Annotated in this window: 38 protein-coding genes and 4 pseudogenes (2 of these 42 running past the window's edge); 27 read left to right on the top strand and 15 right to left on the bottom strand. The window is 64.5% G+C overall.

Annotated features, from left to right (window positions below; all coding sequences use genetic code 11):
• The 4 genes and pseudogenes from JGU71_RS04245 to JGU71_RS04230 form a co-directional block, all read left to right on the top strand.
• Positions 1 to 4915 (top strand): annotated as a pseudogene (locus JGU71_RS04245) (SDR family NAD(P)-dependent oxidoreductase) (its annotated part extends 1053 nt beyond the left edge of the window); the annotation flags it as partial.
• Between the two features lie 247 nt (positions 4916 to 5162).
• Positions 5163 to 12005: a type I polyketide synthase gene (locus JGU71_RS04240; RefSeq protein WP_199702560.1), complete on the top strand. Its 6843-nt coding sequence runs from the start codon at positions 5163 to 5165 to the stop codon at positions 12003 to 12005.
• Complete coding sequence (locus tag JGU71_RS04235) at positions 12002 to 13399, top strand: MFS transporter (protein WP_199702557.1); 1398 nt, start codon at positions 12002 to 12004, stop codon at positions 13397 to 13399. Before JGU71_RS04240 ends, JGU71_RS04235 begins: the two co-directional genes overlap by 4 nt.
• 29 nt (positions 13400 to 13428) lie before the next feature.
• Entirely contained in the window at positions 13429 to 14847 is a 1419-nt protein-coding gene (locus JGU71_RS04230) for a cytochrome P450 (protein ID WP_199702554.1), read from the top strand.
• Between the two features lie 77 nt (positions 14848 to 14924).
• Here the strand turns inward: JGU71_RS04230 and JGU71_RS04225 are convergent, their stop codons facing one another.
• Together JGU71_RS04225 and JGU71_RS04220 are read right to left on the bottom strand one after the other, a co-directional pair.
• Positions 14925 to 15623 (bottom strand): SGNH/GDSL hydrolase family protein, encoded by a 699-nt coding sequence (locus tag JGU71_RS04225; protein WP_199702551.1) that lies wholly within the window; start codon positions 15621 to 15623, stop codon positions 14925 to 14927.
• Positions 15624 to 15760: 137 nt separating this feature from the next.
• A complete protein-coding gene (locus JGU71_RS04220; RefSeq protein WP_199702548.1) occupies positions 15761 to 16336 on the bottom strand; it encodes a TetR/AcrR family transcriptional regulator in 576 nt (191 codons plus the stop codon).
• 151 nt (positions 16337 to 16487) lie between these two features.
• Between JGU71_RS04220 and JGU71_RS04215 the strand changes: the two genes are divergently transcribed.
• Both JGU71_RS04215 and JGU71_RS04210 read left to right on the top strand, forming a co-directional pair.
• Entirely contained in the window at positions 16488 to 17084 is a 597-nt protein-coding gene (locus JGU71_RS04215) for a GNAT family N-acetyltransferase (RefSeq protein WP_199702545.1), read from the top strand.
• Positions 17085 to 17112: 28 nt separating this feature from the next.
• On the top strand, positions 17113 to 17832 hold the full coding sequence (locus JGU71_RS04210) for a LuxR C-terminal-related transcriptional regulator (RefSeq protein ID WP_199702542.1): 720 nt from the start codon (positions 17113 to 17115) through the stop codon (positions 17830 to 17832).
• Here the strand turns inward: JGU71_RS04210 and JGU71_RS04205 are convergent.
• Positions 17804 to 18631, bottom strand: coding sequence for a thioesterase II family protein (locus tag JGU71_RS04205; RefSeq protein WP_233528609.1), 828 nt, complete (start codon positions 18629 to 18631; stop codon positions 17804 to 17806). The genes JGU71_RS04210 and JGU71_RS04205 overlap by 29 nt on opposite strands.
• Positions 18632 to 18737: 106 nt before the next feature.
• On the opposite strand from JGU71_RS04205, the pseudogene JGU71_RS30685 reads away from it, so the two are divergent.
• The 4 genes and pseudogenes from JGU71_RS30685 to JGU71_RS04195 form a co-directional block, all read left to right on the top strand.
• A pseudogene (locus JGU71_RS30685) lies at positions 18738 to 21218 on the top strand (type I polyketide synthase); the annotation flags it as partial.
• 186 nt (positions 21219 to 21404) lie between these two features.
• Positions 21405 to 24155, top strand: a pseudogene (locus JGU71_RS30680) (type I polyketide synthase); the annotation flags it as partial.
• Positions 24156 to 24164: 9 nt separating this feature from the next.
• A complete protein-coding gene (locus JGU71_RS30675) occupies positions 24165 to 26759 on the top strand; it encodes a type I polyketide synthase (protein ID WP_443623585.1) in 2595 nt (864 codons plus the stop codon).
• An 11-nt stretch (positions 26760 to 26770) separates the two neighbouring features.
• The gene (locus JGU71_RS04195) at positions 26771 to 27931 is read left to right on the top strand and encodes an acyl-CoA dehydrogenase family protein (RefSeq protein WP_233528608.1); all 1161 of its coding nucleotides are present in this window, start codon (positions 26771 to 26773) and stop codon (positions 27929 to 27931) included.
• A gap of 9 nt (positions 27932 to 27940) precedes the next feature.
• Here JGU71_RS04195 and JGU71_RS04190 read toward each other — a convergent pair whose 3' ends face one another.
• The 6 genes and pseudogenes from JGU71_RS04190 to JGU71_RS04165 form a co-directional block, all read right to left on the bottom strand.
• The gene (locus tag JGU71_RS04190; protein ID WP_199702521.1) at positions 27941 to 28777 is read right to left on the bottom strand and encodes an LLM class F420-dependent oxidoreductase; all 837 of its coding nucleotides are present in this window, start codon (positions 28775 to 28777) and stop codon (positions 27941 to 27943) included.
• 27 nt (positions 28778 to 28804) lie between these two features.
• Positions 28805 to 29542 carry a TetR/AcrR family transcriptional regulator gene (locus JGU71_RS04185; RefSeq protein WP_233528607.1) on the bottom strand — a complete coding sequence of 246 codons (738 nt, stop codon included), beginning with the start codon at positions 29540 to 29542 and terminating at the stop codon, positions 28805 to 28807.
• Positions 29543 to 29577: 35 nt separating this feature from the next.
• Positions 29578 to 31122, bottom strand: a complete 1545-nt coding sequence (locus JGU71_RS04180) for an FAD-dependent monooxygenase (protein WP_199702518.1) — start codon at positions 31120 to 31122, stop codon at positions 29578 to 29580.
• Complete coding sequence (locus tag JGU71_RS04175; RefSeq protein ID WP_199702515.1) at positions 31109 to 32767, bottom strand: (2,3-dihydroxybenzoyl)adenylate synthase; 1659 nt, start codon at positions 32765 to 32767, stop codon at positions 31109 to 31111. The genes JGU71_RS04180 and JGU71_RS04175 overlap by 14 nt, the downstream gene beginning before the upstream one ends.
• A pseudogene (locus tag JGU71_RS04170) lies at positions 32764 to 35080 on the bottom strand (hydantoinase B/oxoprolinase family protein). Before JGU71_RS04170 ends, JGU71_RS04175 begins: the two are co-directional and overlap by 4 nt.
• A 92-nt stretch (positions 35081 to 35172) precedes the next feature.
• On the bottom strand, positions 35173 to 37275 hold the full coding sequence (locus JGU71_RS04165; RefSeq protein WP_199702512.1) for a hydantoinase/oxoprolinase family protein: 2103 nt from the start codon (positions 37273 to 37275) through the stop codon (positions 35173 to 35175).
• A gap of 155 nt (positions 37276 to 37430) precedes the next feature.
• On the opposite strand from JGU71_RS04165, the gene JGU71_RS04160 reads away from it, so the two are divergent.
• From JGU71_RS04160 to JGU71_RS04145, 4 genes are read left to right on the top strand one after another with little or no spacing between them, the layout of a single operon-like run.
• On the top strand, positions 37431 to 38186 hold the full coding sequence (locus JGU71_RS04160; RefSeq protein ID WP_199702509.1) for a maleate cis-trans isomerase family protein: 756 nt from the start codon (positions 37431 to 37433) through the stop codon (positions 38184 to 38186).
• Positions 38187 to 38198: 12 nt separating this feature from the next.
• Positions 38199 to 38816, top strand: a complete 618-nt coding sequence (locus JGU71_RS04155) for a VOC family protein (protein WP_199702506.1) — start codon at positions 38199 to 38201, stop codon at positions 38814 to 38816.
• The gene (locus JGU71_RS04150) at positions 38813 to 39058 is read left to right on the top strand and encodes a hypothetical protein (protein WP_199702503.1); all 246 of its coding nucleotides are present in this window, start codon (positions 38813 to 38815) and stop codon (positions 39056 to 39058) included. The genes JGU71_RS04155 and JGU71_RS04150 overlap by 4 nt, the downstream gene beginning before the upstream one ends.
• Positions 39055 to 40299, top strand: coding sequence for an alpha/beta hydrolase (locus tag JGU71_RS04145; RefSeq protein ID WP_199702500.1), 1245 nt, complete (start codon positions 39055 to 39057; stop codon positions 40297 to 40299). The genes JGU71_RS04150 and JGU71_RS04145 overlap by 4 nt, the downstream gene beginning before the upstream one ends.
• On the opposite strand, the gene JGU71_RS04140 is transcribed toward JGU71_RS04145, so the two are convergent.
• On the bottom strand, positions 40275 to 41042 hold the full coding sequence (locus JGU71_RS04140; RefSeq protein WP_199702497.1) for an alpha/beta hydrolase family protein: 768 nt from the start codon (positions 41040 to 41042) through the stop codon (positions 40275 to 40277). The genes JGU71_RS04145 and JGU71_RS04140 overlap by 25 nt on opposite strands.
• An 89-nt stretch (positions 41043 to 41131) precedes the next feature.
• Between JGU71_RS04140 and JGU71_RS04135 the strand changes: the two genes are divergently transcribed.
• Positions 41132 to 42829: a SulP family inorganic anion transporter gene (locus JGU71_RS04135; protein ID WP_199702494.1), complete on the top strand. Its 1698-nt coding sequence runs from the start codon at positions 41132 to 41134 to the stop codon at positions 42827 to 42829.
• 23 nt (positions 42830 to 42852) lie between these two features.
• Positions 42853 to 43608 (top strand): hypothetical protein, encoded by a 756-nt coding sequence (locus tag JGU71_RS04130; RefSeq protein WP_199702491.1) that lies wholly within the window; start codon positions 42853 to 42855, stop codon positions 43606 to 43608.
• Here the strand turns inward: JGU71_RS04130 and JGU71_RS04125 are convergent.
• A complete protein-coding gene (locus JGU71_RS04125) occupies positions 43605 to 44822 on the bottom strand; it encodes an MFS transporter (protein WP_199702489.1) in 1218 nt (405 codons plus the stop codon). The two genes, JGU71_RS04130 and JGU71_RS04125, sit on opposite strands and share 4 nt — an antisense overlap.
• 81 nt (positions 44823 to 44903) lie before the next feature.
• Between JGU71_RS04125 and JGU71_RS04120 the strand changes: the two genes are divergently transcribed.
• Together JGU71_RS04120 and JGU71_RS04115 are read left to right on the top strand one after the other, a co-directional pair.
• The gene (locus JGU71_RS04120) at positions 44904 to 45773 is read left to right on the top strand and encodes a LysR family transcriptional regulator (RefSeq protein ID WP_199702486.1); all 870 of its coding nucleotides are present in this window, start codon (positions 44904 to 44906) and stop codon (positions 45771 to 45773) included.
• Positions 45774 to 45946: 173 nt separating this feature from the next.
• Positions 45947 to 47326 carry a glyceraldehyde-3-phosphate dehydrogenase gene (locus tag JGU71_RS04115; protein WP_372433100.1) on the top strand — a complete coding sequence of 460 codons (1380 nt, stop codon included), beginning with the start codon at positions 45947 to 45949 and terminating at the stop codon, positions 47324 to 47326.
• 124 nt (positions 47327 to 47450) lie between these two features.
• On the opposite strand, the gene JGU71_RS04110 is transcribed toward JGU71_RS04115, so the two are convergent.
• Positions 47451 to 48593, bottom strand: coding sequence for an alpha/beta hydrolase (locus tag JGU71_RS04110; protein WP_199702480.1), 1143 nt, complete (start codon positions 48591 to 48593; stop codon positions 47451 to 47453).
• Between the two features lie 151 nt (positions 48594 to 48744).
• Between JGU71_RS04110 and JGU71_RS04105 the strand changes: the two genes are divergently transcribed.
• Both JGU71_RS04105 and JGU71_RS04100 read left to right on the top strand, forming a co-directional pair.
• Positions 48745 to 49032 carry a hypothetical protein gene (locus JGU71_RS04105; RefSeq protein ID WP_199702477.1) on the top strand — a complete coding sequence of 96 codons (288 nt, stop codon included), beginning with the start codon at positions 48745 to 48747 and terminating at the stop codon, positions 49030 to 49032.
• Positions 49033 to 49105: 73 nt separating this feature from the next.
• Positions 49106 to 50344, top strand: coding sequence for an MFS transporter (locus JGU71_RS04100; protein ID WP_199702474.1), 1239 nt, complete (start codon positions 49106 to 49108; stop codon positions 50342 to 50344).
• Here the strand turns inward: JGU71_RS04100 and JGU71_RS04095 are convergent.
• Complete coding sequence (locus JGU71_RS04095; RefSeq protein ID WP_199702471.1) at positions 50337 to 51101, bottom strand: IclR family transcriptional regulator; 765 nt, start codon at positions 51099 to 51101, stop codon at positions 50337 to 50339. The two genes, JGU71_RS04100 and JGU71_RS04095, sit on opposite strands and share 8 nt — an antisense overlap.
• A 76-nt stretch (positions 51102 to 51177) precedes the next feature.
• Between JGU71_RS04095 and pcaH the strand changes: the two genes are divergently transcribed.
• Genes pcaH through JGU71_RS04060 form a run of 7 tightly spaced genes read left to right on the top strand, consistent with a single transcriptional unit; the run spans position 51178 to position 56726 of the window.
• Positions 51178 to 51948, top strand: a complete 771-nt coding sequence (gene pcaH, locus JGU71_RS04090) for a protocatechuate 3,4-dioxygenase subunit beta (protein ID WP_199702468.1) — start codon at positions 51178 to 51180, stop codon at positions 51946 to 51948.
• A complete protein-coding gene (gene pcaG / locus JGU71_RS04085) occupies positions 51945 to 52499 on the top strand; it encodes a protocatechuate 3,4-dioxygenase subunit alpha (RefSeq protein WP_199702465.1) in 555 nt (184 codons plus the stop codon). Before pcaH ends, pcaG begins: the two co-directional genes overlap by 4 nt.
• Position 52500: 1 nt before the next feature.
• Positions 52501 to 53706, top strand: a complete 1206-nt coding sequence (locus JGU71_RS04080; protein ID WP_199702462.1) for a lyase family protein — start codon at positions 52501 to 52503, stop codon at positions 53704 to 53706.
• Positions 53703 to 54086: a 4-carboxymuconolactone decarboxylase gene (gene pcaC, locus JGU71_RS04075; protein WP_199702459.1), complete on the top strand. Its 384-nt coding sequence runs from the start codon at positions 53703 to 53705 to the stop codon at positions 54084 to 54086. The genes JGU71_RS04080 and pcaC overlap by 4 nt, the downstream gene beginning before the upstream one ends.
• Positions 54087 to 54112: 26 nt before the next feature.
• Positions 54113 to 55303, top strand: coding sequence for a 4-hydroxybenzoate 3-monooxygenase (locus JGU71_RS04070; protein ID WP_199702456.1), 1191 nt, complete (start codon positions 54113 to 54115; stop codon positions 55301 to 55303).
• 20 nt (positions 55304 to 55323) lie between these two features.
• The gene (locus JGU71_RS04065; RefSeq protein ID WP_199702453.1) at positions 55324 to 55887 is read left to right on the top strand and encodes an NUDIX hydrolase; all 564 of its coding nucleotides are present in this window, start codon (positions 55324 to 55326) and stop codon (positions 55885 to 55887) included.
• Positions 55884 to 56726: a GNAT family N-acetyltransferase gene (locus JGU71_RS04060; RefSeq protein WP_199702450.1), complete on the top strand. Its 843-nt coding sequence runs from the start codon at positions 55884 to 55886 to the stop codon at positions 56724 to 56726. Before JGU71_RS04065 ends, JGU71_RS04060 begins: the two co-directional genes overlap by 4 nt.
• A gap of 3 nt (positions 56727 to 56729) precedes the next feature.
• Here the strand turns inward: JGU71_RS04060 and JGU71_RS30345 are convergent, their stop codons facing one another.
• Both JGU71_RS30345 and glpK read right to left on the bottom strand, forming a co-directional pair.
• Positions 56730 to 57332, bottom strand: a complete 603-nt coding sequence (locus JGU71_RS30345; RefSeq protein WP_372433098.1) for a VldE C-terminal domain-containing protein — start codon at positions 57330 to 57332, stop codon at positions 56730 to 56732.
• Positions 57333 to 57448: 116 nt separating this feature from the next.
• Positions 57449 to 57671: the 3' portion of a glycerol kinase GlpK gene (gene glpK, locus JGU71_RS04050; RefSeq protein WP_199702447.1), read on the bottom strand. 1313 nt of this gene lie beyond the right edge of the window; the window shows 223 of its 1536 coding nt (coding positions 1314-1536); its start codon lies off the right edge, out of view — the gene reads right to left on this strand; the stop codon is at positions 57449 to 57451.

Raw genomic sequence — 57671 nt, 5'->3', positions numbered from 1 at the left:
AAGCTCGGTGATCCGATCGAGGCGCAGGCGTTGCTGGCCACCTACGGACGTGAACGGACCAACGGCCCGCTGCGGCTCGGATCGATCAAGTCGAACATCGGCCACACCTCGACCGCGGCAGGCGTCGCAGGTGTGATCAAGATGGTGCAGGCGCTCCGGCACGAAATTCTTCCGTCGACCCTGCACGTCGATTCGCCTTCACCACATGTGAATTGGGATTCAGGACAGGTCGAGCTGCTCACCGAGTCCAGAAAATGGTCGAGGAACGGGAACCCGCGTCGCGCAGGTGTGTCGTCGTTCGGCGTCAGCGGGACCAACGCGCACGTCATCCTCGAGGAAGCGCCTGCATCGGAGACAGAGACCATGCAGGTCGAACGAGCGATCCCTGTGGTTCCCGTGCTCGTGTCCGCGCGCGGTGAGAAGTCGCTGCGGGCGCAAGCGGGCGCGCTGCTCGCCCACCTTCGTGAGCGGCCCGATGTGTCGTTGCTCGACGTCGGCTTCTCCTCGGCAACTACACGCGCTCAGCTCGAGCACCGCGCCGCGGTCGTGGCAACCGACCGAGACGAGTTGCTGGCCGGGTTGAGCGCCCTCGCCGCTAACGAGCCGGCTGCCAGCGTGTTCCAGGGTCACTCCGGCGGAGGCGACGCGGTATTCGTGTTTCCTGGGCAGGGCGCGCAATGGGTCGGCATGGCTGTCGGGCTCTTGAATTCCTCGCCTGTGTTCGCCGAGCGGATCGCCGCGTGCGGTGAGGCTTTCGCGGAGTTCGTAGATTGGCGACTAGAGGATGTGCTCCGTGACGAGGACGGTGCACCGACGCTCGAACGTGTCGACATCGTGCAGCCTGCCCTGTTTGCCGTGATGGTCTCCCTTGCCGCGCTGTGGCGCGCCTCCGGGGTGGAACCAGCTGCGGTGGTTGGGCATTCGCAAGGCGAGATCGCTGCCGCATACGTCGCCGGGGCGCTGTCGTTGCGCGATGCCGCCCGGATCGTGACCGTGCGCAGCCGATTGGTCCGGGAACGGTTGGCTGGCCGGGGCGCAATGGTATCGATCGCATTGTCGGCCGACCACGTCACCGAACTGATTGCGCCCTATCGAAACCGAGTGTCGATCGCAGCAGTCAACGGTCCTGCGTCGGTGGTGATATCAGGCGAACCGGACGCATTGGACGCCCTCATCGCCACCTGCGAACGCGACGAGATCAGGGCTCGCCGGATTGCGGTCGACTACGCGTCGCATTCTGCGCAGGTCGAGGCGATCGAGAGCGAGTTGCTCGAGTTGCTCGCCCCACTCGAGCCGCAGCGCTCGACGATCAGGCTCTATTCGACCGTGACCGACAGCGTCATCGACACCACCACGATGGACGCCGGCTACTGGTACCGAAACCTGCGCGGCACAGTCGGATTCGAACCCGCCGTGCGGGCGTTGGCCGCCGACGGCGCGACGTGCTTCATCGAAATGTCGCCGCACCCGGTGCTGACGATGGCAGTCGAAGAGTCCGTGGGGCCGAACGTTGCGGTTATCGGATCTCTGCGTCGCGACGACGGCGGGTTGGACCGGTTCACGATCTCGGCGGCCGAAGCGCACGTGGCGGGCGTCGCGGTCCAGTGGCCGGTGTTCTTCGTCGGAACCGGCGCTACGCGCGTCGCGCTACCGACGTATACCTTTACACCGCAGCGCTTCTGGTTGACACCCGGTGTCGGTGGCAATGACGTGTCCGCCGCAGGGCTCCGCCGAATCGACCATCCCCTGCTGTCCGCAGCGCTACAGGTCGGTGACCGCGACGAGTGGATCCTCACCGGGCGGTTGTCGCAAGACACCCAGCCATGGACCCGCGATCACGTAGTGCTCGGCACCGTCATCGTGCCTGGTGTCACCTTCGTGGAACTGGCGTCCGTTGCCGGACACGAAGTTGGCTGCCCCACGCTGGACGAGTTGGTGATCGAGGCACCACTTGTGCTCGACGACACCGCCAGACAGATCCAGGTGACGGTCGGGCGAGTCGTCGACGACGGCCGCCGCGAGGTGACAATCTTCTCCCGTACCGACAGTGAGCAGAACGCCATCTGCCACGCTCGTGCCTGGTTGACCACCGATGTGATTGTGCAGGAGCGCTTTCCGTCACAGTGGCCGCCGGCTGGAGCCGAGCCCATAGCTGTCGACGGCTGGTACGAGGATTTGGCGAACGTCGGCTACGACTACGGCCCGACCTTCCGCGGGCTGCTCGCGGCGTGGCGGCTTGGCGATGTCACCTACGCCGAGGTCGCACTCCCCGACGGCATCAGCGGTGCAGGCTTCGCAGTCCACCCGGCGCTCTTCGACGCAGCACTGCATCCGGCGCTCATCGGCAAGACCTCGGGATCGGCAGTCGAGCTGCCGTTCTCCTGGTCCGGTGTGCAGCTCGGACACAGCGGGGTTACTCGGGCACGAGTGCGAATCACCCGTACCGGAGCAACCCTGCTGCGCGTCGATGTGGCTACCGAGCAGGGCGAACCTGTCGTCACCGTAGATCGACTGGCCTCCCGGCCCGTCGATCCGGGACAACTCGGGGGTGGGCAGCAGTCGTTGTACGCGCTGGAATGGGTTGCGGTGCAGAATGGTTCGGCCACCAGCGAGGTCGAGGTAGCGCACGTCGACACAGCGGCAGGCGCATTGGACGTCGTGCAATCCTGGCTGGCAAAGGAGTCCGAGACGCCGCTGGTCCTAGTCACTCGCGGTGCCGAGAACGACCCTGTAGCGGCGGGGGTGTCGGGTCTGGTGCGTAGCGCGCAGTCGGAGCATCCTGGTCGCTTCGTTCTGGTCGATGTCGATGGGGGTCCGGAGCCGGACTGGGCCGCGTTGGCCGACCTCGGTGAGCCCCAGCTCGCTGTGCGCGACGGCGTCGTCACGGCGCCGCGGCTCGTGCGGGCACCGTCGCCGCGAGATAACCTGTGGCGGTTGGGTATCACGGCGAAGGGCTCGCTCGACGGATTGGCGATCGTCGCATCGGACGCGCAACGGCCGCTCGCAGCGGGTGAGATTCGGGTCGGGGTTCGAGCTGCCGGGCTGAACTTCAGGGATGTGTTGATCGCGTTGGGGATGTATCCGGGCGACGCGCCGCTCGGAAGCGAGGGCGCCGGGGTCGTGCTCGAAATCGGTTCCGAGGTAGCCGATCTGGCACCGGGTGACCGAGTCATGGGATTGATGACCGATGGATTCGGACCGATTGCGGTGACGGATCACCGCATGCTGGTGCCCATCCCCGCCGGATGGTCGTTCGTGCAGGCGGCCGCGGTGCCGGTGGTGTATCTGACCGCCTACTACGCCTTGGTCGACCTCGCGAATGTGCGGTCGGGCGAGCGGGTGCTGGTGCATGCCGCGGCTGGTGGGGTGGGGATGGCGGCTGTTCGGATTGCGCATCATCTTGGGGCCGAGGTCTTCGCGACCGCGAGCCCGTCGAAGTGGGACACGTTGCGGGAGTTGGGGATTGCCGAGGATCGGATCGCGTCGTCGCGTGACCTCGGCTTCGGCACTGCCTTTGCGGGTATCGATGTCGCGCTGAATGCACTGGCCGGCGAATTCGTCGACGCCACTTTGGGGTTGATGGCTCCCGGCGGCCGATTCGTCGAGATGGGCAAGGCCGATGTCCGCGATCCGGACGTTGTCGCGGATCGCCATCATGGCGTGCGCTATCGCGCGTTCGACCTCGTCGATGCCGGACCGGACCGGATCCAGCAGATGTTCCTCGCAATAACCGGGCTGTTCGCCGAGGGTGTGTTGGCTCATGCTCCGGTGCGGACGTGGGATGTGCGTGCTGGTGGGGAGGCGTTTCGGTTTTTGCGGGAGGGTCGCAATGTCGGCAAGGTTGTGTTGACGGTGCCTGCGCCGATCGATCCGGAGGGGTCGGTGTTGATTACGGGTGGTACGGGTGGGTTGGGGTTGGTGTTGGCTCGGCATTTGGTGGGTGTGTATGGGGTGAAGCGTTTGGTGTTGGTGTCGCGGCGGGGTCGGGCTGGGGTGGATGCGGCGGGGCTCGAGGTGTTGGCGGGGCTCGAGGCGTTGGGGGCCGAGGTGCGGGTGGAGGTGTGTGATGTGGCCGATCGGGGTGCGGTGGGGGCGTTGTTGGATTCGTTGCAGTGGCCGTTGACGGCGGTGGTGCATGCGGCGGGTGTGCTCGATGACGGTGTGGTGGAGTCGATGTCGCAGGAGAGTTTGGCGGGGGTGTTGCGTCCGAAGGTGGATGGGGCGTTGGTGTTGCACGAGTTGACGGCGGGGTTGGATGTGTCGGCGTTTGTGTTGTTTTCGTCGATGGCGGCGTTGGTGGGTAGTGCGGGTCAGGCGAATTATGCGGCGGCGAATGCTGGGTTGGATGCGGTTGCGGTGCTGCGTCGGGCGCAGGGGTTGCCTGGTGTGTCGTTGGCGTGGGGGTTGTGGGCGGATGGCACGGGGATGACGGGTGGGTTGGGGGAGGAGGAGTTGGCGCGGTTGGGTCGGTTGGGGGTGGGTGCGATGTCGGCGGAGCAGGCGTTGGGTTTGTTCGATGTGGCGTTGCGGTCGGATCGGGCGCTTCTTGCTCCGGTTCAGCTCGATCTCGCTGCGCTGCGACACCAAGCCAAGGCCGGGCTGCTTCCGGCACTGCTGCGTGGATTGGTGCGGGCACCGGTGCGAGAGGTGGCGGCCAGTTCGGGTTCGTTGGCGCAGCGGCTCGCCGGAATGCCTGCTGCTGAGCGGGAGTCGGTTGTTGTCGATCTTGTGCGGTCTCATGTTGCGGCGGTGTTGGGTCATTCGGGTTCGGGCAGTGTGGATCCTGATCGGGCGTTCAAGGATCTTGGTTTCGATTCGCTTGCTGCGGTGGAGTTGCGGAACCGCTTGACGCAGGCTACGAGTCACAAACTTCCCGCGACGCTGATCTTCGAGCATCCCACGCCGACAGCGGCCGCACGTTACGTGTTGTCGATCGTAAGGCCGGATGACGCGCCCGACGCGGACCGGCCATCGGGTGACGACGAGATCCGCGACCTGTTGGCTGCGATTCCGATCGAGCGGCTGCGCAGGGCGGGCCTGCTCGACACACTGCGAGAGCTGGCGGCCGGTGATCTCTCCGACGACCTGCCCGGCGACGATGCCGCGTCGATCGACGATCTCGACGCCGATGCTCTCATCCGGATGGTTCAGGAGGATGTTGCATGAGTTCGAACACGGAACTGGTAGAGGCACTGCGGAAGTCGATCAAGGAAACCGACCGACTACGGCAGCAGAACCGTCGGCTCGTTGCGCAGTCGACCGAACCGATCGCCATCGTCGGCATGAGCTGCAGGTATCCGGGCGGCGTCTCGTCGCCGGACGAGTTGTGGGAACTCGTGGCATCCGGTCGCGATGCGATCACCAGCGTGCCGACCGACCGTGGCTGGAATATCGATGATCTGTACGACCCGGATCCGGATCGGATCGGAAAGTTCTACACCCGCGGCGGCGGCTTCCTCGACCGGCCAGGCGAGTTCGACGCCGAGTTCTTCGGGATCAGCCCGCGCGAGGCGCTGGCGATGGATCCGCAACAGCGGTTGTTGCTCGAAGCGGCGTGGGAGGCGTTCGAAAATGCGGGCATCGATCCGGTGTCGTTGCGCGGCAGCGCTACCGGAGTCTACTGCGGAGGATTCAAATCGGAGTACGGCGAACCGATGCCACCCGAATTGGAGGGGTATCGCACCGGCCTGCTGACCAGTGTCCTTTCGGGCCGCGTCTCCTATGCGCTCGGTTTGGCCGGACCAGCAGTGTCGGTCGATACGGCGTGTTCGTCGTCGTTGGTCGCGATGCATCAGGCGGCACAGGGCTTGCGTGCAGGTGACTGTTCGCTGGCGTTGGTCGGCGGAGTGACGATCCTTGCCGGACCGACGTTGTTCGTCGAGTTCAGTCGGCAGCGTGGTCTCGCGGAGGACGGTCGGTGCAAGGCGTATGCCGCGGCGGCTGACGGCACCGGCTTTGCCGACGGTGTCGGTCTGGTCGTGTTGGAGCGGCTGTCCGAAGCGCGGCGCAACGGTCGACGAATCTTGGCTGTGCTGAGTGGCAGCGCAGTCAATCAGGACGGTGCGAGCAACGGATTGACGGCACCGAGCGGATCCGCGCAGGAACGGGTGATCCGGGCTGCGCTGACCAACGCTGATGTGGGTCCCGAGGATGTCGACGCCGTCGAGGGCCACGGGACGGGTACGAAGCTTGGCGACCCGATCGAGGCGAGAGCGTTGCTCGCGGTCTATGGCCGGAACCGGACGAACCCGTTGTGGTTGGGCTCGATCAAGTCGAACATCGGCCATACGTCCGCAGCCGCGGGTGTTGCGGGGGTGATGAAGATGGTGCTTGCGTTGCAGCACGAATTGTTGCCCGCGACGCTGCATGTGGACGAACCGTCGCCGCATGTGGATTGGGAGTCCGGCCACGTCGCGTTGCTCACCGAGGCGCAGAAGTGGTCGCGCAACGGGAGGCCGCGTAGAGCCGGGGTTTCGTCGTTCGGGATCAGCGGCACCAACGCGCATGTCATCCTCGAAGAGGCGCCTGCCGATGTACCGGTGGAGGTTCGCGTCGATCGGGTGCTCCCCGCGGCACCGGTGCTCGTCTCGGCCCGCACCGACAGCGCACTGCGTGCGCAAGCCGGTCGGCTACGTGCTCACCTGCTAGCGCGGCCCGATGTGTCGGTACTCGACGTCGGATTCTCGCAAGCCACGACGCGAGCGCTGCTCGAGCGTCGTGCGGTCGTCGTCGCATCGACGCGCGACGAACTGTTGCACGGGCTCGATGCGCTGGCAGCCGACGTTTCAACGACGCGGGCTGTCGATGGAAAGACGGCCTTTATGTTCAGCGGCCAGGGATCGCAGCGGGCGCGCATGGGTGCCGAACTGGCGCAGGCGTTTCCGGTATTCGACCGCGCGCTTGACGAGGTCTGCGCGGAGTTGGACGGGCGGGTCGGTCGCTCGGTGCGAGACTTGTTGTCCGACGATTCCACGCTGTTGGATGCGACCGAGTTCACCCAGCCCGCGTTGTTCGCCGTCGAGGTCGCGTTGTTCCGGTTGGTCGAATCACTCGGCATACGTCCGGACTACCTGATCGGCCATTCTGTCGGCGAGCTTGCCGCCGCGCATGTGTCCGGCGTGTTGACGTTGCCGGACGTATGCACACTCGTGGCGGCGCGGGCACGCTTGATGGGTGCACTTCCGCCGGGTGGCGCGATGGTTGCGGTCCAGGCCGACGAGTCCGAAATCGCGCCGTCGCTCGACGGCTTCGCCGGTCGGCTGGCAATTGCAGCGGTGAACGCGCCGCGCGCTGTCGTCGTATCCGGCGACACCGATGCGGTCGACGAATGGCTGCCGCAGTGGTCGGGCCGAAAGACCACACGGCTCAAGGTCAGCCACGCTTTCCACTCGCCCCGGATGCAACCGATGCTCACCGAGTTCGAGAGCGTGGCAAAGAGTCTGACGTTCGCAGAACCGCGGATCCCGATCGTGTCGAACCTGACAGGCGCTCTCGTGTCTGTGGAGCTGACCGACCCGATGTACTGGGTGAACCATGTCCGCAAGGCGGTGCGGTTCGCAGACGGCGTCGCAACCCTGCACGAGCTGGGGGTTCGTCGGTTCCTCGAACTCGGCCCGGACGCGATTTTGACCGCGATGGCGCGGCAAACCCTCGACGAGAACGACAACATCCTTGTCGCTGCGGCGCTGCGTGCTCGCCACTCCGAACCCGCGACGTTTGCAGGGTTCCTCGGGCAGGCGCACGTCGCGGGCGCAGCGGTGCAGTGGCCGACGTTCTACGACGGTACGGGCGCGCAGCAGGTCGACCTGCCCACGTATGCGTTTACGCGCCAGCATTTCTGGATCATGCCGACCGCTGGTGTCGGGGACATCTCGGCGGCCGGTCTAGGTCGGGTGGACCATCCGATCTTGGCCGCGGTAGCGCAGATCGGCGACAGCGACGAGTGGCTGTTCACCGGATCGATATCCCAGCACACGCACCCATGGACCCGCGACCACATGGTGTTCGGGATCGTGTTGCTACCCGGCACAGCGCTGGTCGAGCTGGCACTCGCGGCCGGTCGGACCGTCGGGTGCCCTGTACCCGACGAACTGGTGATCGAAGCTCCTCTCGTGCTCGATGCCGACACGACGCGCAGAATCCAGGTGACGGTCGGGCACGCCGATACGGACGGCCGCCGCGAGATCGGGATCTTTTCGCGCCAGGACGACGACCACAGCGGGACGTGCCATGCGCGCGGTTGGCTGACTGCGGACGTGGTTGTGCCGGAACCGTTTCCGGTGCACTGGCCACCGCCGGGTGCCAAGTCGACTGCGGTCGGGGATCTATACCCCGGGATGGCCGACCTCGGGTTCGACTACGGCCCAACATTTCGGGGCGTCCGAGCAGCCTGGCGCAGCGGCGACGACATCTACGCAGAGGTCGTGCTGCCGGAAGAGGCACTTGCCGAAGGCTTCGTGATACATCCCGCTCTGTTCGATGCGGCGTTGCACGGTGTCCTGCTGCAGCAGGGTGCGGATGTGGCTGCGGTGCTGCCGTTTTCGTGGTCGGGTGTTCGGCTTGGGCGGTCGGACGTCTCGACAGTCCGGGTGCGGATCCGGGCTATCGGACAGTCCGACGGACCCGCACTGCGGATCGACATCGTCAGCGAACACGGCGATCCCGTTCTCGAGGTGGCTCGCCTGGACACACGTCCTGTGGAGGCGGCGCAGCTCGGCGGTGGACACGATTCGTTGTTCGAGCTGGAGTGGGTCGCGGTACCCGACGGTGTGCGAGCCGGTGCTGTCGAGGTGGCGCGCGTGGACACTGCAGCGCAAGCTCTGGAGTCTGTGCAGACCTGGCTGGCACAGGCGCCCGCCGACGCGCGGTTGGTGCTGGCGACCCGTAACGCCGAGAAGGATCCGATTGCGGCCGGGGTCTCGGGGCTCGTGCGAAGCGCGCAGTCGGAGCATCCTGGCAGGTTCGTACTGGTCGACGTCGACGACGGTCCCGATCCCGACTGGAGTGCGCTGGTCGGTACCGACGAGCCGCAGCTTGCGATCCGCGCCGGACGTGTGCTCGCGCCTCGTCTCGTGCGTGCGAGCGGTCCTCGGGAGGGCCTGTGGCGGTTGGGAATCACGAAGAAAGGCTCGCTCGAACATCTCGCCATCGTGGCGTCGGATGCCGACCGAGTGTTGGCAGCAGACGAAGTGCGGATAGGAGTGCGGGCTGCAGGCCTGAACTTCCGGGACGTTCTGATCGCCTTGGGGATGTATCCGGGCGATGCGCCGCTCGGTAGCGAGGCAGCCGGGGTGGTGCTCGAGATCGGTTCGGCGGTAACCGATCTCGCACCAGGCGATCGCGTGTTCGGGCTGGTGTCGGATACCTTCGGTCCCGTTGCCGTCGCCGATCGGCAGATGGTCACCACTATGCCGGACGACTGGTCGTTCGTGCAGGCAGCCGCGGTGCCGGTGGTGTATCTGACTGCGTACTACGGTCTGATCGATCTGGCGGGTGTGCAGCCGGGGGAGCGGGTGCTGGTGCATGCCGCGGCTGGTGGGGTGGGGATGGCGGCTGTTCGGATCGCGCAGCACCTTGGTGCCGAGGTGTTCGCGACGGCGAGTCCGTCGAAGTGGGACGCGTTGCGGGAGTTGGGGATTGCCGAAGATCGGATCGCCTCGTCGCGAGACCTCGGCTTCGGTGAGACCTTCGCAACCGGTGTGGACGTCGTGTTGAATGCGCTGGCAGGCGAATACATCGACACCACCTTGGGTCTGTTGTCGCCAGGTGGCCGGTTCCTCGAGATCGGCAAGGCCGATGTTCGAGACCCGGAAGTCGTTGCGCGAGAACACCCTGGTGTGCGGTATCGGGCGTTCGATGTATCCGAGGCAGCTGGCGCCGACCGAATTCAGCAAACACTCGCCCAGGTCGTCGAGTGGTTCGCCGAGGGTGTGTTGGCTCATGCTCCGGTGCGGACGTGGGATGTGCGTGCTGGTGGGGAGGCGTTTCGGTTTTTGCGGGAGGGTCGCAATGTCGGCAAGGTTGTGTTGACGGTGCCTGCGCCGATCGATCCGGAGGGGTCGGTGTTGATTACGGGTGGTACGGGTGGGTTGGGGTTGGTGTTGGCTCGGCATTTGGTGGGTGTGTATGGGGTGAAGCGTTTGGTGTTGGTGTCGCGGCGGGGTCGGGCTGGGGTGGATGCGGCGGGGCTCGAGGTGTTGGCGGGGCTCGAGGCGTTGGGGGCCGAGGTGCGGGTGGAGGTGTGTGATGTGGCCGATCGGGGTGCGGTGGGGGCGTTGTTGGATTCGTTGCAGTGGCCGTTGACGGCGGTGGTGCATGCGGCGGGTGTGCTCGATGACGGTGTGGTGGAGTCGATGTCGCAGGAGAGTTTGGCGGGGGTGTTGCGTCCGAAGGTGGATGGGGCGTTGGTGTTGCACGAGTTGACGGCGGGGTTGGATGTGTCGGCGTTTGTGTTGTTTTCGTCGATGGCGGCGTTGGTGGGTAGTGCGGGTCAGGCGAATTATGCGGCGGCGAATGCTGGGTTGGATGCGGTTGCGGTGCTGCGTCGGGCGCAGGGGTTGCCTGGTGTGTCGTTGGCGTGGGGGTTGTGGGCGGATGGCACGGGGATGACGGGTGGGTTGGGGGAGGAGGAGTTGGCGCGGTTGGGTCGGTTGGGGGTGGGTGCGATGTCGGCGGAGCAGGCGTTGGGTTTGTTCGATGTGGCGTTGCGGTCGGATCGGGCGCTTCTTGCTCCGGTTCAGCTCGATCTCGCTGCGCTGCGACACCAAGCCAAGGCCGGGCTGCTTCCGGCACTGCTGCGTGGATTGGTGCGGGCACCGGTGCGAGAGGTGGCGGCCAGTTCGGGTTCGTTGGCGCAGCGGCTCGCCGGAATGCCTGCTGCTGAGCGGGAGTCGGTTGTTGTCGATCTTGTGCGGTCTCATGTTGCGGCGGTGTTGGGTCATTCGGGTTCGGGCAGTGTGGATCCTGATCGGGCGTTCAAGGATCTTGGTTTCGATTCGCTTGCTGCGGTGGAGTTGCGTAACCGGTTGACGCAGGCTACGGGTCACAAACTTCCCGCGACCCTGATCTTCGAGCACCCGACACCGACCGCAACCGCACGGCTGATCCTCGAAACATTCGAAGTGGCAAAAGAACCGACCCCCGCCCGATACGCCGAGCTCGTCCCTGAATTCGGAAGTGGTAGCGGAACGGTCGGCGAGATGATTCGGCACGCGTTTGCCGCGGGAACGATCGCGGACGCGCTACCGATGCTGGCGGAGGCGTCACAGTTTCGCCGCTCGTTCGCAGCGGCCGCCGAACTGGAGGGGGCCGACGACAACTTCGTCGTCAAGCTTGCATCCGGCAGTGCGACAACGAAACTCGTCTGTGTTCCCTCGTTCGTCGTCGGATCCGGTCCGCATCAGTTCATGAGATTCGCGGACCATTTCGACACAACGCACGACGTCTTCGCATGCTCGCTCCCCGGCTTTCGTGGCACGGAAGCGGTGCCACGCTCCTGGACGGTCGCCGTGGATGTGCTCGCGTCCTCGATGAGGCGAGTTGTCGGTGACGGTCCTATCGTGCTCGTCGGCTATTCGATCGGTGGCCTGGTCGCGCACTCGCTCGCAGCCGAACTCGAGAAGCAGGGCAGCGCTGTAGCCGGGGTCGTGATGATCGACACGCCCATGCCCGCTGATCGGCAGGAGACCGATCGGATCTTCGCGATGGTCATGGCCGAGATTCTCCGGGACCGTCGAGACACCCGAGACGACGAGATCGGCGACGACGCCTGGCTCGCAATGGGCACCTACATGCGCCTGCTGCGCGACCGCCGATCCACACAGATCGGCGCGCCGACGCTACTGATCCGCGCAACCGAAGGAATCGGTGGGGGCGCCGCCCCGATCGACTGGCCGTGGTGGCAGGAGAGCGACGAGCAAGCCGATGTCGTCGCTGACCACTTCTCCCTCATCGGAGATGCCGCAATCGACACCGCAACAACGACGAAAAGGTGGATCGAGTCATGAATCAGGTCGAGCCGCGACGTCGCGGCGCTATTGCCGTCGTACTTGTCGCAGTATTCGTATCGTCACTCGACGTGATGATCGTCAACATCGCGTTCCCCGACATGTTGCTTTCGTTCTCCGACGCGACCCTCGGCGACCTCTCCTGGGTCCTCAGCGCCTACGCGATCACGTTCGCCGCGCTGCTGATGCCCGCCGGGCGGTGGGCAGACAGGTCGGGACGCAAGCGCGCATTTCTGGTGGGACTCGTCGTGTTCACGCTGGCCTCCGCTGCCTGCGCTGCGGCTCCGATGCTCGAGGTGCTCGTGGCAGGCCGCGTCGCGCAAGGCGTTGGCGCAGCTTTGATGACGCCGAGCTCGCTCGGCCTGCTGCTCGCTCTGTTCCCAGCCGAGAAACGCGGTGCAGCAATAGGTTTGTGGTCTGCGATGAGTGGAGCGGGCGCCGCATTCGGTCCGCCGATCGGAGGCTTGCTCGTTCAGGCCGACTGGCGCTGGGTGTTTCTCGTCAACCTGCCGATCGGCGTCGCCGCCGTGATCGTCGGCATACGGACGCTGCCGGAAATGCGCGAGGAGCGACCGACCGCTCCCGACGTTCTCGGCGCAGTTGTCCTTGCCGCAACGGCAGCGGCGATCGTTGCGGCGATCGTTCAGGGTCCGGATTGGGGTTGGACCAGCGGCGGCGTGGTCGGACTGTTTGCGCTCGGCATCGTCGGCGTCGTATTCAGCGTGCGACGCACGTTCCGGCATCCGGCGCCCGTCATCGATCCCGCGATCCTGCGCATCAGAAGCGTCGCTGTCGGCGATCTCGCGACGTTCTTCCTGTTCGGCTCGTTCGCTGCGTTGATCCTTGCCTCGACCTTGTTCCTCACCGGGATCTGGCACCACTCTGTGTTGCGTGCGGCCATGGAGATTGCGCCTGGACCACTGATGGTCGCCGTGGCAGCTGTCCCCGGCGGCATCCTCGCTGAGCGCTACGGTGCTCGCCTGGTTGGACTGGTAGGCAGTGTGCTGTTCGCCGCGGCAGGTGTCTGGTGGGTGCTTGCGACGGAAGTCGCTCCCGCGTACACGACGACATTTCTGCCCGCGCTGCTCGTCGGCGGCGTCGGGCTCGGTCTACTCCTGACGAGCGTCGCGTCGGCGGCAACGCTGTCCCTTCCGCCGGAGCGCTTTGCCACGGGCAGCGCACTGATGACGATGTGCAGGCAGGTCGGTGTTGCGATCGGAGTCGCTGTTGTCGCAGTGATTCTCGATGTTCGTCCTGACCTTGCCGCCTTCCACACGGCCTGGCTTTTTATGGCCGGCTGCAGCCTCGCTGCGGGCCTCACGCTGCTCATGCTCGGCGCCGAGCGGAGTAGTGACACCGTCGAGGCGGCCCAGGTGGCCGCAGCAACGAACTGACCTGATCCAACTACAAAGGAAGCACACCGATGCCAACTCCCGACACCATGACCGGTTGCCCGGTCGATCATTCAGCGATGCGCCAACCCGAGGTCATCCCTTCGACCGAGCTGCCGGGGTCGACGCTGCCCCTGATCGCGCAGCTGTGGAAGTACAGGACGCTACGAACCGTGTGGTTGTCGCAGTTGCGCACTGAGCACGGGCATCGGTTCAGGATGAACTTCCGGCCGAAGGCGAAGATCTACCTCATCTCCGATCCCGACGACGTCAAGGCGATGTTTCTCGCGCCGCGCGACGTTTTGCACACCGGTAACGGCAGCGACATCCTCGAGAAGTTCTTCGGTGGAACCGGACTCGCCTTCCTCGACGAGGAAGCGCACCTTGCTCGGCGAAAGGCACTGATGCCGAGCATCAAAGGCGAAGCGTTCAAACGAATCGAGGCCGCGGCCATCGCTCGGGCAAAACACGACGTCGCGAAGTGGCCACGCGAGGAGATCATCTCGGTTCACCCGCACGCGCACCGATACACGATCGAAGTGATCCGTGAGGTTGTCTTCGGACGGGTGACCCCGTCGAGCTGGGACGACCTGGGAGAAGAAATCTTTCAGGTGATGGAGTTCAACAACCACCTTGCGACGGTGTTGATGTTCGAGCGCGCGCCTCGTCCGGTGACCTGGCTGCTCCGGGCCATCCGGAGCACCGGCGTCGACCATTTTCTCCGGCATCGCGAGCGTGCGGACGAATTGTTGTTCGAGGCCATCGAGGAGCGCAGGTCCTCGGGCGATCTGGGGGACGACATGCTGTCGATGCTGCTGCGCATCACACACGACGACGGCTCCGCACTGTCCACCCGCGAAATCCGCGACGAAGTCATGACGATGTTCGTCGCGGGCACGGAGACCACGGCATCGGCCATCTGCTGGGCGCTCGAATACCTCAGTCGCGAACCGGAAGTGGCGCAACGAGTGCGCGCCGAACTCGACGAGGGCGCCGGCGACGCGTACCTCACCGCGGTCGTCTACGAGCTGTTGCGGGTGCGTCCACCGCTGCCGATGATCATTCTCCGCAAGGTTATGAAGCCGCTCGAGATCGGCGGCGTGCGTTACGAAGTGGGCGACGAACTGTTCGCCAGCGCCCATTTGCTCAATCATGATCCGAATCATTACGACGACGCCGAAGCGTTTCGTCCGGAGCGCTTTCTCGATGTCAAGCCTGGCGCAAATACGTGGATTCCGTTCGGAGGAGGCGCGATTCGATGCCTCGGCGATCGGATCGCAATCACCGAGATCAAGGCCGTGCTCAGCAACGTGCTGTCGACCTGCGAACTGCGTCGGGAAGATACGACACCGGAACGCACCCGTAGTCGCGGGGTCCTGATCGTGCCGGAAAACGACGCACGCCTCGAATTGGTGCCTCGCACAGCCGATCTGAAGCTCGTCGAGAACTGACTGTCGTTCTTTCGGCCGACAACGAGGTGTGCCGTTGATTCTTACGAATCAACGGCACACCTTTTGAGTCGAAGGTGTCAGGAACGGTCGGCGATCGGCAGCTGGCCGGCGACTGCTTCGGCCCACTGGCTGTAGCCGTACTGGTTGGGGTGCAGGCCGTCGGAGGCAAAGTAGTCGGCGGTCGGTGGCGGGCACGTGATCCAGGTCGTCGCTGGTCGATCGGCACACATCGCGCGCGAGATCTCGTTGAACTCGTTTGCTCGTTCGTCGACGAACCTGGCGAAGATCGACGGAAACGCAGGGGAGTTGGCGAAGCGGGGTATCTCGCTGATCACAGTTTGCTCGGCACCCTCGGACAGGGCCTCGAGTATCGCGGTGAGCTCGCTACGCCATTCGTCTCCTCGCCTGCGGGCGAGAACGTCGTTGCCGCCCGCGAGCACGATGACGAAGTCCGGCTTCGCTGTGATCTGAGGGATGAGGCGATGCCGAATGCGGCGCGCGGTTGCGCCGAACTGGCCGATGGTCTGCCATTCGACAGGCCGGTCGCTTCGAGCGGCGAGTTCGCGCGCCACCGACCCCGCGAACCCTTCGGCGTGCGTGTCGACCCCGTAGCCGGCAGCTGTCGATTCGCCGACAACGGCCAAGCGAATGGGGGGGCGGGTGCCTTCGCCCTCTACCCCGAACGCGGGTCCTGTTGGCGGCGGAGCAAGTTTCATTGTCGCGCGCAGCCAAATTCCCTGGACGACCACGACGGGCAGCAGCAGTGGATTGGTCATGTTTTCCGTCCTTACTTCGAGCGGGCGGTGGAGTTGTTTTGTGCGCCAACCACATCCTCGCCGACGATGCGGCCTATCCTGTCCCGATGGCCTCTTCCGGCCAACGACCGATCGCGGCCGGCGGAACCGGAAAAGGATCAGCGCTCGGCGGTCGCTGGATACTCGTTGACCAGCAGACTCGACGCGATGGCGAGGACATCACGTCGGTTGCGGCCCTGGTGGTCGGCGGCGAGGAAGTGGATGCCGATACCGAGACAGAACGCCATGGTGCTGAGCGCCTCGACTGTGTCGGCGTCGGAACACAAGGCGCCGAACAGTTCTCGCAGATAGTCCATGCGACTGTTGTCGACACGCTCGAGCCTTTCGCGGACTGCCGCGTCGTGCCGTGCCCAGTCGCGCACGGCAAGGTCGATCGGCAAGAGGCGGTCTCCGGAAAAAGTTCGCAGGCCCGCGCGCTGAATCTTCGTGCGTGCGTCGCCGCCGACACTCTCGACCTGTTCACGAGTCCTGTCGGTGACGTCGCGCTCCCACGTGTCGAGCATGGCGTCGAGCAGCGCATTCCGGTCGGCGAAGTGTCCGTAGAACCCGCCTTTGGTCACGCCGAGTGATTGAGCGAGAACCTCGACGCGGACCGCGCCGAGGCCGCCGTCGGCAAGGGCACGCAGGCCCTGTTCGATCCATGCCGTGCGCGGTGTGTGGGTGACAGCAGCCATCCGATTTGTCCGCCTTTCTTATTGACAACCCGACGCCCGATGGTAACGTTTCAAGTATACGGTGCCGTATAGATGTCAGCCAGGTCCGGTCGTCTACGCCCGGTATCGCCTGGGAAACAGACGATCTCGAGGCAATTCGGGGGTTCGTGCCATGGCAATCGGTCACACCGCTACACGATCACGATGGCGGCAACGCGAGTCGCGGGCCGCAATCGTCGGAGAACAGTCGTCGCTACGCGTCCGCGCGCTCGATAGCGGTGAGACAGCTGTCGTACGCAGTATCCTCGCGGGAATGTCGGGAGCGAGCCGCTCGAGTCGCTTCGGATCGCCGATGCCGCGGATCAGCGACTCCCTGTGCCGGAATCTGCTAGGAGCGGGTACTCCCGACGCAGTGACTCTGATCGCGGAGGCCGGCCGACACGACCGGATAGAACCGATCGGATTCGCGCAGTTGATCCCGACATCCACCTGTGCGGCGGAGGTGTCCGTTGCCGTGGCCGACGCGCATCGACGCACAGGTGTCGCGCACGCGCTACTGAGCGAGACAGTGCGAGAAGCCCAGCGGCGGAACTGGACTCGGTTGGAGGCGAGTGTGCTCGCTGCAAACGAACCCGCGCTGTCCGTTGTCGCGAGCCTTACCGATGCAGGCTCGGTCGACGCCCTGATCTGGTGCAGGCGACACCTCCTGGCGGTCGCAGGTACCCCGAATATCCATCTCGCACTCAACGTCGACGGCGAGGAATGGTGACCATGCGGTTCACAAGGAGCGAATTCCGATGACCGAAACATTGAGCACCGCAACAAAACATGCGACGTCGCACCTGATCGAAGACATGATGGATTCGCCGGGGTCCGACGACATGTGGCGTCGGAACAGCGGCCCGTTGCTCGAGCGTCGAATCAAACAGCTCACCACAGGTGCACGCTCCGAAATATTCGGAATGCTTCCCGACACCTCGCAGAGCAAACAACTGTTCAGTTCGAACACGGCGCAAGCCGAACTGGCACGTACCAGAGGCGTCGTGACTCGAACGGTCTTCCCGGCGGCATTCACCCGAGATCCAGTCAGCCTCTGCGCTATTCGAAAGCGGACGAGGTTAGGGGGCGGATCCCGAACGTTTCCCGAGGTCCCGTTCCCGCTCGTCGTCGTCGATCGGACCGTGGTTCTGGTTCCCGCGAACCCGGACCGACCGGAGATGGATCTGCTCGAAGTTCGAGATCCTGCACTCGTCGGCACCATGGCGGCACTGCTCGAACGGTTCTGGAAGCAGAGCACGAAGATCGAGTCGAATCCAGCGGACCAGCTCGCCTTCAGCGAGCGCGAACTCGAGTTGGTCTTGCTGCTGCAGGCCGGCTACACCGACGAAGCCACTGCCCGTCGCCTCGGCGTCTCGCCCCGAACTGTGCGCAGGATGACCGCGGACCTCATGCAGCGGCTCGGGGCGCGTAGTCGTTTCGAAGCAGGCATCAAGGTCGCGCAGCTCGGGCTGGTGTAGCTGCACCCAGTTCAGCGGCAATGAGGCTGGCAACGGCGCCGATATTGCTGTCGATGTAGAAGTGTCCGCCCGTGAACGTGTGCGCTGTGAACCGTCCTGCGGTGTGCACGCGCCACCGCTGTGCCTCGGGTTCGGACACGCGCGGATCACTCGCACCACGCAACATCACGATCGGACAGCGAACCGTCGCGCCATCGCTGCAGCGATAGGTCTCGGCGGCACGGTAGTCATTGCCAATCACGGGCAGGATCATCTGCCTGACATCCTCGTCAACGAGCAATCGCGGGTCGGTGCCGTCCAGCTTGGCCAGCTCGAGCAACACGTCGTCGTCGGTGTCGAGTGCTACGCGCTCTTTCGGGGGAATCGACGGCGCGCGTCGACCGGAAGTGAACAGGCTCAGCAGAATTCGGTTCTGTTCTTCCCACCGGCGAGCGACCTCGAACGCGACAGTGGCCCCCATGCTGTGCCCGAAGAACGCGGTCGCGCGGCCGTCCGGAACGACAACCTGCGCTGTCAGGTCCGCCAGCGTTGCAAGATCCGGTATCAGCGGTTCCATGTGACGTTCCTGTCGACCGGGATACTGCACCGCCTGCACGTCGACTGCAGGGGAGAGCGCTGCCGACAGCTGCCGAAAATACGTCGCCGATCCTCCGGCATGCGGGAAGCACACCAGTCGAACGGGCGCCGCCGGCGCCGGATGGAAGCGTCGCAGCCAACGCGCCTGATCGCGGTCCTCTACAGAAGTGTGCATGCCGATCAGATGCCGCGCATGCCTACCGGGATACACCAGGATCGTCATCGATCTGCCCTCGACCGGAAGTTGTCGCCGCGAAACGTATCCGGAAGGACCTTTCGCGTCTCTTCATTGTCGAGGACGGATGCGCTAGCGGGAGGTTGCAAACGTGATGGGTGACAACGAGCCGATTCCTGTTGCTGTCGTAGGAATGTCGTGCCGGGTACCCGGCGCGGACGGTATTCGCGACTTCTGGCGGCTGCTCTCGGACGGAACCGATGCGATCACCGAGGCGCCGCTCGGACGCTGGCCGGAGCTCCCCGAGCTGTCGGGCTTCGGTCGTGGTGGCTACGTCGACGACGTTGCAGGCTTCGACGCGGGGTTCTTCGGCATCTCGCCGCGCGAGGCCGTCGCGATGGACCCACGGCAGCGGATGGTGCTCGAATTGAGCTGGGCTGCATTGGAAGACGCCGGCGTAGCGCCCGACTCGCTGCGCGGTAGCTCCGCGGCGGTTTTTGTCGGCGCGACGGGGGACGACTACGCGTCGCTGGTACACAGGTCGGGTCCCGACGCCATCTCGCACCATTCGCTTGCCGGCCTCAGCAGAGGGTTGATTGCCAATCGGGTGTCGCATCAGCTCGGACTGCGGGGGCCGAGCCTCACGGTCGACACGGTGCAGTCCTCGTCACTCGTCGCGGTGCACATGGCGTGTGAGAGCTTGCGCTCGGGAGCTGTCGGCATGGCGTTGGCGGGTGGTGTCCACCTGAACCTCGTTCCGGAAAGCACACTCGCGCTTGCCAAGGCCGGCGCGCTGTCGCCGGACGGCCGCAGCTACACGTTCGACGAGCGGGCAAATGGATTCGTCAAGGGCGAAGGCGCGGGGATCGTCGTACTCAAGCGACTCGACGATGCAATCGCCGATGGTGACCCCGTCTACGCCGTCGTCCTCGGTGGCGCAGTCAATCACGACGGAGACAGCGCTGCGCTCACCGTCCCGGATCTGAACTCACAACAGGCCCTACTTCGAGCCGCGCATGCGCAGGCGGGCGTCGATGCCGCCGATGTGCAGTACGTCGAGTTGCATGGCACCGGAACCAAGGCTGGCGATCCCATCGAGGCGGGGGCCCTCGGTGCGGTGTTCGGTCCGTCGCACTCGGCGTCGGCTCCGTTGCTCGTCGGATCGGTGAAGACGAACGTCGGTCATCTCGACGCGGCTGCCGGTGTGATCGGACTGATCAAGGTTGCATTGGCGATGAAGCATCGACGGCTCCCGGCGAGCTTGAACTTCGCGACTCCGCATCCGTCGATACCGTTGCAGGAGTGGAAACTTCGTGTCAACAACACCACGGGTCCATGGCCGACCGACGCAGGTCGACTCGCCGGCGTCAGCTCCTTCGGCGTGGGTGGGACGAACTGCCACCTTGTCGTCGGCGCGCACTCCGTTTCACCGCGGACACGGCCACAGCCCGAGCTCGCCACGGCCGTTCCCGTAGTCGTGTCGGGCAGGACAGCTGGGGCCATGCGCGCCCAGGCAAGGCGACTCGCCGACTGGGTGACCGCAGGTCAGGACCTGTCCATACGCGACGTCGGCTATTCAACAGTATCGTCACGATCGCTGATGAAGCATCGGGCGGTCGTCGTCGCATCCGACCGCGAAGACCTCGCAGCGAACCTGGCGGCACTCGCTGCAGGCGAACCCGCAGCCAACGTCGTGACCGGCTCCGCTGCTGCCGAACCCGGTGTCGTGTGGGTCTTTCCGGGCCAAGGCTCCCAGTGGGTCGGAATGGCAAGCGGTCTGTGGGATTCGACGCCGGTATTCGGCGCGCGTATGGCCGAGTGTCAGCAGGTGCTCGACGGGCTCGTCGACTGGTCGTTGCGCGATGTGCTGAACGACGAGGCAGCCCTTGCCCGAGTCGACGTGGTGCAGCCCGTTCTTTTCGCAGTCATGGTGTCTTTGGCGCAGGTGTGGCGTGCGGCAGGTGTCGTCCCTGCCGCCGTCGTCGGCCACTCCCAAGGTGAGATAGCGGCAGCGTGCGCGGCCGGAATCATCGAGCTGCCCGATGCGTTGCGCCTTGTCGTCCTGCGTGCCAAGGCGATCGCCGCGGGTCTCGCCGGGCACGGGACTATGGCGTCGCTCGCGATGTCGGCCGATGCCGTCGACGAAGACCTTGTGCAGGTCGCAGCGATCAACGGACCGAACTCGGTCGTGATTTCGGGTGCTGTCGACGCGGTGTGTTCGGTGGTCGCCGAGTGCGAAACCCGTGGGGTTCGCGCAAAGGTGATCCCCGTCGACTACGCATCCCATTCGGCGCAGGTCGAGACGATCCGCGACGAGGTACTGCATGCGGCAGAGGGTGTCGCGACAACAGCAAGCCCGATCGCGTTCTACTCGACAGTCACCGGCGGACCTGCGGCGGCTCCCGACCTGGATGCCGAGTACTGGTACCGGAATCTGCGGGAGCCGGTCCGCTTCGCCGAAACCATCGCGACGCTGGCTGCCGCTGGGCACGGCGTCTTCATCGAGGTGAGTCCACACCCGGTGCTGGCGATGTCCATTCAGGACACCGTCTCGACCGCGGTCGTGGAGGGCACGTTGCGCAGGAACGAAGACGAAGCGCGTCGGCTGCTGCTGTCCATGGCGAGCCTGTTCACCGCCGGTGTGTCGGTGGACTGGCTGCCGCTGTTCGCGGACGCACAGCGAGTCGACCTGCCCACGTACGCATTTCAACGACAGCAGTACTGGGTGACTGGCTCAGGCGAGTCACCGGCACCGGCACCGGCACCGACACCCGAAACGCAAGCACCCGCTGCCCGCACCGAGCGCGATGTCTGGACCGCGGTCCGGTCACATGCTGCCGCCGTACTCGGGCATGGCGACGCGCAACTGGTCGACCGTGACTCGACCTTCAAGGAGCTCGGGTTCGACTCCGTCACAGCCGTCGAACTACGCAATCGTCTCAACGCCGCGACTGCGCTGACACTGCCGACCTCGTTGCTCTTCGACCACCCGACGCCGGCCGCCTTGGTCGCGCATCTGCGTGCCGAACTCGGAGGGCAGGACGGCAACCTCAGAACGTACGAGACCAGCGCGGCCCGCGACGACGACCGGATCGCGATCGTCGGCATGAGCTGCCGGCTACCGGGTGGGATCGCCTCGCCGGAAGATCTGTGGCGGGTGGTTGCGGACGGCGTGGATACGATCGCACCGTTTCCGGATGATCGTGGTTGGCCCGCGGATCCCGCCGCGAAGCATGCGAGGGTCGGCGGATTCCTTTCTGATGCAGGCGATTTCGATGCCGGATTCTTCCGCATCAGTCCGCGTGAAGCGCTGACTATGGATCCGCAGCAGCGACTCGTTCTCGAAGTGGTATGGGAGGCGTTGGAGCGAACGGGTCAGGATCCAACGGCCCTGCGCCACAGCCGGACTGCTGTATTCATGGGCTCGATGAGTCAGGACTACCTCCCGCGCCTGCACGACGTCCCCGACAGCCTCGGCGGCCACGCCCTCACCGGCAGTGCGAGCAGTGTCGTCTCCGGACGTGTCGCCTATTCGTTGGGGCTGGAGGGCCCTGCTGTCACCGTCGACACCGCGTGCTCGTCTTCGCTTGTGGCACTACACCTTGCGGCACAGTCGCTGCGGTCGGGGGACTGCTCGCTCGCGCTCGCAGGTGGGGTGACCGTGCTGTCCACTCCGGGCATCTTCGTCGAGTTCGCACGTCAGGGCGGACTGGCGAACGATGGCCGGTGCAAAGCGTTCGCGGACGCCGCCGACGGCACCGGCTGGTCGGAGGGCGTTGGGGTGCTCGTGCTGGAGCGGTTGTCCGATGCCCGGCGCAACGGACGCAATGTGCTTGCCGTGCTTCGTGGTTCGGCGATCAACCAGGACGGCGAAAGCAACGGACTCACTGCCCCTAACGGTCCGTCCCAAGAACGGGTGATCCGAAACGCGCTGGCGAACGCAGGCCTGCGGGCAGGCGACATCGATGCTGTCGAGGCGCACGGAACGGGTACATCGTTGGGCGACCCGATCGAGGCGCAGGCACTGTTGGCGACCTACGGACAGGACCGGTCGCAACCGTTGTGGCTCGGATCCGTGAAGTCCAACATCGGGCACACTCAGGCTGCCGCAGGTGTTGCGGGCGTGATCAAGATGATCATGGCAATGCGGCACGGCACGTTGCCGCGCACGCTGCACGTCGACGAACCGACGAGCCAGGTCGACTGGACTTCGGGTGCGGTCGAACTGCTTGCGGAGGAACAGACCTGGCCCGAAACCGATACCCGACGTGCCGCGGTCTCCTCGTTCGGGATCAGTGGTACCAATGCCCATGTCATCCTCGAGCAGGGTGACGAGCAGACAGTCGCGGCCGCATCCGAACCCACCGGAGTGCTGTCCTGGCTGGTGTCGGCGCGCAGCCCGAAGGCGCTGGCGGGACAGGCCGCAAAGCTGGTCACCGCGACCGGAAGCGCGCCGGACATCGCGTGGTCGCTTGCCACGACGAGGCCGGCATTCGAGCATCGTGCAGTCGTGCTCGGCTCGAGCCTGGACGAACTGCGCGCCGGCCTGAACGCCGTGGCAGAGGGCACACGGGCGCATGGGGTGTTCGTCGGGCATTCGTCGTCGACGCCGGACGTCGGCCTGCTGTTCTCCGGCCAGGGCAGTCAAAGGCTCGGCATGAGTCGTGAACTCGTGCAGACCTTTCCGGTGTTCGCCGACGCATGGCGTGCGGTGTGTGCCGAACTCGACCCGCTGCTCGACCACTCGGTCGATGAGGTCGTTGGTGCCGAGCCTGGCTCCGAACTTGCCGGTCTGCTCGACGAGACCGTCATGACGCAGCCCGCGCTCTTCGCCTTCGAGGTTGCCTCGTTCCGTTTGCTGGAATCCTGCGGTGTCGTTCCCACGGTCCTCGTCGGGCATTCGATCGGCGAACTTGCGGCTGCTCACGTCGCCGGCGTGTTCACGCTCGCTGATGCGGCCAGGCTTGTCGCGTGCCGCGGCAAGTTGATGCAGGCGTTGCCGCGTGGCGGGACGATGGTCGCCGTCGAGGCGGGCGAAGCTGAGGTCCGCGGCGCGATCAACGGCAATGCTTCCGCTGTATCGATCGCCGCGGTCAACAGCATTGCAACGACAGTGATTTCAGGTGCAGAAGCTGCCGTCGCCGAGGTGACCTCGTATCTGGCCGAACAGGGGCGACGAACAAAACGGCTCCGGGTCTCACATGCATTCCATTCCCCGCTTATGGAGCCGATGTTGGCCGCATTCGGCGAGGTCGCGCGATCGGTCACCTACTCGGCCCCACGAATTCCGGTGGTGTCGAACGTGACCGGCGCGATCGCGGAACCCGGCGCGTTGGAACGGCCCGAGTACTGGGTGCGACATGTCCGCGAGGCTGTGCGATTCGCCGACGGAGTTCGGGCGGCAGTCGGAGCTGGGGCAGGCGTACTCGTCGAGGTCGGACCGGACGGTGTGCTGTCCGGCATGGCCGAAGACGTTCTCCACTCTGCCGGCATCGACCTGCCGGTGATTCCCGTCGCGCGCGGAACCAAGTCGGAATTGCGTTCGGTTGCAGAGGCTTTGGCACGCTTGCAGGTTGCGGGCGTGCCAGTCGATTGGCCCTCCTATTTTGCTGCGATCGGTGTTGTCGGCAATCGCGTCGACCTACCGACCTACGCATTCGACAGGCAGCGGTTCTGGGTTCCGACTGCGTCGGCGCACGCCCATGTAAGCGACGCCGGTCTCGCACGGATCGACCATCCGTTTCTCACGGCTGCAACCGAACTGGCCGTGGGTGACCAGTGGGTGCTCAGCGGCCGAGTGTCGCGGGCGGACCACAGCTGGCTGGCCGATCACGCGATCTTCGGCACGGTCGTGTTCCCCGGCGCGGCCCTGGTGGAGTTGGCGCAGCACGCCGCGAAGGCGACTGGATGTCACAGCGTCGAGGAGCTGAACCTGCAGGCGCCGTTGCTTCTCGGCGACGACTCGGCGCAGCTGCAGATCATCGTCGGACCGGTGGAAAACGAGATACGACGCGAGATCGGCATCTACTCACGTAACGCGAGCGATTCTTCGTGGGTCCGGCATGCCGCCGGATCGCTGTCGACGGCCAAGATTTCCGAACCCACGCTGCAGGTTCTACCTCCCGAGGATGCGACACCGATCGACACGGCCGATCTGTACCTTCGCCTGGCCGGTCGAGGCTACGGATACGGTCCGGCGTTTCAGGGGGTTCGCAGGTTGTGGCGCCGGGACGACGAGGTCTTCGGTGAGATCGAGCTGCCCGAACCTGTACCGGCCGGGGCATTCGCAATCCATCCGGCCCTTTTCGATGCGGCACTGCAACCGATGCTGTCCTTGTTCGAGGTGTCCAGTTCGGAAGCACTACTGCCGTATTCGTGGTCCGGAGTGTCGTTCCATTCGACCGGCGGTAGCGCCAATAGAACCGTGAATGTCAGGATCGTCCGCACTGGCGCCACCGAAGTCTCGCTGTCGATAGTCGATTCCGAAGGCTCGGCGGTGCTGTCGGTCGAGGCACTCACGATGTTGCCTGCCTCGGCTGAGCAAATCGTTGGTGTCGCGACACAAAATTCGTTGCTCGCGGTGGAATGGGTGCCACTTCCGCTTGCCTCGGATGCGGCGGCGCCGCTGGAAGTCATCGACGTCGCCGGACGGCCGGGAGGCGACGTACCGACCGTTGTCAAACAGGTACTTCACGAGGTACTCGGCAGGATTCAGGAGAGACTGCGAGACGAACGACCCGAGCGGCCAAGATTCGTTGTCGTGACAACAAGAGCCGTGGCGGTCGGTGCAGGCGAATCTCCCGACCTGTCCATCGCCGCAGTATGGGGCTTGGTTCGATCGGTTCAGGCCGAGCATCCGGATCAGTTCATCCTGGTCGACGTCGACGACCATCCGGAATCGCGTCGAGCCATCGAGGCTGCAGCGTCGTTGGGGGAGTCGCAGGTAGCGTTGCGGCGTGGTGTCGCGTTCGTACCGCGGCTCGCGCAACTTCCCGCCGTCTCCACCTCGCCGCCGAGGTGGAACCCGAACGGGACGGTATTGGTCACCGGCGCGACCGGCGGACTCGGGACCCTCTTCGCACGTCACCTCGTTGCCGACTGCGGAGTGCGACACCTGCTGCTGTTGAGCCGCAGCGGACCGGCGTCAGCGGATCAGATCACCGAATTGACCGCTCTCGGTGCGGAAGTCGCGCAGGCAGCGTGTGACGTGTCGGACGCAGCGGCATTGGCCGAACAGGTTGCGCGAATCCCCGCCGAGGCTCCGCTCACGGCCGTTGTCCACCTGGCCGGAATCCTCGACGACGGCGCTGCCGATTCGCTGACGCCGGAGCGGATCGACGCTGTACTGCGGCCGAAGGTCGACGCCGCATGGTTCCTGCACGAGTTGACGAAGGAGCTGCACCTCGACGCGTTCGTCCTCTTCTCGTCTGTCGCGAGCACGATCGGTACGCCCGGACAAGCCAACTATGCGGCAGCCAACGCGTTCCTGGATGCGCTTGCGGTGCATCGAAAATCCAGCGGTATGCCGGCGACAGCGCTGGCCTGGGGACCGTGGGAGCTCGGCATGGCCGCTGGGCTCGGCGAAATCGACATCGCACGGTTCCGACGTAGCGGCATAGTCCCGATCGCAGCCAAGGCGGGCACCGCCATGTTCGACGCCGCGCTCGCCCACGATGCGCCAGTACTCACCCCTCTCGGCGTGCTACCCGCCCTGTTCAAGACCATGACGGCGACGCAGCCAGAAGAAGGTCCCGAGGAGCCGCCGATGGTGCAGCGACTGCGTGAACTCGCGCCGAACGCTCAGCGCGAGGAGATGGTGGACCTGTTGCTGACTACGGCGGCCATCGTGTTGGACTATCCGTCGACCGACGATATCGACCCGGATCAGTCGTTCAAGGAGATCGGCTTCGACTCGCTGAGCGGCGTCGAGTTCCGCAACCAGGTCCGCAAGGACACCGGGGTCCAGATTCCGCCGACCGTCGTCTTCAACTATCCGACGCCGGCCGCTTTGGCCGACCATCTGTTGCGGCTGCTCTTCGCTGCCGACGCAGACCAGGACGAGGCATCCGACAGCGAGATCTCCGACGATGCTTCCGGCGACCTTTCACACGACGTCGACGACGAGATCGACGCACTCGACGTCGAGAACCTCATTTCACGAGCATTTGCCGAATGATAGGCGGGACAATGACTTTCGAAGGCGATCTGAAGACCGTCCGGCAGTTCGCAAAAACCGAACTCGGTGGTGGCAACACGCAGTGGGACCAGCTGGAAGACAAACCGGCACAGGTGTACGAGAAGTTCGCCGATGCGGGGCTCGCCAACTGGTGGCTGCCGGAGCGGTTCGGTGGACGGGGATTGTGCCTAGAGGACAGCGTCGAGATCGTGAACGAAATAGCCTATGGCGATGCGGGTATCGCGTTCACGCTGTTCATCTCGGTGCTCGGCACCAGCGTCGTCCAGCTCTACGGTTCCGACGACCTGAAGGACCGCTATCTGAAGCCGATGGCCGCCGATGGGTCCTTCTGCGCGACGATGGGCAGTGAGCGCCGCGCAGGAAGCGAGCTTGCAAAAATCGAGACCGTCGCACGTCGGGAGGGGGACGACCTCGTCATCTCCGGACCGAAATACTTCTCCACCAACGCGGATTTCGCCGATTTCCTCATCGTCGTTGCGCGGGCTCACGACGATCCGGACGGCCACCTCGCGATACTCGTTCCGAGAGGCACCCCCGGGGTCGAAATCGTCAAGAGGTGGGACGTCAACGGTGTTCGGGCGTCGCACACCTTCGAGGTGAACCTCGACAGTTGCCGGGTACCGGCGGCAAACCAGTTGGCAGGCAACGGCCTTCGAGTGCTCGAAATCGGGCTGAACGCGAGCAGGATCCTGATCGCAGCAAGTGCGATCGGCATCGCGCGTCGAATCCGGGACCACTGCATGGACTACGCGAAGTCGAAACAGTTTCGGGACACGACACTGCTCGACAGTCCGGTGTTCGCGAGTCGGCTCGGCCAGATGGAAATGCAGATCGATGTTATGAAGAGTCACTGCCTCAAAGCGGCGCGAGACTACGACGCGATCATGCGCAGAGACGATGCAGCCACGGTCTTCGCGCGACAGGGCACCCTCAAATCTGCCGTGACCGCAAAGATGTTCTGTGGCCAAACGGGCTGGGATATCGCAAGCGTCGGCTCCGAGATGTTCGGCGGACTCGGCTACACCAGCGAGCTGCCGATCGGAAAGTTGTTGCGGGACATGCGGTACGTCTCGATCATCGAGGGCGGCGACGACGTGTTGCGTGAGCTGGTCTTCGGTCGGTACGTGATTCCGAAGCCCCGCCGAACCTGAACCTGTTCCTCAGCCGCGGATGATCTCCGCCAGCGCGGCAATCGGGTCGCCGTCGCCGAGAACTTGAACGGCCACGTGGTCGGCGCCCGCTGTGAGGTGGGCATCGACCTGTGTGCGGACGCTCGCCGCACTGCCGTGGGCGACGAGCGCATCGATCAGTGCGTCGCTGCCGCCGTCGGCGATGTCGGCATCGGTCCAGCCGAGGCGCTTCAGGTTCGACACGTAATTCGCAAGGTGCAGATACGGGCGGTCGACCGGCGGACGGCCAACTGCGCGCGCGGATTCCGGGTCGGTGTCGAGGACAACCTTGTGTTCGGGCGCAAGTAACGCATGGTCGCCGAGCTGTTCGCGAGCGATCTGCGTGTGTGCAGGCGGTGTCAGATACGGGTGCGCCCCCAAGGCGCGTTGAGCCGCCAGTCGCAGCATCCGCGGGCCGAGCGCGGCGAGCACACGACGTTCGGTCGGGACCTGCGTCTCGTCGAGGACGTCGAGGTAGCGGCTCACCGCGTCGTACGGCTTCTCGTATTCCGCCGTCGCCTCGGGGTGGCCGGCGCCGATACCGAGGTAGAACCGGCCGGGGAAGTCGCGTTCGAGTTCCAGGTATTCGCCGGCGATGGTCGCGGCGTCGGTGTTCCAGATGTTGACGATGCCTGTCGCGACGGTGATGTGCTCGGTAGCGTCCAGCACCTTACGAACAGGACCGAGGTGCTTCGGCGAGCCGCCGAGCCAGATGGTGCCGTACCCCAACTCCTCGATGGTCCGCGCCTCGTCGGGGGAGAACTTGCCGAACCAGCCCCAGACGCCGTGTGTTCCGAAGCGTGCGATGTGTGCAGAGTTGTCGGCCATGTTGGGTAGAACCACTGACGGAGTGCGCTATTCCCGGCTCTGCTTGCCCAAGTGCTGTTCGAGGTAATCGACGTTCTGCCGGAGCAGTTTGATTGCCCGGGAAGGTCCGTCCAGAGCGACGGGTGGTGTGCGGCCTTCCTGCAGCACGCTGTGGACGGCCATATCTGCGAGTTGCTCCGCGACCGTCTCGGCGCTTGCGTCGCCGTCGGGGTGGTACCACCAGGCCATCCAGTTGAGCATGCCGATGATGCTCAGCGAAGCGAATCGTGGATCGAGTGGACGGAATGCGCCTGCCTCGATGCCGTCGCGGACAACCGTCGTGAACTCGCTGAGAACTCGCCGACGACTCTGGGCGTAGGTCTTCGAAAGAGCTTCGGGAAGTTCGGCTTCCGAACGGATGATCAGTCGAAACCGCTCGGGGGCCGCAGCGTGATGAAGGGCGATCGCTGTCGCCATCGCGTGCAGTTTGTCGACCGGTCCCAGGTCTTTCCGTTCGTTGATACCTGCCAGGATCACCGCAGGTTCCTCGGTGATCTCGGTGACGAGGCGCGCAAGAACCTCGTCCTTGTTCGCGACGTAGTGGTACAGCGCGGGACGGGTCAGTCCCATCGCGTCGGCGATGTCCTGAAGACTCGTGCCCGCGAATCCTCGTTCGGCGAAGAGCAGGGTGGCCTGCTCCATGATCTGCTTCTCGACCAGGTCGCGGCGAGTGCTGCTCGATGCGCGTGCTGCTGGTTCGGTCGAGCTTCCTTTTGGTGCGGGCATAGGCGAAGGATATCGGCCGTTGCGGACGGAGCGGGTCACACCGCTCCTCCCGTGTCGATCGAGACGAGATGGGTGCGTCCGCTGGCGAGTCCGGCGGCGAGGTCGGCTCTGAATGCGCTCGGACCCTCGACGACGACGAGGGTGTCGCCGACAGCCGACAGCCGTTCCGCGACGTCCAGCCGGGTCAGCAACGCAGCGCGATCGGACGGTCCGGTAAGCCAGAGTGCTTCGGCCGTCGGAGCGTTTGCCACCAGTTTGTCGGCGTCGGCCGACCACGCCGAAGAAACCCCTACTTCGAGCGTCGATGTGGTTGCGACGCAGCGCAGGTCGTCGGGTGCGATTCGATCGAGGTACAGCATTGATCTGTGTTTCAACGGCTGTTCGAGAATCCATTCGCTGATGCCATTCTCCGGTACCTCACCGGGGTCGGTACCGGCGTACGCTGCCAGCCCCTCCTTGGCGAGTTGCGGCGCTGACCGTACGTACTGCTCGATGTCGACTTTGCCCGCGCGAGTCATATAGGCGAGCATGAGCTGCTGTACGGGCAGGTGCATACGCTGCGGGAACGATTCCCACCACAGTTCACTGCGCTGCGCGATCTGCTGCAAATGGTCGACGGCGGGCCTGCGCTGTGCCTCGTAGGTCTCGAGCGCGGACGCGAGATCGGGCGCGCCGGCGATGGCCGCGTCGAGTGCGATCGCATCCTCCATCGCGAGCTTCGTCCCTGAGCCGATCGAGTAGTGCGCTGTATGCGCAGCGTCGCCGAGCAGGACGATATTGTTCGTGTGCCACGTCGCGCATTTGACGGTCCGAAACCGCATCCAGCGTGTGCGATTTCCGATGAGTGCGTGATCGAAAAGTGGACCGGCGAAAGCCTGCTCCAGGTAGCCCAACGATTCTTTGTCGCTTTCGTTGGGAGGTGTCGATTCCGTCGTACGGTCGAATCCGGCGTTGCGCCAGGTCTGTTCGTCCGTTTCGATGAGAAAGGTGCTGCGATCGTGCGCATACGGGTAGGCATGTGCGACGAACGTGCCGTGCTCGGTGGTCACGGGCACGAATACTGCACTCGGCAAGGCGAATTCGGTGCCGCACCAGAGGTACAGACCCGCACCGGTATCGACGGTCACGCCGAACTGCTCGGCCATGTCGGTGCGCGTGGCGCTGTTCACGCCGTCGGCGGCCACGATGAGATCGGCGTCCAGTGCGGCAATGTCGCGTCGCGTACCGAAATTCAGCCGTACGCCTGCCTCGGTCGCCTTCGCCTGCAGTACCGAGAGCAGGTCGGTGCGAGCGATCGCGGACAGGCTGCGCTGCGCTAGTCGCGCGATGCGATCACCCACCTGCATCGACATTTCATGGGAGTACGCGACCTCGATGATGGCGTCCAGGGAGGCTGAGTCGGCATCGCGCAAGTTGCGCTGCGTCCGCGACGCCAACCCGACTCCGAAGCCGAATGTCTTGTCGGGCAAACCCTGTTCGTAGACGACGACATCGGCGTCAGGGTGCCGCAGCTTGAGCAACCGCGCGGCGTAGAGGCCTCCTGGCCCGCCGCCGAGCACGGCGACACTATCGAGTCGCATAGTTTTCACCGCTCACCGCAAGATCAGCCGTCACTTTCGTGGCGATGTCGGTTCGTAACAGCCGTTTGTCGACCTTGCCGACATTGCTTCGGGGGAGCTCGTCGATCCACTCGAGTCGTTCCGGCCACTTGTATTTTGCAACGCCGAGGCGTGCGAGGTGGTCGCGGACCTCCTCGATCGACAACCGCTCGCCGTCCGCGGAAACCAGGTAGGCACAGGTCTTTTCGCCGAGACGAGGATCCGGCATTGCTACAACGGCCACACTTGCGATGCCGGAATGCAGGATGAGGAGTGCTTCGAGTTCTTCGGCGTTTATCTTCTCGCCGCCACGATTGATCACATCTTTGATCCGACCCTCGATGGAAACGTACCGAACGCCGTCGATCAGGGAGATCGCGGCGAGGTCGCCGGTGCGGTAGAAGCCATCCGACGTGAAGGCGGTGCGATTGTGGTCGGGCGCGTCGAAGTAGCCGACGATCGTGTACGGACCACGGCAGCAGAGTTCGCCGATAGTCCCGTCAGCGACAACGTCTTCGGTTCCCGGCTCGAGTATCCGGATGTCGTCGTGAACACTGATCGGCGTTCCGACAGTGGTCTGCCGGGCTTCGGCGGGCGAGTCCGGTGGTGACGCGAGAAACATGCCCTCCGCCATACCGAACAACTGCCCCGCCCACACACCACCTGCCTGTACGTGTTCGAAGAGGTCGGGACTGACCTTCGCGCCGGACAGCACTACGTGTCGAAGGTGCGTCCGGGCCTGCTCGAACGAGGGCGATTGCACAGCTTGATAGTGGCCGTGGCCTATCAGTACGTCGGTTGCACGCGATTGCGCCATCAGTTGGAACGCGCTCGGCGCGTCAGGAGTGGCGAGCACGAGACACGCGCCCACCGAGTGCGCCGCGTGCAGTCCGCAGGAGATCCCGGCGTTGTGGACGATCGGAATGAGGTGCGCGACAACGGTGTTCTCGTCCCAACCGAGGCGCTGCGCGTACAGCTGTGCGTTGTTCCAGTACTCGGCATGGATGCGGGGGATTACCTTGGGGACGCCCGTAGTTCCGCCGGACAGCTGAAAGGCTACGACGTCTGCAGGATCGATTCCCCGGTCGATTCGCTCGACCAGCGTTCGCGCCGACCCGGGATCGATGTCGGCGCCGATCGGCTCGTCGGCGACGAGGACGTGCTGGATCGTCGGGTGGCCCACCGCATGGTTGCGGGCGAATTCCACAAGCCCGACGACGCTCGAATCGACGAAATGCGCTACTGCCCCGACCTTTCGGCTGATCTGACCGATCTCGTGACCCCGGTGGGCGGCGAGCGTCGCGACGGGGATCACTCCCGCCTTGATCGACCCGTACCAGGCGACGACGGTGTCGAGCCGATTCGTCAGCTGAAAGAGGACAGGGTCACGCGGCCGCAGCCCACGTTCGGCGAGACCCGCGGCGAGCAGATCGGTTCGCCTGTCGAGTTCGGCGTAGGTGATCGTCGCGTCGGCGGTGATGACCGCCGGGCGATCTGGGAACCGGACGGCGACGCCGTGGAGCCGCCGTCCGGTGGTCAGGGTGCTCCATGCTCCGCTCGAGCGGTAGGCATCGGCACGGTCGCTCGGATAGGGAACGAGACGGCCGTCCCAATCGGATCTGCTCACGTCGTCACCGGCGCTGCTGGGAGGAGGCGCGCCAGATCGAGCGCATGGTTGGGGTGATCGGCGGGAACGATGCTGGAGTAGAACGCCGTCCAGCATCCTGGGCAGCAAAGTTGGCGGAACACAACCGGAGCGTCGACGTACTCGGTCGGATCGGACGTCACCTGCGGACCTGCCTCCGACGACGGACCGTCGTAGCGGGCCAGTTGGAGCTGGGTGTCGCTTCTTTCGTCGCCGAGCAGACGCCCACAGTGTGTGCACGCGATGACATGGATGCTGCCGACAGTCACTTCGGCGAGGTTGTCGTCGAGTCGGCGAGCGCCGGTCAGGTCCATGGTCGGTGCATCGGTGACGAATCCGGTCGAACGATCCTTGCGCTGTTGGCGTTTCGCCGTCCGCTTCGTGCGGGTCGCTGAATCGTCGCCGAGCACAACTCCGTAGACCGATTCCGCCGCGGCCTCCGTTATCTTGCCCTTCGCGGACGTCGGCGGCGACAGCATCGGGGTCACGAAGCAGCGGATCGCCGTACCCGCCGCCGCCTTGCCAGTGCATGTACAGCACTTCGCCTGGCGCGACGTAACTCTCGGCATAACAGGGACCGAGTTCGCGGGCGCCGTCGAGTTCGTCGAGGGTCGCCGGTATCGATCCGGCAGCGAACAGTTCGTTGACGCCGCTGTTGCGCGCCAGGATGTCGACGCCGGTGTTTCCGGGATAGCCGCCCGATAGACCGTTGTTCTGCGACACAGCCTTTCCGGCGGATGCGAGTACCAGGCCCATCGGCAGACTGGTGCCGTACGGAGTGATCGCGACAGACGCGCTCACACCACCGCGGTGCCGACCAGGTCCACCCGAGTCGGGTTCTTCGCGCCGCCAGAGTGTGAGTACGGGGTAGAGGAATTCCGTCATCTCGGTGTCGGGGACGCGTCCCATCGGGATGCAGAACAGCCCGCCCGTATCCATACCGTCGGCGGTCGGGCGTGCGCCGTATCCGCCTGCCATCGGTTCCATCAGGATGTTGAGGAATGGCACCGGAGTCTCCGGGCGTTCGTCGAGGCCCGCGATGACCGCTGTGTCCCACGTGCCGCAGCACGCCGCCTGCACACTCTTGCCGAGATCGACAGAGCGATCCAGCATCTGCGAAAGGCATTCGGCGATAAGCGTTCCGGTCAACCACGCGGGACCGATGGGACCGCGGCTCACAGCAGCGGGATACGTCGCGTTGTTGATCGTGCCCTCTTCGGAGATCAGATCGAAGCAGCGCATCAATCCGCCGGCAGACCACGGGATGTCGCCCGCGAGGATCGGCAGCAGTGCGAGCATGACGCCGCCGCGCATTCCTGCGTACGTGCAGTTGATGACCCCGACCTGTTTGTCGGTGCCGGTGAAGTCGAACGTGAGGTGGTTGGCCTGCTTGGTCATTGCGACGGTGATCTTGTGCAGTCCGCGGTCGCCTGTATGCGACTGGTCCTGGTACCCGGTAGCTTTCCAAGTTCCGTTGGGTAGGCCGGTGAGCTTGTCGCGCAGTCGATGTTCCGCATCCGACATCATGCGCTTCATGACCGCCTTGACGGTGTCGGCGCCGTACTGCTCGATGACCGCGTGCAAGCGGTTGCGGCCAACCGTGTTTGCGCCGATCTTGGCGCGCAGGTCGAGGCCCACCAACATCGGTACCCGCGATCGCCGTACCCAGGCGTCGGCGACGTCGGCCTGTAATACGTTGTCACGCATCACTTTTATCGGCGGGGTCGGCAGCGACTCGGAGAAGACGTCCTGCGCGGCGGGGGAGAACGAGCCGAGCCCGACACCGCCGAGGTCCGGTTCGTGGCAGATCGCGCTGGTCCATGCAAACAGTTTGCCGTCGTGAAAGACCGGCTGGTAGACGATGACGTCGTTCTGATGCAGCCCGCCACCGACCCACGGGTCGTTGCACAGGAACATGTCGCCTTCGGCGATGCCCGGATTGGTTGCGCGGTGCTGCAGGGTCCAGTAAATGGCGAGGTCTACGGCACCGACCAACATCGTGTTGTAGAGGCCGACCTGCACTTCCTGACCGACCTCGTCGCAGATTGCGAAGTCGAAGTCGTTGGCGTCGGTGACGATCGGGGACCCCGACATCCGCTTGAGTGCTTCGCCCATTTCTTCGGTGACCGACCAGAGTCGGTGCCGCACCACCTCGTAGGTGAGCGGGTCGATGTTGTCGATCTGCTCCTGGGTGACGGTATGTGCAGGCAACGACGGCGGGAGCGAGCGGTGGAGTTCGTCGGGATCGACGGGTCGGCTTGCGAAGATTTCGGAGCCTGGAATTGCCATAGTCATGAGTCGAGGTCCTTCGTGAGCATCGCAGCGAGGTACGAGCGAGGAGCGGAGGGAAGGTCCGCGACGGGTAACAGAGTCATTGTTGGGTGCTCCTACTTCGCGACGATGTTGAGGTTGCCGAGGCGGTCGACTGTGCCGGTGGTGTTGTGCGGCACGACAACGGTTGTGGTCGGTACTTCGACGATTGCGGGTCCTGACAGCACGTGCCCGGCGAGTAGCTTGCTGTAGTCGTACACGTCGGTATCGACGTAACCGTGAGCGTTGTCGAGACACACTTTTCGGCTGCCGAGCCGCGCGGCGGAGGCGTCGGTGGAGTCGGCCGACTTGAGCTCGGGTAGTGCAGGCGAGAACGGGAGAATGCCCGTTGCCCGGACGCGGAAGGTGATCGCTTGAATGCCTGCCTCACGGAAACCGCTTCCGGCGCCATACAAGTCGGCGTACTTCTGTTCGAAGAGGTCCGAGGCGTGCGCGATGGCAGCTGCGTCGAGAGCACCGTCGGGGAGTGGTGTTGCGACTTCCGCGAGCTGCATGGCGAACCGCATGTCGATTTCACGTTCGATCTGCACGGAGGTGTAGGTCAGTCCCTGCCGATCGAGCTGTTCTCGCACTTGCGATTCGAGCCGGTCGAAGTTCCGTGCGGCACGTAGTGGATCCATCGGCATCGTGCCGGGGTCCGACAGTTCGGCGGCGAGAACGATGTTCGACGAAGCGAGGCCGTAGGCGGAGAACGCGGACGCGACCTGCCCGAGAGGGACGATCACTTCGCGAACGCCGACTTCCGCGGCATAGGCAGCGCAGTGTGCTGGGCCTGCACCGCCGAAGGCGTAGAGGACGAAGTCGCGAGGATCGTGGCCGGCTTCGACGACCGTCTTTCGGAGTAGGTCGCCGGTCTGCGCGTTTTGCACCGCATAGATCGCGGCTGCCGCCTCTTCGATGGAAAGGCCGAGCGGCTCTGCGATTCTGGTCCGGATCGCCTCGCGGGCAAGTTCTTTGTCCAGTGGTTTGCGACCACCGAGCAGTCCGCGTTCGGGCAAAATTCCGAGTACAAGGTTGGCGTCGGTGTTGGTCGGCTCGGTGCCGCCCTGCCCGTAACAAGCCGGACCGGGGACCGCCTGTGCGCTGTGCGGCCCGACCTGAAGGTTGCCGCCCGAGTCGAGTCGTGCGATCGCGCCGCCGCCGGAGCCGATTGCGTGCACTTTCAGTGTCGGCACGTTGATCGGATGGTGGTTGATGACGGTGCTGCTGGCGCGGACGGGTTCGCCGTCGACGACGAGTCCGATGAGGAACGTGGTGCCGCCTACGTCGGTCGCAATGATGTTGCGGTGTCCGAGTTGTTTGCCGAGCGATACCGCGCCGACAACGCCACCGGTGAGTACCGACCCAACGGTGCTGATGGCGTTGCGAGGGGCTTCGGCTGCTGCGACAGCGCCACCGTTGCTCTGCATCACCAGCAGCGGACCCGCCAGTTTACGTTCGCGCAGCTTTGCTTCCAACGAGCCGAGGTAGTCCCGTAGGCCGGGACCGATCTGTGTGCTCATGATTGTTGTTGCGTTGCGGGCGAATTCGCGGATGCGCGGGCTGACTTCGCTCGACAGCGATACGAATATCGTCGGGTCGATTTCGTGGACGAGCTCGCGAATCCGTTGCTCGTGGACCGGGTTTCGAAACGACCACAGCAGTGAGACGGCGATTGCCTGCAGACCGTCGGCGAGCAGGGTTCGGATCGACTCGCGCGCGGAGTCTTCGTCGAGTGCGACGACGACGTTTCCGTCGCGGTCGAGCCGCTCGGTCACCTCGAGCGCATGCTTCTTGGGGATCAGACCGTGGGACTTGCTCTGCCCCATCACGTTCTGTAGTTCCTCGGGAGAGCTACCGAGGTAGCGGCCCTCGACGTTCATGATGTAGATCGAGTCGCGGTGGCCCTTCGTGGTGAGGAAGCCGACCGGCGGCACGTTGCCCATCACCAGCGCGTTCAGAGACGACGTCGTGCCGTGTGCGATGTGATGGGTGTTGGCCAACATCTCCTCGACGGGAGCGCCGAGTTGAGCTGCCAGCGCTTCGAGGACGTCGAGTACGCCCCGTGAATAGTCCGGCGGTGTCGACGGCGCCTTGGCCGCGACTATGGTGCCGGCGTCGTCGTCGAGAACTGCATCGGTGAACGTGCCACCGACGTCCACACCGATCACATAACCCATGGCAGTGCACTCCTTGCGCCGTTTGATTTACGTCTGCGTCGAGTATTCGACGAGGCCGAAAATATGTCAATACCCAATTGTGAGCGACTTTGCGCCTTGACGAATCGACACAAGCGTCGAATACTTGTCGTGTACGTAAACAAGAAGGAGAGCGGATGACCTTGCACCGGATCGGGCTCGTTGTACCGAGCTCGAACGTCACCGTCGAGACGGAGCTGCCTGAGCTCCTGCGTCGACATTCATTGGCGCAGTTCTCGTTTCATTCGACGAGGATGCGGATGCACACGGTGTCGCCTGCGCAGCTTGCCGCCATGAACGCGCAGCGGGAGCGGTGTGTGTTGGAGATTGCGGATGCCTCACCCGAGGTGATTCTCTACGCGTGCCTCGTCGCGCTGATGGTCGGCGGACCCGGTGAGCACCAGCGTGTCGAGAGTTCGGTAGCGGAGCAACTGGCGACCGGTGGCTCGCCCGCGCTGATTCGTTCCAGTGCGGGCGCACTCGTCGAGGCGCTTCGTGCGATCGACGCGACGCGGATCGCGATCGTCACCCCGTACGTTCGTCCGCTCGCGGAGAAGGTGGTGGAGTATCTCGAGGCCGAAGACTTCGTGGTGGCCGACTGGCGAGCGCTCGACGTCGCCGACAACGCCGAGGTCGGCTGCATACCCGGTGATCGGGTTATGGCGGCAGCCAGGTCACTCGACCTCACCGGAGTGGACGCCCTTGTCATCTCTGCCTGTGTACAGATGCCGTCCCTCGATTTGGTCGATGCCGCGGAGCAGGAGTTCGGAGTCCCCGTCCTGTCCGCGGCCACCGCAGGCGCCTACAGCCTCCTGAGGAGTTTGCAACTGCCAGTGACGATTCCGGGCGCGGGCAGTTTGCTTCGCGCCGACGTTGCGTCCGTAATCGCCTAGAAAGGAAACACGATGCAGCACACAGTGCGCGGTGTCGACCACGTCGCCTATCCGACGTTCGACCCGGCCGCGACGGTGAAGTTCTATCGAGACGTACTCGGATTCCCTGTCGTGCACTCGATTTGCGCGGCCGGCTGGGGACCCGACAAGCATCCGGACTTCATCCACTTCTTCTTCGACATCGGCAACGACGACCGCCTCGCGTTCTTCTACTACTTCGGCACAGCACCGTTCGCTGGTGGACCGCAGGGTGATTCGTATTCACGTTTCGAAGCAGAGGTCCCGATCTGGTTCATTCGATCTCGGCACCTCGCGATCCATGTCGACAGCGAGGCCGACCTGATGGAATACCGGCGGCGGCTCGACGGCAGCTCGTGGCCCGTCGAAATGCAGATCCAGCACGAGACGATCGAATCGATCTACACCCACGATCCCAACGGGTACATGATCGAGTTCACCAGAGCGATGCGACCGGTGACGCCGCAGGAAGATCTCGACGCCAACCTGACCATCGACGCGCTCGTCGAGATCGTCGGCGGACCCGACGTGAGCATGGGGGCGCTGCTTGCTCGCAAGGCCGAGCTGATCGTCGAGCGTACCGCGGGGGCATGGGAGTTGGCCAACCGATGACAACGATGTTCCTGCTCGACGTACCCGAGAACACGTCCATCGCCGCGGTAGCCGACAAGGACGCGGCGGTGACGATCGACCGAGTAGGTCCGTACTTTCGGATCAGCTCGGAGTCGGCGATCGTGATCGACCGCCGATCGACCGGCTGCAGGCACGCGGTCTGGTACAGCTGTATCGCCGGATTGTTGAACTCGCGAATTACCCAGTGGGACAAAGACGCCATGCGGATAGAGCCACGATGACCGACACTGCGGAGCGAGTAGGCGCGGGTCGGTATATCGAATCGGCCGAGGTGCCTGCGAACACGGTGACAAGTGTCCACGAACTCGACACTCACGACGGCGCGAAAGTTACCGGTGTCCTGCGTACCGTGCCGGGCGCGCAGACGGTGGTGAGTTTGATGCATCCTCGGCAGGACCTGACGCATCATGTGCTCGTTCCCGAACTGCTGGCCCGCGGATTCGCGGTGTGGACGCAGGGGACCCGCTCGGTGAACAACGACATTGCGCTTGTGCACGAGCAGGCGCTGCTCGATGTGGCTGCAGGACAGGTGTTTCTGCGCGACCACGGCTTCGAGCCCGGCGTGAGTCTCGGCCATTCGGGTGGCGGAACGCTGTTCGCGTTCTACCACCAGCAGGCGGGACTACCTGCGGCGCAACGGCTCACTCGAACGCCGGCGGGCCGCCCGGTGGACCTCGGTGGTGCAGACCTGCCACTTCCCGGCGCCGCGATCTTCATGGCCCCACATCCGGGCCAAGGCGCGTTGCTACTGCGTTCGATCGATCCGTCGGTAGCTGACGAGAGCGATCCGCTCTCCGTCACTAAGGAACTCGACCCGTTCAGCCCAGCAAACGGCTACGCCGAACCGCCCGAAAGCTCCAGTTACTCAGCCGATTTTGTCACCGCCTATCGCGCAGCTCAACGGGACCGGATCGCGAGATTGGACGAAATCGCGCGTGCAAGAGTGTCGAACGCCGCTGCGGCGCGTCACCGGTACAAGGCTTCGGGGGACGCTGGTGATCGTCGTGCGTCGCTGGCGCCACGTGTGCTGACCGTCTACCGCACCGACGCGGACCTCCGATTCACCGATCTGTCACTCAGCGCGAACGAGCGGCCCTACGGGTCGCTGTTCGGACGTCGACCGGATCTGACGAACTACGGACTTGTCGGCTTCGGACGGCTGTCGACGCCCGACGCCTGGCTGTCGACCTGGTCGGCACTGAGTACCAACGCGGACTTCGTTCGCTGCGCACCAGGGGTCACGGTGCCATCGCTTTTCATCGAGTTGACCGGCGACCAAGCATGTTTCCCGGAGGATGCCGCCGCCATGTTCGGCGCGCTCGGTGCGAGTGACAAGACCTCCGTCCGAGTGGCAGGTACACACTTCGGCGGCCCGATCGCCCCCGGTGCGCCCACCGGCTCGAGTCTGGCGGCGGCTGCGATCGGTGAGTGGTTGTCTCAGGTGCCGTTCGGACCAAGGTAGGGATCTGCCCACGCGCCTATGATGCGACCCGCCCGTTTGGCCTGACCGGGCTTGGTGAGGAAGTGATCCGATCCTTCGAGCGATACAAAACTTCTTGGGTGACGGGCGGTTTGAAAGATCTCACTCGCATTCGAGATGCCGACGGTGTTGTCCGTAGGTGAGTGCAGGATCAGAAGCGGCAGATGCAGGCCACGAATCTTCTCTTTCAGTTGCGCGTTGCGGACGTCCTCGACAAAAGCCTTTTTGAGAGTGAGTTTGCGTCCGCCGACCAGCCATTCGGCGCTGCCCTCGGACAGCACCCGGTCTACGACGGCGTCGTACTGCTTCTCGGCATGTGACGGATCGACGGGCGCACAGACGGTGACGACCGCGCGTACGGCGGGTGACTGCCTCGCGGCCGCGATCACCGCGGCGCCCCCGAACGAGTGACCGATCAGGATGTCGGCCGGCGTGCCACGCTCGGCCATGAACTCGCACGCTTTGACTACGTCGTCGACTTTGACCGTGAACGAACCGTCACCCCAGTCTCCTTCGGAATCGGTGAGTCCGAGAGCGTCGAAGCGCAGCATGCCAATTCCGTCCGCTGCCAACTGTTTACAGATTCGCGCCGATGCGGGGGAGTCCTTGCCGAGGGTGAATCCGTGCGAGAAGACACCCCAGCCCCGTATCTCGCCTGCCGGGCGATCGATGATGCCGCCAAGCAGGGGGCCGGTAGAGCTCGGGAAGGTGACGCGTTCAGCCATGGAAGGAGTTTTATCACTTCGACGCTGAACAACCTGCCCGAATCGTCGGGGTCATAGCGGAACGGGTCGTAGTAGGGGATCCTGCCGATATGCAATGGCAGCGGGCGGCACCAGGCTTTGCGCAGTTCCAGGGTTATCAACGCAGTTGGTTGCGCGGCGACATCGTCGCAGGCGTCACGGTCGCCGCCTATCTGATTCCGCAGGTGATGGCGTACGCGACGGTCGCTGGTCTGCCGCCGGTGGTCGGATTGTGGGCAACGCTCGGGCCGATCGTGCTGTACGCCGTCCTCGGGTCGTCGCGGCAGTTGTCGGTCGGTCCCGAGTCGACGACGGCGTTGATGACCGCTGTTGTTCTCGGTCCGATCGCCGCTGCCGATCCGGATCGATACGCAGCACTCGCAGCGGTTCTCGCCGTCTTGGTCGGTGTGATCTGTCTGGTTGCCAGATTGGCTCGGTTGGGTCTGCTCGCCGACTTGCTGTCGAAGCCAGTCCTCGTCGGTTACATGGCCGGTATTGCCTGCATGATGATCTCCAGCCAGATAGGCAAAGTCACCGGAATCCCTGTGCAGGGAAGGTCGTTCGGAGCTGAGCTGGAGTCCTTCTTCACTCAACTCGATCGGGTGCACTGGCCCACCGTTGCGCTCGCAGCCGGCGTACTTGCCAGCCTGTTCGGACTGGCGAAATTGTCGCCGAAGCTACCCGGACCATTGATCGGAATTCTGGCGGCGACTGGAATCACGGCACTGTTTTCACTGCAGGAGAGCGGGATTCGGGTCGTCGGTGAGATCCCGGGTGGTCTCCCGGTACCGGGCCTCGACGGGGTGCCGTTCGACGATCTCAAGGTCTTGCTGCTGCCCGCCGTCGGTATCGCAATAGTTGCGTTTTCGGACAATGTATTGACTGCTCGTGCTTTTGCAGCACGCACCGGCGACGAGATCGATCCCAATGTCGAACTGAGCGCACTGGGTGCAGGCAACGTCGCGGCCGGTCTGTTGCAGGGTTTTCCGGTGAGCAGCAGCGGATCTCGAACGGCGATCGGTGTCACGCTCGGAAGCAGGACGCAGTTGTACTCGCTCGTTGCGTTGGTGACCGTGCTGCTCGCAATCTTCACAGCCCGTGGTGTGCTGGCAATCTTTCCGAGCGCCGCCCTCGGCGCCCTTGTCATGTACGCCGCGACGCGCCTGATCGACATCGCAGAGTTTCGTCGTATCGCGCATTTTCGCCTCAGCGAACTGCTGTTGGCATTACTCACCACGTGCGCGGTGCTGACCTTCGACGTCCTGTACGGCGTCGCGGTCGCTGTTGCACTGTCGATCCTGGACCTCCTGCGCCGTGTTGCTCGACCGCACGACGGCATTCTCGGCTACGTGCCGGGCATCAGCGGTATGCACGATATCGACGACTACCCGAATGCGGCGGCGATACCCGGCCTGGTCATCTACCGCTACGACGCCCCGCTGTTCTTTGCCAACGCGGACAACTTCCGTCGTCGCGCGCTACAGGCGGTCGACGAATCTCCCGACCCCGCACGGTGGTTCGTCGCCAATGTGGAGGCCAACGTCGAAGTCGATCTCACCGCTTTGGACGCATTGGATCAGTTGCGAACCGAACTCGTCGATCGTGGCATCGTTTTCGGGCTCGCGCGCGTGAAACAGGACCTTCGCAACTCGCTGGCTGCGGCGGGAATGATCGACAAGATCGGTGAAGAGCGCATCTTTATGACGCTGCCGAGCGCGGTCGACGCCTACCGGCGATGGTCGGGTGAATCCGCGACAGAGCCGCGCTGACTGCGCTGCCTATCATCGCCGTCATGGAGTGGTTGCAGAATTGGTGGCACAGCGACGTTGTCGACGGACACAAGGGGCCGTTGCTCGTCGGTTTCGTCGTATTCGTCGTCACCTTCCTTGCCACCCGCACGATCACCCGAATGATCCGCGCGGGGAAGGGACCGTTTCACAACCTCAGTAGCGGTGGCGTGCACATGCACCACTCCACGCCAGGGGTGATCCTGCTGATTGTCGGCGGCTTCGCAGCAGTCGGCGCGCCGCCGCTGTCCGGTTGGACCTACCTCGCGGCCGTCCTTGTCGGCATGGGTTCGTCACTTGTGCTCGACGAGTTCGCGATGATCTTTCGACTGCAGGACGTGTACTGGTCACAAGAAGGCCAGCTGTCGGTGAACATGGTCACCCTCGCGGCGGCGTGCATCGGGTTTGCGGTGTTCGGACTGTCGCCCGTCGACGTGAAGGGTCTTGCCGATGCCGACGTAGCTGCACGCATCGGCGTCATGGCCGCGCTGTCGGTCAACTTCGTCCTTGTTGCGGTGACCGCGCTGAAAGGCAAATATCCGACTGCACTGCTCGGGATGTTCGTTTCGCCGATCACCTGGATCGCTGCGGTCAGGCTGGCACGGCCGACGTCGCCATGGGCGCGGTGGCGTTACTCGACGACGAAGCTCGCGCGCGCTCGGCAGCGAGCCGCGGCCTTCGATCACAGGTGGGCGCCCGTGCGGAGACATTGGGACGACCTCATCGGTGGCACACCGACACAACAACACCCCGCCGATTAGGTTCGGCGCTTTCGCATGGCGAGTGCGCACAGTGCGGTCACCAGGAACAGCGCGAGCGACAGCATCATGACGCCCGGCCACCCGTCGGCACTCCAGGCGTTGCCGCCGAGGCTCCCGAAGACGGACGAGCCGAGGTAGTACATAAACAGATACAGCGACGCCGCCTGCCCGGTGGGGATTCCCGCGGCGTGCGCGCGGGCAGGAACCCAGCCGCTCGCGATGCCGTGAACCGCGAAGAAGCCGGCGGTCAACAGACCGAGCCCGACCACGATGGCAGGCAACGTGGCTGGACCGGTCACAAGTATTCCGGCCACCGCGAGGGCGACGCCGAGAGGGAGAACGGCATGGCGACCGATGCTGTCGGCAATGCGTCCGAACAACATCGCGCTCAGCGAGCCGAGTGGGTAGACGAGGAACACCAGGCTCGCCGCGCTCGGTCCGAGATCGAAAGGCGCACCGGACAAACGGAAGCCGAGCACGTTGAATACGGCAACCAGGGCGCCCGACGAAGCGCACCCGATGAGGTACAGCAGCACTAGCGCGGGGTCCGACGCTGCCCGCAGCGTCGAACGCAGTGCAGTCCGCGTGCCCGAGCCGGTCGAGACGAACCGACGGGACTGCGGCAGCAACGCGCGCACCACAAGAGCGCACACCACAGCAAGGATGCCGGTCGCGGCGAGCGCCCAGCGCCAGCCCGCTACATCGGCGACCGAGCCTGTCAGCAGCCGGCCGACCATCCCGCCGAACGCAGTGCCGCCGATATAGAGCCCGGCGGCGCGCGCATGGGTCGACGGGTGCAGTTCCTCACGAAGGTAGGCCGTCGCGACAGCCGGAAGTCCGGCCAGTGCAACGCCTTCCACAAGCCGCAAGGTGAGCAGAGTCGACCAATTGGGTGCAAGCGCGCCTGCGGTACCGATCAGCGCGGACGCAGTGAGCGACAGCTGAATAAGTCGGGTGCGGCCCACGATGTCGGACAGCGGACCGGTGATCAGCAGCGCGACGCCGAGGCCCAAAGTGGTCAGTGAGACGGTGAGCGTGGCTGCGGTGGAGGAGACTCCGAACTCCGCGCTGAGTGTGGGCAGGATTGCCTGCGTGCTGTAGAGCAGGGCAAAGGTTGCAACGCCTGCCACGAACAGCGACGCCATCACTCGGCGATAGTCGGCTGTGCCGGGTAGGTAGCCCTCGCCGGTCTCCGCTCGCATGATCGCAGTCACACGTCGACGGTCCGCTTGCAGTCGTCATACGTCCAATGCGCATGACTGCTGATGTCGATACGTCAGACGTATGATCGGACCGTGTTCATTCGCGATCTCGACTGGCTCGTAGCCCTTGCTGAGTACGGCCACGTCACCGACACCGCGGCCATTCTGGAAACGAGCCAACCGACGCTCTCGCGCGCGCTCGCTCGGATGGAGACCGAGCTGGGCACTCGAGTATTCGAGCGGTCGACGGACGGCATCCACATCACGCCGGTGGGGGAGATCGTCGTCGCGGCGGCGCGCGATGTCACCGCACGATACGAGCAGTTGCTCCGTGACCTCGAGACCGTTCTGGATCCCGATACCGGCGTCGCTCGGCTTGCGTTCCTGGATTCGATTGCCACGTCGGTGGTTCCGGCGGTGCTGCGTACGGTTCGGGACGAAGCGCCCCGAATTCGGGTCGTGCTGCGACAGGAACCGGGGCACCATATTCTGCTCGATCTGGATTCGGGGGCAGTCGACCTGGCGATCACATCGGGAAGGCCACCGGGGGACTTCGGCTGGCACGCCCTGCAAGAGGATCGATTGGTACTGATCGTTCCGCCGGGGCACCGCTTCGCGACACGAAAGGCGCTGCGACTCAACGAGGTTGCCCGTGATCAGTTCGTCATGACGCCGCTGGGTTTCGGCTTCCGCAGCCACGTCGATGCGCTCCTCGGCGATGCAGGCGTCGTCCCCGATGTTTCTTTCGAGAGTCAGGACCTTGCGACGATCGAAGGTCTGGTAGCGGCAGGGCTCGGCGTCGCGATCGTTCCCGAGCCGACCGCCGGTGCGTCGGGGACGATAGGTATCCGAATCAGCGCCGATGGTGCACGACGCACGATCGGTCTCACCTGGCGTGCCGATCGGCAATTGTCTGCTCCCGCAGCGCGTTTCCGAGACATCGTCGGGGCTGCCTGGGAGTGACCCCGAGAAAGTGTGCGTTGCCGCTCGGAATCCGAGAGCAAACACACACTATCGACTACAGCTCACTCCGATATCCTCGTATCTTCAGTAGCCCCGAATTCGACCCCAAGGATGTTTGGTTGACCTCCCCAGAATTGACCCGTTGGAACGAGCAGGAAGCAATCGCGGAGGCGATGATTCCAGTCATCGGTGCTCTGCACCGCACCAAGGGTGTGACGATCCTGCTGCACAGTCGGTCTCTGGTGAACAAGTCGGTTATCAGCATCCTCCGAACCCACCGCTTCGCGCGCCAGGTCGGTGGCGAGGAGTTGTCGGTCGACGAGACTTTTCCGTTCCTGCAGGCGCTCGCTGCCCTCGACCTCGGACCATCGAAAATCGACCTCGGTCTGCTGGTGATGGCATATCGCGCCGACGGGCGTGGATTGTCGGTTCCCGACTTCACAGCCGTTGCGCTCGACGAGGTCACAGGCGACAACAAGAGCGAACCGCAGGGTCCGCGGGACGTGGTCCTCTATGGCTTCGGTCGTATCGGTCGGCTGGTCGCCCGCCTGCTCATCGAAAAAGCCGGGTCGGGCAACGGGTTGAACCTGCGAGCTGTCGTCATCCGCAAGGGTGGCGAAGGTGACCTGGCGAAACGCGCGTCGTTGCTGCGGCGCGACTCGATCCACGGGCACTTCAACGGCACGATCAAGGTCGACGTAGACAACAACGTGCTCGTCGCCAACGGCAACGTCATCAAATTCATCTACAGCGACGACCCCGCGAGCGTCGACTACACCGAATACGGCATCGACGATGCGATCCTCATCGACAACACCGGCAAGTGGCGCGACCGCGAGGGGCTGTCCAAACACCTGCGTCCCGGCATCGCCAAGGTACTGCTGACCGCGCCAGGCAAGGGCGACGTCCCGAACATCGTGCACGGAGTCAACCACCGGACGCTAGATCTCGAGCAGCAGATCTTCTCGTGCGCATCCTGCACGACCAACGCCATCGTTCCGCCGCTCAAGGCGATGGAAGACGCGTTCGGTATTACCCGCGGTCACGTCGAGACCGTGCACTCGTTCACCAACGACCAGAACCTGCTGGACAACTTTCACAGTGCGGATCGCCGTGGCCGGTCTGCACCGTTCAACCTGGTGCTCACCGAGACGGGTGCGGCCTCCGCCGTCGCCAAAGCGCTCCCGGACCTGAAGGCGAAGATAACCGGCAACTCGATTCGAGTACCGACGCCCGATGTCTCGGTGGCGATCCTGAGTTTGCAACTGAAGCGCGAAACCACGAAACAGGAAGTGCTGGAGAACCTTCGACAGGCATCGCTGTCGGGTCCACTGAGCCGCAACCTCGACTACACCGCTGCGACCGACGCGGTGTCCAGCGACTTCATCGGATCGAGGGCAGCGTGCATCATCGACGCCAACGCCGCGATCGTCGACGGCGACAGCGCGATCCTCTACGTCTGGTACGACAACGAATTCGGCTACTCGTGCCAGGTCGTGCGGACCGTGCAATACCTATCCGGAATCGAGTATCCGACGTTCCCGAAGGGATGACGGCCGACGAGCGACGTCAGATGGCGAACATCCTTCGTACCCACGCGAGTATTGCTTCGATTGGTGGCGTGATATCGACCACGGGCACTCCTCGTATCGAACTGACATCCCGAGACTTCGAACTCTAGCGCGTCGAGCGTCGTTTCACCGAGCCCGGCACTGCGGCATGAGCAAGTCCGGCGCGTATTGCTACCGCGATTTCCTCGGTCGCCGCTCGGCACGCCGCACTCAGCAATGCTGCGGTGAATGGGTGGATGAGTTCCGCCTGTACGCGCAGAGTCGTTGGGACACCTGCGTCTTCGAGTTTGCGAGCGTAGGCGATGCCCTCGTCGCGAAGCGGGTCGAAGCCGGCGACCGCGATATAGGCGGGCGGCACTCCGCTGACGTCGTCGGCAAGCAAAGGTGAGACGCGGGGGTCGAGGGCCTGATCCGCGTCGGTCAGGTAGTGCTCCCTGTACCAATCCATGTGTGCTTCGGTGAGGAAGAAGCCGTCCCGAAAGTATTGGTACGACTGGCGTTTGGCCGACAAATCTGTGACGGGGACGATGAGCACCTGGAGCGCGGGTTGCTGTTCGCCGGTTGTTGCGGTGACTTGCGCGACGACGGCCGACAGGTTGCCGCCTGCGCTGTCGCCCGCCACCGCGATTGCGGCGGGATCGATGCCGAGATCGGCGGCGTGTTCGACTGCGAACCTGAATGCTGCGACGGCATCGTCGACGCCGGCGGGAAATCGATGCTCAGGGGCCAGGCGGTAGTCGACGGACATGACGCAGACGCCGGCTTTGTTCGCTAGAAACGAGCAGGTGGTGTCGTGGCTGTCGAGACTGCCGAGTACCCAGCCGCCGCCGTGAAAGAACACGACGAGGCCTGCGGGTCGGGTGCCTGGCGGCCGGTAGAGACGAGCGTTGATCGAACCTTCGGCCGTGGGTATTGCGATTGTCTCGAGATCGGCCGGTAGCGGTTCGCCGCCGAAGATGGAGGACTCGAGGTCGAGGGTAGCCCGACCGTCCGCAAGCGACTTGCCTGTGAAGTCCGGTCCGGGGACGGCATTGAGCAACCTGACAACAGTCTGAATCTCGGGATGCAGAGCTTGTCCGTCGACCTCGATCTGTCTGCCACCGATCAAACGCCGCAGCGGCGTTGGGAGTGTGGTCAGTGCCGCTGCGATCGGTCGGGCCACACGAATCCACGCCGGAGGCTTGGGAACGCGATAGGCCTCGGGCGCGATCTGTGCGACCTGTTTCGGCGGGCGCGGGGGAGTCGTCATAACGGTGTTTGATGTCTTTCGGATTCGCAGCGGCTCGACAAGTGTGGCCGCCGCCACTACTGGACGGATGTCCAGAAGTATGCAAGATCGCTGGCCTGCTGTAAAGCGTCGGGAGGTCGCGGAGGCGCCGTGCTGTGACAGGCTGCAAGGTATGGCCACCGACGTCGAGCACACCGAGGACGGTCGCTACATCGTCGTCAATGGTCGGCGCTGGCGCGCGACGGATCCGGCAATTCCGGACGATCGCAATGCGGAGTTGCGCTCGATCCTGATGGCGTGGCGACGAGAAGTGAAACGAACGGACGGTGCGCCGGAGGCGCGCGCAGGTGTGCAGGCCACGAAAGTTGCTCTCGGCGAACGGGGTACGCCGTGGTGGGAGCAATCCGACGACGAACGACGTGCCCGCTGGGAAGTAGACGTGCCGAAGCCATCCAACTAGGTCGGAGCCATGATTTCACTCAGTGAAATCGATCGCTGGTCCGCAAGGTGTGGTCCCTGTCACGGTCTAGACCATGTCATCTCTCCAGTTGCCCAAAACAGGTACGGCGAAATCGGGTCGAACGGATTCGACAATGTGGCCGACGCTGCTGTGCTGGATCGCCGTAGCGTTGGACGGCTTCGATCTGGTCGTTCTCGGTGCCGTCATCCCGACACTCTCGAAATCCGGCGCGCTCGGCTTCACCGACTCGTCGCTGACCGTTGCATCGACCGTCGGACTGATCGGCGTCGGCATCGGGGCGGTGACCATCGGACCACTCGCCGACCGATTCGGTCGCCGAACAAGCCTGATCAGCAGCATCGCGGCCTTCTCGGTGCTGACCATCGCGATTGCGTTCGCACCGAATGTCGAAACGTTCACCGCTCTGCGATTCCTCGCCGGTCTGGGACTCGGCGCATGTCTGCCGACCGCTCTCGCGTTTATGACGGAGTTCGCGCGTCCGGGTCGTGGCGGGTCTGCAGTGACTCGAATGATGACCGGCTATCACGTCGGCGCGGTCCTGACGGCGCTACTCGGCCTCTGGGTCATCGAGGCATACGGCTGGGAGGCGATGTTCGTGATCGGCGGAGTCGCGGGTCTGCTGACCCTGCCGATCATGTGGGCGAAACTCCCCGAATCCGAGTCCTACCTTGCGGCCAAGTCCGCACCTGCGGGAACGCAGGCGGTGAGCCGCAGTCGCGACGTTGTGAAGGGCGTGTACCTGCGAGTCAGTATCGGTCTGTGGTTGGCGTCGTTTATGGGTCTGCTGCTCGTCTACGGACTCAACACCTGGCTGCCGAAGATCATGGGCGAGGCAGGCTACTCGATTCGTGCGGGCACCGGACTGCTGCTCGTGCTGAATGTCGGCGCAGTGATCGGCCTGCTCATTGCCGGTGCCATCTCCGACTCGCGTGGCAACAAGCCGACCGTGCTTGCCTGGTTCGGACTTGCGGCAGTGTTCCTCGCATTGCTTTCGATCAAGATGAACAGCTCGCTGCTGGTGTACGCGGCCGTGTTGCTGACGGGAATTTTCGTGTTCAGCGCGCAGGTGCTCGTCTACGCCTTCGTCGGCCATCTCTACCCAGCTCAGATCAGGGGTACCGCGCTGGGGATGGCTGCCGGAGTCGGGCGTGTGGGAGCGATCGTCGGGCCGTCCATCGGCGGTGCGATGGTGACCGCCGGGATCGCCTACCCGTGGGGCTTCTACGGCTTCGCGCTTGCCGCGCTACTCGCTGTCGTTGCGCTGGCGACAGTCCCTGCCCGAATCACGTAGCCGGCATACTGCGCGAAATGCCCTGTGCAGCAACGTGCAGTGCGGCAGTGAGGCGAGGCCGGTCCCGTTTGAGACTAGGCACAACGATGCCGAGGGCAGCGATGACCTTCGGCTCGCCGCCGATGCCGCCGGTGATGGGTACCGCGACCGAGCACGCGCCGAGGGTCATTTCTTCGATCGTCGTTGCATAGCCGTCGCGGCGGATTCGGCTCAGCTGTTCGTTCAACCGCACCGGCTGGGTGATCGTGAACGGCGTGACCCTCGTCAATGCCGCCATAGCGCGGGCGTGGACGTCGGCCGGTGCATACGCGAGCAACACCTTGCCTACGCCGGTGCAATGCATCGGCAGTGTGGACCCGACCTTGCTGACGACCGGGACGGACGCGTGCCCCGACAGGCGGTCGACGTAGAGGACGCGGTCGCCTTCACGCACCGCAAGGTGAACGGTTGCACGGGTGGCCGCATAGATGTCGTGTAGAAACGGCGACGCAACCTCGCGGAGCCCGGTTTGTACGGGCGCAAGGAGGCCGAGGTTCCAGATCATCCGTCCGATCATGTACTCGCCGTTACTGTTTCGGATCAGTGCGCCGCCGTCGACCAACTCGTTGACCTGGCGGTATGCCGTCGCAGTCGGGAGTTCGGCACGCTCGGCGAGATCGGTGAGGGTCAAGCTGCGGTGGTGTTGGTCGAATGCCGACAACAGCGCAAGCGCCCGCGAGATGACGCTTGCGCCTGGTCGCCCGGTGTTGCCGGCCATCTGCACCCTCCTCGGATTTCACTCAGTGAAATTCTACGCTCGACGTGACGGCAGCCACATCGATACCGTCTTCGACATGAGCGCTCCTCCTGCCAGCCGGATGCCGGTGCTGTCGTCGCAGCGTGACATCTCCGACGAGATTGCCCGACTTCAGAATTCGCACGCCGGCGGGCCGCAACCGCGGATCGACTTCGCGCCGTACCGAAGTTCGCTGCTGCGCCACCCGACCAAAGAGTTGCTGCACGCCGATCCCGAGGGCGTCGAACTCGTCGCACCGGTATTCGGGCAGGCCGACATCGATCCGCTGGAAGCCGACCTCACCGTCACCCACGGCGGCGAGCCGATCGGGGAGCGAATCCGATTGCAGGGCAGGGTGATCGACGGCGACGGTCGACCGGTGCGACACCAACTCGTCGAGATCTGGCAGGCAAATGCCGCAGGCCGTTACATCCACAAACGTGACCAACATGCGGCGCCGGTGGATCCGAACTTCACCGGTGTCGGGCGCTGCCTCACCGACAGCGACGGCAACTACGCGTTCACCACCATCAAGCCGGGTGCGTATCCGTGGCGCAATCACACCAACGCGTGGCGTCCGGCGCACATCCATTTCTCCTTGTTCGGTAGCGAATTCACGCAACGAATGATCACGCAGATGTACTTCCCGGGTGATCCGCTGTTCGGACTCGACCCGATCTATCAGGCGATCACCGAGCAGAGCGCACGTGACCGACTGGTCGCGACCTACGACCACGAACTGTCCGAGCACGAATGGCTACTCGGCTACCGGTGGGACATCGTGCTGACCGGTAGCCATTCGACTCCGATGGAAAGGGACGAGTTGTGAACGCGACGCCAGGGCAGACCATCGGGCCCTTCTTCGGGTATGCGTTGCCGTACGAGCGCGGGCACGAACTTGTGTCGCCGGCCGACCCTGCGGCGATCCAGTTGTACGGCACCGTGTTCGACGGCGACGGCACTCCGGTGCCGGATGCGCTGATCGAGATTCGCCAGGCCGATGCCGATGGTGTGGTGCCGACGGTGCCCGGTTCGCTGCGGCGCGACGGCAGGTTCACCGGATGGGGTCGGGCTGCTGTCGATGCCGCGGGCGACTACTCGTTCAGCACTGTCGAGCCAGGACCGACAAGTGCGGGGCAGGCGCCGTTCTTCGCCGTCGTCGTGTTCGCTCGTGGCCTTCTCGACCGTCTCTTCACCCGGGTGTACGTGCCGGGCCACGACGACCCTTTAGCCGCCGATCCCTTACTGGCCGGTCTCGATGACGAACGCCGGTCGGGGCTCATTGCAACGCGCACCGACGACGGCAACCTGCGCTTCGACATCCACCTGCAGGGACCGAAGGAAACCGTGTTCCTCACCTTCTCCGGTCACGAGCACTGACATGGACCTGCTGCACCCAGGAAGCCATCGCGCCGCCGGGTTGGTCGACGATCACGCGCTCGTCGCTGCAATGCTCGACGTCGAGGTGGCGTGGTTCGACGCTCTCGCAAAAGTTGGTGTCGCGAGCCGACAGCAGGCAGAACTCGTGGCCGTCACCGCCGAACAGTGGCGACCCGCCATCGACCAACTCGTCGTCGACGCCGAGGCCGCTGGCAACCCGGTCGTGGCACTGGTCGCAGGTCTACGCGCCGCGGTGCCCGATCCGGCGGCTGCTGCGCTCGTACACCGGGGCCTCACAAGCCAAGACGTATTGGATACAGCGCTGATGCTGCTCGCCCGAGCGGCGTTGGCTCGAATCCGCGACAACCTATGCACCTTGGCGAGGGATCTCGCAAGTCTCGTTCGTGCGCACAGCAATACGATCATGGCCGGGCGGACCTTGACCCAGTACGCGGTGCCGATCACGTTCGGGCTCAAAGCAGCTCACTGGTTGGCGGGGGTGCTCGGCGCGCTGGAGCTCGTCCGGAACAGCGCCGATCGTTTGCCAGCGCAATGTGGGGGAGCGGCCGGAACCTTGTCTCTTGCAGGCGAATTGACCGAGTCGCCGTTGATTCTGGCCCGCGCCTTCGCCGACGCACTCGAACTGCGGGATCCCGGAGCACCCTGGCACACGACTCGCACGCCGATCACCGATATCGGGCACTGCTTGGTGACCACCTGTGACGCACTAGGTGTGATCGCAAGCGACACAGTACAATTGGGTCGCCCGGAAATCGGTGAACTGAGCGAAGGCGTCGTCGTCGGACGTGGCGGATCGTCGACGATGCCACACAAGCGCAACCCGGTCCTCGGTGTTCTCGTCCGCAATGCGGCACTGCAAGCGCCACTCCTCGGTGCTCAGCTACACCTCGCGGCAGCCCAGGCCGTCGACGAACGACCCGACGGCGCCTGGCATTCGGAGTGGAATGCCCTGCGCACGCTGCTCGAACTCACCGTCACAGCAAGCAGCCAGGCGCGGGAGCTGATCGCCGGTCTAGAGGTCCACCTCGACGTGATGGCACAGCGCGCAACCGCGGCCGCCGAAGCGTTGCTTGCCGAACGTGGCAGCGAAGACCGCGACCCGGCAACCTATCTCGGGTCGAGCGTGGAGTTCGCCGACCGAATACTCGACCGGTTCGACCGCATCCCCGGAGAGGGTAGGAAATGAACGACGAAGATCGCTACGACGCCGGTATGGCGACCCGTCGGGAGGTACTCGGTGCCGCCCACGTCGATCGGGCCGAGGCACGAAAGACCGATTTCACCACCGACTTTCAGTCGTTCATCACTCGGTACGCGTGGGGTGAGGTCTGGACACGTCCCGGTCTGGATCGGCGGATGCGCAGCGCGATCACCCTCACCGCATTGATCGCGCGGGGTCATTGGTCGGAGTTCGAACTACATCTCGCGGCCGCCGTGCGTAACGGACTCACCCACGACGAGATCGGCGAGATCATTCTGCAGTCCGCGATCTACTGCGGCGTTCCGGCGGCGAACCACGGATTCTCCTTGGCTGCAACCGTTCTCGGTAACGACAACCAGTCCTGAACCATCGAACTCTAGGAACATCCGTCATGGATCAACAGCCAATCACCCGCACAACGGTCGGTATCGTCGGCGCAGGTCCGGCCGGGTTGATGCTGTCGCACCTGCTCGCCCTTTCCGGCATCGGATCCATCGCGATCGATGCCCGAACCCGAACCGAGATCGAGCACACCCATCGAGCCGGCATTCTCGAGCGTGACAGCGTGCGACTGCTGGTGGATACCGGGGTGTCCGATCGGGTCCTCGTCGAGGGACATGAACACAAGGGCATCGATCTTCGATTCGGCGGAATCAGTCACCGTATCGACTTTCAGTCACTGGTTGGTGCGTCGACCTGGTTGTATCCACAAACGGATGTGTTCATCGACCTGGCGGACGCACGGGCTCGTGATGGCGGCGATGTCCGTTTCGGAGTGACCGACACCCACGTCGTCGATGTCACCGGATCGACGCCGGGAATTCGCTTCACCGACGAGGACGGGACTCGTCACGAGATTCGATGCGATTACCTCGTCGGCGCGGACGGCTCGCGGAGCATTTGTCGACGCGAGGTTCCGGAAGCACTGCGGCGACAGTACTTTCGCGAGTATCCGTTCGCGTGGTTCGGAATTCTCGCGCAGGCGCCGCGTAGCGCCGAGGAACTCGTCTATGCGCGCTCCGATGAAGGTTTCGCTCTGATCAGCCAGCGCACGGACACGGTGCAGCGAATGTATTTTCAGTGCGACGCAACCGATGACGTCGATCGCTGGTCCGACGAGCAGATCTGGGACCAACTGCAAACCAGACTGGCGGGGGAGGACGGCTTCCAGCTCGTCGAGGGCCCGATCCTCGAGAAGACCGTGTTGCCGTTCCGCAGCTTCGTGCAGGAACCGATGCGCTACGGAAATCTGTTGCTGGCCGGCGACGCCGCGCACACCGTCCCGCCGACAGGCGCCAAGGGTCTCAACCTTGCTCTCGCCGACGTGCGCGTGCTCGCGGAGACCTTGGAACTCGCGATCCTGAAGAACGATGTGGATGCCCTCGACGGCTACACGGCACGTGCCCTCGACCGGGTCTGGAAGGCGCAGCACTTCTCTTACTGGATGACCACGATGCTGCACCGTGTCGACGGCGCCAGCGACTTCGACGTGGCGCGACAGCTCGGCGAACTGCGCTCGATCGTCGAGTCCGACGCGGGCTCGACCTACCTCGCCGAGGCATACACGGGTTGGCCCCGGTAGACCTGTCGTAGGGTGCCAACGTGGACCTCGAACTAGCGCTGCGCCGCGTCGCGGAACACCGTCCGCAACTGCAACCCCAGGCCGACTGGCATGCGGCGACCGCACTCGTCCTTGCGGTCGATCCGGAGCCGCAGTTCATCGTCATCCGTCGGTCGACTCGCCGCGGCGATCCGTGGTCCGGGCATGCGGCGCTGCCGGGCGGTCGGACCGACCCCGCCGACGGCGACATTGCAGCGACCGCTCGGCGTGAGACCTTCGAAGAAGTCGGTGTGACGATCGGCGAGGCGGTCGGCAGACTCGACGACATCGGTGGTCGGATGTTCAAAGGTGTTGTGTCACCGCTCGTCTTCGTCGTCGACGAAGCAGTACCACTGACGCCTGATCCGTCCGAGGTGGCGGCCGCGCACTGGGTACCTCTGTCGTTGCTGTCCGACCGCCGTGCGCAGGTTCGGCATCCCGTCCGCATTGTGGGTCCGTGGCCAGGATGGGAGTTTCGAACCGGCGCTCCACCGCCGGACGACTCCTTGATCATCTGGGGCCTCACCCACCGAATCCTGTCGACTTTCATAGGGTTGGCGTCATGAGTTTCGAGATCGGTGTCGGCAGCGCAGACGACGTCCGCCACATGGCGGACTGGGCGGCCGACGAGGGGTGGAATCCGGGCAACACCGACATTCAGGCTTTCTTCGCTACCGATCCTGGCGCGTTTCTGATCGGCCGTCTGGACGACGAACCGGTGACGTGCATGTCGGTCGTGCGATACGGCGCCGGCCTCGGCTTTCTCGGCTTCTACATTGCGAGGCCGACGGTGCGTGGCCAGGGTTACGGCATCCAGACCTGGCGCGCAGGGATGGCGCGACTTGCCGGGCGAAACGTCGGGTTGGACGGTGTGGTCGCCGAGCAGGAGAACTATCGCAAGTCGGGATTCCGCCACGCCTGGAACAACATTCGCTACGAAGGTCGGCCGAGCCCTGCGGACCCGCCAGCTGGTGTCGACCTGGTCGACGCGCGTTCTGTGCCGTTCGATCGTCTCGCCGCGTACGACCGGCGCCATTTTCCCGAACCGCGCGACAGTTTTCTGGCGGCCTGGATCTCCCTCCCGGAGCGCGCTGCGCTGGTAGCGGTACGTGACGGCAGTCTTGTCGGCTTCGGGGTCCTGCGGGAGTCTCGAGCGGCCGCACGCGTCGGTCCGCTGTATGCGGAGTCGCCCGACATTGCCGCTGCGCTGCTCTCGGCGTTGGCTACCGGAACAGGTGTCGAGGCGATCGCAATCGACATCCCGGATCGAACCCGGTCAGCGGTCGCAGTTGCCACCGAAGCGGGCATGCAGCCGACCTTCGAGACTGCGCGGATGTACACAGGGCCGCTACCGGACGTCGACTATGCCAACGTGTTCGGCGTTACGAGCCTCGAATTGGGGTAGCGCTCAGCAGGTGAGGCTGATGTCCGCGGCCGATGCGAACGAGACGTGCACGTGGTCGTAGTGGTTCGCCGTCGCACTGCCGCGGTCTTCCATCATCGACCAGCCGCCGCCGTCGTTGTAGCGCTGCTGCCAGATCACGTAGGTGACGTTGAAGGCGTCCTGGTTCGCCAGCACGTAGTTCGCGACTGCGTCGCCGAGCGCCGGGTCGGACATCATGAGGTCCAGAGCAAGTCCCGAACCGTGATCGCCACTGCCACCACGGCCGTTCGCGCCACCGATGTCGGAGATCCCGAATACCGTCCTCAGAAAGTTGCCGACCTGAGCTACGTGGGGCTGCGCGCCCGCCAGCGTCGTCTCACAGGGTGGGCGGCCGACGACAGCGGCGGCGACGGGTAGCGCCGACGGTGGCGGCGGTGTTATCCACACCAGACGTTGCGGCACGTCGGGCGTGACGACAGCAAGGAGTTCGGGTGCCGGAAGCGCGGTCCTCGGCTCGGATGATCGAGGTTGGCCATTGGCAACCCAAACGCCTGCTGAAACGAGTGCTGCAACGGCAAGGCCGATAACGGCGGCTGCGAAGCCTCGCGAAACGACCTTGTTGCCCAGGACGGGAGGCGTCCGAGCAGGCGTATTCGTGCGATGGCCACCAGACAATTTACCGACTCACTGCTTTCTCTTTTGGAAGGACGATCCGCCCACGTTACAAAATCGAGGCCTGACTGTCACGTAAACGTCGCTGTAGGTGATTCGCCAGAGGGTGGGATTCCCCACTCGCTTGCCAGGCGGATCGCTCGGCGCCAGCGTCCCAACTCGGTGGCCCGACGCTCGGCGGACATGGTCGGACGCCACTCCGCGGCGAGTTGCCAGTTCTGTCGAAGCACCGCCTTGTCCGGCCAGTATCCAGCGCCGAGTCCGGCCGCATAGGCGGCCCCCAGTGCCACCGTC

Source organism: Antrihabitans stalagmiti, assembly GCF_016482825.1.
Taxonomy (GTDB): Bacteria; Actinomycetota; Actinomycetes; order Mycobacteriales; family Mycobacteriaceae; genus Antrihabitans; species Antrihabitans stalagmiti.
The sequence above is the reverse complement of the archived record's forward strand: the minus strand, read 5'-3'. Positions and strand labels throughout refer to the sequence as shown.

Coding starts and splice junctions, on each gene's coding strand:
- JGU71_RS04240 (WP_199702560.1), top strand. CDS start 5,163: ATGAGTTCGAACACGGAACTGGTAGAGGCACTGCGGAAGTCGATCAAG.
- JGU71_RS04235 (WP_199702557.1), top strand. CDS start 12,002: ATGAATCAGGTCGAGCCGCGACGTCGCGGCGCTATTGCCGTCGTACTT.
- JGU71_RS04230 (WP_199702554.1), top strand. CDS start 13,429: ATGCCAACTCCCGACACCATGACCGGTTGCCCGGTCGATCATTCAGCG.
- JGU71_RS04225 (WP_199702551.1), bottom strand. CDS start 15,623: ATGACCAATCCACTGCTGCTGCCCGTCGTGGTCGTCCAGGGAATTTGG.
- JGU71_RS04220 (WP_199702548.1), bottom strand. CDS start 16,336: ATGGCTGCTGTCACCCACACACCGCGCACGGCATGGATCGAACAGGGC.
- JGU71_RS04215 (WP_199702545.1), top strand. CDS start 16,488: ATGGCAATCGGTCACACCGCTACACGATCACGATGGCGGCAACGCGAG.
- JGU71_RS04210 (WP_199702542.1), top strand. CDS start 17,113: ATGACCGAAACATTGAGCACCGCAACAAAACATGCGACGTCGCACCTG.
- JGU71_RS04205 (WP_233528609.1), bottom strand. CDS start 18,631: ATGACGATCCTGGTGTATCCCGGTAGGCATGCGCGGCATCTGATCGGC.
- JGU71_RS04195 (WP_233528608.1), top strand. CDS start 26,771: ATGACTTTCGAAGGCGATCTGAAGACCGTCCGGCAGTTCGCAAAAACC.
- JGU71_RS04190 (WP_199702521.1), bottom strand. CDS start 28,777: ATGGCCGACAACTCTGCACACATCGCACGCTTCGGAACACACGGCGTC.
- JGU71_RS04185 (WP_233528607.1), bottom strand. CDS start 29,542: ATGCCCGCACCAAAAGGAAGCTCGACCGAACCAGCAGCACGCGCATCG.
- JGU71_RS04180 (WP_199702518.1), bottom strand. CDS start 31,122: ATGCGACTCGATAGTGTCGCCGTGCTCGGCGGCGGGCCAGGAGGCCTC.
- JGU71_RS04165 (WP_199702512.1), bottom strand. CDS start 37,275: ATGGGTTATGTGATCGGTGTGGACGTCGGTGGCACGTTCACCGATGCA.
- JGU71_RS04160 (WP_199702509.1), top strand. CDS start 37,431: ATGACCTTGCACCGGATCGGGCTCGTTGTACCGAGCTCGAACGTCACC.
- JGU71_RS04155 (WP_199702506.1), top strand. CDS start 38,199: ATGCAGCACACAGTGCGCGGTGTCGACCACGTCGCCTATCCGACGTTC.
- JGU71_RS04150 (WP_199702503.1), top strand. CDS start 38,813: ATGACAACGATGTTCCTGCTCGACGTACCCGAGAACACGTCCATCGCC.
- JGU71_RS04145 (WP_199702500.1), top strand. CDS start 39,055: ATGACCGACACTGCGGAGCGAGTAGGCGCGGGTCGGTATATCGAATCG.
- JGU71_RS04140 (WP_199702497.1), bottom strand. CDS start 41,042: ATGGCTGAACGCGTCACCTTCCCGAGCTCTACCGGCCCCCTGCTTGGC.
- JGU71_RS04135 (WP_199702494.1), top strand. CDS start 41,132: ATGCAATGGCAGCGGGCGGCACCAGGCTTTGCGCAGTTCCAGGGTTAT.
- JGU71_RS04130 (WP_199702491.1), top strand. CDS start 42,853: ATGGAGTGGTTGCAGAATTGGTGGCACAGCGACGTTGTCGACGGACAC.
- JGU71_RS04115 (WP_372433100.1), top strand. CDS start 45,947: ATGATTCCAGTCATCGGTGCTCTGCACCGCACCAAGGGTGTGACGATC.
- JGU71_RS04110 (WP_199702480.1), bottom strand. CDS start 48,593: ATGACGACTCCCCCGCGCCCGCCGAAACAGGTCGCACAGATCGCGCCC.
- JGU71_RS04105 (WP_199702477.1), top strand. CDS start 48,745: ATGGCCACCGACGTCGAGCACACCGAGGACGGTCGCTACATCGTCGTC.
- JGU71_RS04100 (WP_199702474.1), top strand. CDS start 49,106: ATGTCATCTCTCCAGTTGCCCAAAACAGGTACGGCGAAATCGGGTCGA.
- JGU71_RS04095 (WP_199702471.1), bottom strand. CDS start 51,101: ATGGCCGGCAACACCGGGCGACCAGGCGCAAGCGTCATCTCGCGGGCG.
- pcaH (WP_199702468.1), top strand. CDS start 51,178: ATGAGCGCTCCTCCTGCCAGCCGGATGCCGGTGCTGTCGTCGCAGCGT.
- JGU71_RS04080 (WP_199702462.1), top strand. CDS start 52,501: ATGGACCTGCTGCACCCAGGAAGCCATCGCGCCGCCGGGTTGGTCGAC.
- pcaC (WP_199702459.1), top strand. CDS start 53,703: ATGAACGACGAAGATCGCTACGACGCCGGTATGGCGACCCGTCGGGAG.
- JGU71_RS04070 (WP_199702456.1), top strand. CDS start 54,113: ATGGATCAACAGCCAATCACCCGCACAACGGTCGGTATCGTCGGCGCA.
- JGU71_RS04060 (WP_199702450.1), top strand. CDS start 55,884: ATGAGTTTCGAGATCGGTGTCGGCAGCGCAGACGACGTCCGCCACATG.